This window comes from Kitasatospora sp. RG8 (assembly GCF_017813315.1).
Lineage (GTDB): Bacteria > Actinomycetota > Actinomycetes > Streptomycetales > Streptomycetaceae > Kitasatospora.
The window spans coordinates 1-57,181 of record NZ_JAGIYX010000017.1 but is presented as its reverse complement, the minus strand read 5'-3'; the positions used below and the strand labels follow the sequence as shown (position 1 = coordinate 57,181).

General features: G+C 75.2%; 46 protein-coding genes and 2 pseudogenes (1 of these 48 cut by a window edge). 17 read left to right on the top strand and 31 right to left on the bottom strand.

Translation table 11 applies throughout. The annotated features are described in order from the left end of the window. From J5Y04_RS24055 to J5Y04_RS24030, 6 genes are all read left to right on the top strand, one after another. Positions 1 to 476: the 3' portion of a dienelactone hydrolase family protein gene (locus J5Y04_RS24055; protein ID WP_209414172.1), read on the top strand. The gene continues 313 nt to the left of window position 1, outside the view; the window shows 476 of its 789 coding nt (coding positions 314-789); its start codon lies off the left edge, out of view; its stop codon occupies positions 474 to 476. A gap of 134 nt (positions 477 to 610) precedes the next feature. Then, on the top strand, positions 611 to 1,354 hold the full coding sequence (locus tag J5Y04_RS24050; protein ID WP_209414171.1) for a TVP38/TMEM64 family protein: 744 nt from the start codon (positions 611 to 613) through the stop codon (positions 1,352 to 1,354). A 72-nt stretch (positions 1,355 to 1,426) separates the two neighbouring features. Further along, a complete protein-coding gene (locus J5Y04_RS24045; RefSeq protein ID WP_209414170.1) occupies positions 1,427 to 1,966 on the top strand; it encodes a DinB family protein in 540 nt (179 codons plus the stop codon). Positions 1,967 to 2,234: 268 nt separating this feature from the next. Continuing rightward, on the top strand, positions 2,235 to 2,627 hold the full coding sequence (locus J5Y04_RS24040) for a cell division protein SepF (protein ID WP_209414169.1): 393 nt from the start codon (positions 2,235 to 2,237) through the stop codon (positions 2,625 to 2,627). Positions 2,628 to 2,880: 253 nt separating this feature from the next. Then, positions 2,881 to 3,426, top strand: a complete 546-nt coding sequence (locus tag J5Y04_RS24035; protein WP_245205308.1) for a TetR/AcrR family transcriptional regulator — start codon at positions 2,881 to 2,883, stop codon at positions 3,424 to 3,426. Positions 3,427 to 3,528: 102 nt separating this feature from the next. After that, on the top strand, positions 3,529 to 5,109 hold the full coding sequence (locus J5Y04_RS24030; RefSeq protein WP_209414167.1) for an MFS transporter: 1,581 nt from the start codon (positions 3,529 to 3,531) through the stop codon (positions 5,107 to 5,109). Between the two features lie 79 nt (positions 5,110 to 5,188). Here J5Y04_RS24030 and J5Y04_RS24025 read toward each other — a convergent pair whose 3' ends face one another. From J5Y04_RS24025 to J5Y04_RS24015, 3 genes are all read right to left on the bottom strand, one after another. Then, a complete protein-coding gene (locus tag J5Y04_RS24025; RefSeq protein ID WP_209414166.1) occupies positions 5,189 to 7,654 on the bottom strand; it encodes a SpoIIE family protein phosphatase in 2,466 nt (821 codons plus the stop codon). A gap of 147 nt (positions 7,655 to 7,801) precedes the next feature. Next, positions 7,802 to 8,422 (bottom strand): TetR/AcrR family transcriptional regulator, encoded by a 621-nt coding sequence (locus J5Y04_RS24020; protein ID WP_209414165.1) that lies wholly within the window; start codon positions 8,420 to 8,422, stop codon positions 7,802 to 7,804. Positions 8,423 to 8,669: 247 nt separating this feature from the next. Next, complete coding sequence (locus J5Y04_RS24015; protein WP_209414164.1) at positions 8,670 to 10,268, bottom strand: 4-coumarate--CoA ligase family protein; 1,599 nt, start codon at positions 10,266 to 10,268, stop codon at positions 8,670 to 8,672. Positions 10,269 to 10,505: 237 nt separating this feature from the next. Here J5Y04_RS24015 and J5Y04_RS24010 point away from each other — a divergent pair, with 237 nt between their 5' ends. Together J5Y04_RS24010 and J5Y04_RS24005 are read left to right on the top strand one after the other, a co-directional pair. Next, on the top strand, positions 10,506 to 11,273 hold the full coding sequence (locus J5Y04_RS24010) for a hypothetical protein (protein WP_209414163.1): 768 nt from the start codon (positions 10,506 to 10,508) through the stop codon (positions 11,271 to 11,273). After that, entirely contained in the window at positions 11,260 to 11,991 is a 732-nt protein-coding gene (locus J5Y04_RS24005) for a class F sortase (protein WP_209414162.1), read from the top strand. Before J5Y04_RS24010 ends, J5Y04_RS24005 begins: the two co-directional genes overlap by 14 nt. A gap of 138 nt (positions 11,992 to 12,129) precedes the next feature. Here J5Y04_RS24005 and J5Y04_RS24000 read toward each other — a convergent pair whose 3' ends face one another. The 4 genes from J5Y04_RS24000 to J5Y04_RS23985 form a co-directional block, all read right to left on the bottom strand. Further along, a complete protein-coding gene (locus J5Y04_RS24000) occupies positions 12,130 to 13,314 on the bottom strand; it encodes an acyl-CoA dehydrogenase family protein (protein ID WP_209414161.1) in 1,185 nt (394 codons plus the stop codon). 233 nt (positions 13,315 to 13,547) lie between these two features. Further along, entirely contained in the window at positions 13,548 to 15,491 is a 1,944-nt protein-coding gene (locus tag J5Y04_RS23995) for a biotin carboxylase N-terminal domain-containing protein (RefSeq protein WP_209414160.1), read from the bottom strand. Between the two features lie 11 nt (positions 15,492 to 15,502). Next, positions 15,503 to 17,101, bottom strand: coding sequence for an acyl-CoA carboxylase subunit beta (locus J5Y04_RS23990; protein WP_209414159.1), 1,599 nt, complete (start codon positions 17,099 to 17,101; stop codon positions 15,503 to 15,505). Further along, positions 17,098 to 18,786 (bottom strand): acyclic terpene utilization AtuA family protein, encoded by a 1,689-nt coding sequence (locus J5Y04_RS23985; RefSeq protein ID WP_245205306.1) that lies wholly within the window; start codon positions 18,784 to 18,786, stop codon positions 17,098 to 17,100. Before J5Y04_RS23985 ends, J5Y04_RS23990 begins: the two co-directional genes overlap by 4 nt. 331 nt (positions 18,787 to 19,117) lie before the next feature. Between J5Y04_RS23985 and J5Y04_RS23980 the strand changes: the two genes are divergently transcribed. Both J5Y04_RS23980 and J5Y04_RS43605 read left to right on the top strand, forming a co-directional pair. Next, positions 19,118 to 19,333 carry a hypothetical protein gene (locus J5Y04_RS23980; RefSeq protein ID WP_245205304.1) on the top strand — a complete coding sequence of 72 codons (216 nt, stop codon included), beginning with the start codon at positions 19,118 to 19,120 and terminating at the stop codon, positions 19,331 to 19,333. Positions 19,334 to 19,410: 77 nt separating this feature from the next. Next, positions 19,411 to 19,528, top strand: a pseudogene (locus J5Y04_RS43605) (VOC family protein); the annotation flags it as partial. Here the strand turns inward: J5Y04_RS43605 and J5Y04_RS23975 are convergent. Continuing rightward, positions 19,491 to 20,009, bottom strand: coding sequence for a hypothetical protein (locus tag J5Y04_RS23975; protein ID WP_209414293.1), 519 nt, complete (start codon positions 20,007 to 20,009; stop codon positions 19,491 to 19,493). The pseudogene J5Y04_RS43605 and the gene J5Y04_RS23975 overlap by 38 nt on opposite strands. Positions 20,010 to 20,263: 254 nt before the next feature. Here J5Y04_RS23975 and J5Y04_RS23970 point away from each other — a divergent pair, with 254 nt between their 5' ends. Next, entirely contained in the window at positions 20,264 to 20,680 is a 417-nt protein-coding gene (locus J5Y04_RS23970; protein ID WP_209414158.1) for a nuclear transport factor 2 family protein, read from the top strand. A 13-nt stretch (positions 20,681 to 20,693) separates the two neighbouring features. Here the strand turns inward: J5Y04_RS23970 and J5Y04_RS23965 are convergent, their stop codons facing one another. Both J5Y04_RS23965 and J5Y04_RS23960 read right to left on the bottom strand, forming a co-directional pair. After that, the gene (locus tag J5Y04_RS23965) at positions 20,694 to 21,200 is read right to left on the bottom strand and encodes an N-acetyltransferase (protein ID WP_209414157.1); all 507 of its coding nucleotides are present in this window, start codon (positions 21,198 to 21,200) and stop codon (positions 20,694 to 20,696) included. A 272-nt stretch (positions 21,201 to 21,472) separates the two neighbouring features. Continuing rightward, positions 21,473 to 22,090, bottom strand: coding sequence for a TetR/AcrR family transcriptional regulator C-terminal domain-containing protein (locus J5Y04_RS23960; protein ID WP_209414156.1), 618 nt, complete (start codon positions 22,088 to 22,090; stop codon positions 21,473 to 21,475). A 129-nt stretch (positions 22,091 to 22,219) separates the two neighbouring features. Between J5Y04_RS23960 and J5Y04_RS23955 the strand changes: the two genes are divergently transcribed. The 6 genes from J5Y04_RS23955 to J5Y04_RS23930 all read left to right on the top strand — a co-directional run bounded on the left by J5Y04_RS23955 (position 22,220) and on the right by J5Y04_RS23930 (position 30,381). Further along, positions 22,220 to 23,812: a DHA2 family efflux MFS transporter permease subunit gene (locus J5Y04_RS23955; protein ID WP_209414155.1), complete on the top strand. Its 1,593-nt coding sequence runs from the start codon at positions 22,220 to 22,222 to the stop codon at positions 23,810 to 23,812. 31 nt (positions 23,813 to 23,843) lie between these two features. Further along, a complete protein-coding gene (locus J5Y04_RS23950; protein WP_209414154.1) occupies positions 23,844 to 24,971 on the top strand; it encodes an FAD-dependent monooxygenase in 1,128 nt (375 codons plus the stop codon). Next, on the top strand, positions 24,968 to 25,501 hold the full coding sequence (locus J5Y04_RS23945; RefSeq protein WP_209414153.1) for a hypothetical protein: 534 nt from the start codon (positions 24,968 to 24,970) through the stop codon (positions 25,499 to 25,501). Before J5Y04_RS23950 ends, J5Y04_RS23945 begins: the two co-directional genes overlap by 4 nt. A gap of 483 nt (positions 25,502 to 25,984) precedes the next feature. Next, the gene (locus J5Y04_RS23940; RefSeq protein WP_209414152.1) at positions 25,985 to 27,490 is read left to right on the top strand and encodes a hypothetical protein; all 1,506 of its coding nucleotides are present in this window, start codon (positions 25,985 to 25,987) and stop codon (positions 27,488 to 27,490) included. Positions 27,491 to 27,853: 363 nt separating this feature from the next. Beyond that, complete coding sequence (locus J5Y04_RS23935; RefSeq protein ID WP_209414273.1) at positions 27,854 to 29,062, top strand: MoxR family ATPase; 1,209 nt, start codon at positions 27,854 to 27,856, stop codon at positions 29,060 to 29,062. 101 nt (positions 29,063 to 29,163) lie between these two features. Next, on the top strand, positions 29,164 to 30,381 hold the full coding sequence (locus tag J5Y04_RS23930; protein WP_245205327.1) for a VWA-like domain-containing protein: 1,218 nt from the start codon (positions 29,164 to 29,166) through the stop codon (positions 30,379 to 30,381). A 34-nt stretch (positions 30,382 to 30,415) separates the two neighbouring features. On the opposite strand, the gene J5Y04_RS23925 is transcribed toward J5Y04_RS23930, so the two are convergent. From J5Y04_RS23925 to J5Y04_RS23825, 21 genes and pseudogenes are all read right to left on the bottom strand, one after another. Beyond that, complete coding sequence (locus J5Y04_RS23925; RefSeq protein WP_209414151.1) at positions 30,416 to 30,919, bottom strand: hypothetical protein; 504 nt, start codon at positions 30,917 to 30,919, stop codon at positions 30,416 to 30,418. A gap of 1 nt (position 30,920) precedes the next feature. Beyond that, positions 30,921 to 32,588 (bottom strand): DUF4157 domain-containing protein, encoded by a 1,668-nt coding sequence (locus J5Y04_RS42080; RefSeq protein WP_307853265.1) that lies wholly within the window; start codon positions 32,586 to 32,588, stop codon positions 30,921 to 30,923. Positions 32,589 to 32,714: 126 nt separating this feature from the next. Continuing rightward, positions 32,715 to 34,364, bottom strand: coding sequence for a DUF4157 domain-containing protein (locus J5Y04_RS23915; protein ID WP_209414150.1), 1,650 nt, complete (start codon positions 34,362 to 34,364; stop codon positions 32,715 to 32,717). A 170-nt stretch (positions 34,365 to 34,534) separates the two neighbouring features. Continuing rightward, positions 34,535 to 35,899, bottom strand: coding sequence for a DUF6519 domain-containing protein (locus tag J5Y04_RS23910; protein WP_209414149.1), 1,365 nt, complete (start codon positions 35,897 to 35,899; stop codon positions 34,535 to 34,537). 55 nt (positions 35,900 to 35,954) lie between these two features. Beyond that, on the bottom strand, positions 35,955 to 38,690 hold the full coding sequence (locus J5Y04_RS23905) for a hypothetical protein (protein ID WP_209414148.1): 2,736 nt from the start codon (positions 38,688 to 38,690) through the stop codon (positions 35,955 to 35,957). Further along, positions 38,687 to 41,596, bottom strand: coding sequence for a putative baseplate assembly protein (locus J5Y04_RS23900; RefSeq protein WP_209414147.1), 2,910 nt, complete (start codon positions 41,594 to 41,596; stop codon positions 38,687 to 38,689). Before J5Y04_RS23900 ends, J5Y04_RS23905 begins: the two co-directional genes overlap by 4 nt. A 52-nt stretch (positions 41,597 to 41,648) precedes the next feature. Beyond that, complete coding sequence (locus tag J5Y04_RS23895; RefSeq protein WP_209414146.1) at positions 41,649 to 44,198, bottom strand: putative baseplate assembly protein; 2,550 nt, start codon at positions 44,196 to 44,198, stop codon at positions 41,649 to 41,651. Between the two features lie 254 nt (positions 44,199 to 44,452). Beyond that, positions 44,453 to 44,842 carry a GPW/gp25 family protein gene (locus J5Y04_RS23890; protein ID WP_209414145.1) on the bottom strand — a complete coding sequence of 130 codons (390 nt, stop codon included), beginning with the start codon at positions 44,840 to 44,842 and terminating at the stop codon, positions 44,453 to 44,455. Then, positions 44,839 to 45,162: a hypothetical protein gene (locus J5Y04_RS23885; protein ID WP_209414144.1), complete on the bottom strand. Its 324-nt coding sequence runs from the start codon at positions 45,160 to 45,162 to the stop codon at positions 44,839 to 44,841. The genes J5Y04_RS23890 and J5Y04_RS23885 overlap by 4 nt, the downstream gene beginning before the upstream one ends. 24 nt (positions 45,163 to 45,186) lie before the next feature. After that, positions 45,187 to 45,759 (bottom strand): phage baseplate assembly protein V, encoded by a 573-nt coding sequence (locus J5Y04_RS23880; RefSeq protein WP_245205297.1) that lies wholly within the window; start codon positions 45,757 to 45,759, stop codon positions 45,187 to 45,189. Beyond that, the gene (locus tag J5Y04_RS23875; protein WP_209414143.1) at positions 45,756 to 46,892 is read right to left on the bottom strand and encodes a hypothetical protein; all 1,137 of its coding nucleotides are present in this window, start codon (positions 46,890 to 46,892) and stop codon (positions 45,756 to 45,758) included. Before J5Y04_RS23875 ends, J5Y04_RS23880 begins: the two co-directional genes overlap by 4 nt. Beyond that, on the bottom strand, positions 46,885 to 47,355 hold the full coding sequence (locus J5Y04_RS42075; RefSeq protein WP_245205295.1) for a hypothetical protein: 471 nt from the start codon (positions 47,353 to 47,355) through the stop codon (positions 46,885 to 46,887). The genes J5Y04_RS23875 and J5Y04_RS42075 overlap by 8 nt, the downstream gene beginning before the upstream one ends. Beyond that, a complete protein-coding gene (locus J5Y04_RS23865; RefSeq protein WP_148646758.1) occupies positions 47,352 to 48,011 on the bottom strand; it encodes a hypothetical protein in 660 nt (219 codons plus the stop codon). The genes J5Y04_RS42075 and J5Y04_RS23865 overlap by 4 nt, the downstream gene beginning before the upstream one ends. Next, complete coding sequence (locus J5Y04_RS23860) at positions 48,008 to 48,316, bottom strand: hypothetical protein (protein ID WP_209414142.1); 309 nt, start codon at positions 48,314 to 48,316, stop codon at positions 48,008 to 48,010. Before J5Y04_RS23860 ends, J5Y04_RS23865 begins: the two co-directional genes overlap by 4 nt. Further along, positions 48,307 to 51,069 carry an ATP-binding protein gene (locus J5Y04_RS43600; RefSeq protein ID WP_307853264.1) on the bottom strand — a complete coding sequence of 921 codons (2,763 nt, stop codon included), beginning with the start codon at positions 51,067 to 51,069 and terminating at the stop codon, positions 48,307 to 48,309. The genes J5Y04_RS23860 and J5Y04_RS43600 overlap by 10 nt, the downstream gene beginning before the upstream one ends. Further along, positions 51,066 to 52,295: a DUF4255 domain-containing protein gene (locus tag J5Y04_RS23850; protein WP_209414141.1), complete on the bottom strand. Its 1,230-nt coding sequence runs from the start codon at positions 52,293 to 52,295 to the stop codon at positions 51,066 to 51,068. The genes J5Y04_RS43600 and J5Y04_RS23850 overlap by 4 nt, the downstream gene beginning before the upstream one ends. Positions 52,296 to 52,551: 256 nt before the next feature. Further along, positions 52,552 to 52,839 (bottom strand): hypothetical protein, encoded by a 288-nt coding sequence (locus J5Y04_RS23845; RefSeq protein WP_209414140.1) that lies wholly within the window; start codon positions 52,837 to 52,839, stop codon positions 52,552 to 52,554. Positions 52,840 to 53,534: 695 nt separating this feature from the next. Then, positions 53,535 to 54,248 carry a hypothetical protein gene (locus J5Y04_RS23840; RefSeq protein ID WP_209414139.1) on the bottom strand — a complete coding sequence of 238 codons (714 nt, stop codon included), beginning with the start codon at positions 54,246 to 54,248 and terminating at the stop codon, positions 53,535 to 53,537. A 73-nt stretch (positions 54,249 to 54,321) separates the two neighbouring features. Then, positions 54,322 to 54,828 (bottom strand): phage tail protein, encoded by a 507-nt coding sequence (locus J5Y04_RS23835; protein ID WP_148646752.1) that lies wholly within the window; start codon positions 54,826 to 54,828, stop codon positions 54,322 to 54,324. Positions 54,829 to 54,861: 33 nt separating this feature from the next. Beyond that, the gene (locus J5Y04_RS42065) at positions 54,862 to 56,943 is read right to left on the bottom strand and encodes a phage tail sheath C-terminal domain-containing protein (RefSeq protein WP_307853263.1); all 2,082 of its coding nucleotides are present in this window, start codon (positions 56,941 to 56,943) and stop codon (positions 54,862 to 54,864) included. Between the two features lie 33 nt (positions 56,944 to 56,976). Further along, positions 56,977 to 57,181 (bottom strand): annotated as a pseudogene (locus J5Y04_RS23825) (phage tail protein); the annotation flags it as partial.

Below are 57,181 nucleotides of genomic sequence, written 5' to 3'. Positions count from 1 at the left end.
TGCCCCATCTGCTGGCCCTCACCCCGGACGGCCTCGACGCGGACATCCGCGCCGGGATCGACCGGCTGCGCGAGGACGGCGCCGGCGAGGTGGTCGCGCTCGGCTTCTGCTTCGGCGGCCGCCAGGCGTTCCGGACGGCGGCGCCCCGCTTCGGCCTGGCCGGCGCGGTCGGCTTCTACGGCTACCCCGACACCCTCAACGGAGCCCCCGGCCCGACCCAGCTCGCCCCCGGGCTGACCGCGCCGGTCCTCGCACTCTGGGGCGGTGCCGACGAGTCGATCGCCCCCGCGACGGTCCGCGCCTTCGAGGAGGCCCTCGGTGCGGCCGGCTGCCCGCACCGGTTCGTGGTCTATCCCCACGCCCCGCACAACTTCTTCGAGCTGGGCGCCGCCGGGCACGCCGACGCGGCCGCGGACTCCTGGCACCGTCTGCTCGCCTTCCTGGCCGGCCCCGGCCGGCCGTCCCTGTCGAGCTGAGCCGCGCCCCGCCCGGGGCCGGACCCGGCCACCCCCGTAGCCACCCCCGTAGCCACCCGCGGCCCCGCGGAGGTGCCCGGGAGCCGGCCTCCACGCCGGCCCGGGCCCACCCGGGCAGCGGTTAGGCTCGGGCGATGCCCGACTCCACGCCACCCGCCCGGCCCGCGCCGCCCGCCCCGTCGGCCGTGCCGTCGCCGTCGCCGGTTCCGTCACCCGGCCCGCGCTCGCGCTCGACGTGGCTGCGGTTCGCCCTGCTGATCGTGATCCTCGCGGCGGCCGCCGGTTCACTGCTGCTGTGGAGCCCGACGGCGCTGCTCTCCGGCGGACTGCCCGCCGGGGTGCCGACGTACTGGCTGGCCCCCGCGTTCACCGCGGTCTACGCCGTGGGGACGCTCGCCTTCGTCCCGCGGCCGGCCCTCAACGCGGCGGCGGGGTTGCTGCTCGGCATCCAGCAGGGCGTGCTGCTGGCCGTGCTCGGGACGACGCTCGGTGCCGCGATGGCCTTCGCGCTCGGGCGGCTGCTCGGGCGCGAGGCGCTCCGCCCGTACCTGCGCGGGCGGATGCTGACCGCGCTCGACCGGCGGTTCACCGAGCAGGGGTTCCGCAGCGTGCTGCTGCTGCGCCTGCTGCCCGGGCTGCCGTTCCAGGCCGGCAACTACGGCGCGGCCTTCTCCGGCGTGCGGTTCCTGCCGTTCCTGCTGGCCACCGCGCTCGGCGTGGTCCCGACCACGGCGGTCTACGTGACGGCGGCGGCCAGCGCGGGCGAGCCGGGGTCCGCGGCGTTCCTGGTGTCGGCCGGGGCGATCGGCGTCCTCGTCGTGGGGAGCCTGGTCTCGCTCTGGCGGGCCGCGGCCCGGCGGCGCTCGGCCGCCGCCTGAGCGCCGCCGGCGCCCGCCGCACCCCAACGCACGCCGGCTATTCGGTGGCGTCCGCGGCACCCCTGCGCCAGGATGACCGCCATGACAAGCCCTGTGACGACCGCCACCACCCGGTCCGAGCCCCCGTTCGCCGCGGACGAGACCGCCATGCTGACCGCCTGGCTGGACTTCCACCGCGCGACCCTCGCCGTCAAGTGCGAGGGCCTGACCGCCGACCAGCTGCGGCTGCGCTCCGTCCCGCCGTCCTCGCTCTCCCTGCTCGGCCTCGTCCGGCACATGGCCGAGGTGGAGCGCTTCTGGTTCCGCGCCATCCTGCTCGGCGAGGAGACCGGCCCCGGCGGCCTCTACTGGAGCGAGCAGCATCCGGACGGCGACTTCGACCTGGTCGACGCCGCGGACGCCGAGGCGGACTTCGCCGCCTGGCAGGACCAGATCACGGCCGCCCGCGCCGCCTGCGAGGGCCTGCCGCTGGAGACCGTGGGCAAGCGCGACCGCCGGGGCGAGCAGGTGACGCTCCGCTGGATCCTGGTGCACATGATCGAGGAGTACGCCCGGCACAACGGCCACGCCGATCTGCTGCGGGAGCTGGTGGACGGCGCAACCGGCGAGTGAAATCGTTTCCGCATTGTTGACAGAAGGTCAATTAAGGGGTGACCGCGACCGATATGGTCTACGCGCGCAACCGTCCGCCGTTCCGCTGCGTCGCAACAGTTGCCCGGGTTCGCCCGGGTTTCCGGCGCGGCACGACTCGTACGGGGGTCGCGAGCGGGCACGGGACCGGTGATCAGTGCGATACTCGGACAGTTCCGACGAGTGGATGACGTGTCAAAAGGACACGCGCACCGGGGGACCTGAACGGAACGAGGCAGGGAGGCGCGGCATGGGAGCACTTCGCGACGAGCACCACAACGGGTGGCTGATGCCCTCCGGGAACTACCCGGCCGCGGTGTACGACGACGAGTGGATCGAGCAGGAGACGGTGTCGTCCTCCCCCGCTCCCACGAAGATCGTCTCCCTGCGGCCGACGGGCTTCGAGGCCGCCCGGACGGTCGGCGAGCACATCCGGGCCAGCACGCCCGTGGTCATGGACCTCACCGAGATGGAGGAGGCCGAGGCCAAGCGCATGGTCGACTTCGCCTCCGGCCTGATCTTCGGCACCCGCGGGGGCATCGAGCGGATCGCCCGCCGGGTCTTCCTGCTCACCCCGGCGGACGTCGAGGTGATGGTGATCGACCGCCCGCTGGACGACACCGGCTTCTACAACCAGAGCTGAGCACCACCGGGACGGGGCGCCGCAGCGCGCACGACCGGGGACGGCCCACCGCCGTCCCCGGTTTTTTGCTGCCTTCACGCCGGACCTGCTCACCACCTTCGCACCGGACCCACCGGACCCACCGGGCTCACCGGGCTCACCGGGCTCACCGGGCTCACCGAACCCATAGGGGCCCACCGGACCCACCTGCCTCAGGTGAGCCATCCGCGAAGTGATTGAGACATTCATGTCTCAATTGATGTACAGTCGTTCTATGGCCACCGACCGCGACTCCGTCCTCGAAGCCGCCGTGGGCGTGCTCTCCCGCCGCCCCACCGCCCACCTCGACGAGATCGCCCGCGCCGCGGGCATCAGCCGCGCCACCCTGCACCGGCTCTTCCCCGGCCGGGAGGCGCTGATCCGCGAGGTCGGCCTGCTCGGGCTGCAGCGGTTCGGGGCCGCGCTGGACGCCGCCGCGGTCGAGGACGGCGACGCGCACACCGCGCTGCGCCGTCTGGTCGACGTCACCGTCCCGGACGCCGCGCTCTGCGCCTTCCTGGCCGGCGAGAACCAGCTCTACGATGACGACGAGATCAACGAGCTCTGGGAGTCGCAGATCTCCCGGCTGCACGCGCTCTTCCTGCGCGGCCAGCAGCAGGGCGTCTTCCGCGTCGAGCTCTCCGCCGGCTGGCTCAGCGAGGCCTTCTTCGACCTTGTCGCCGGCATCGGCTGGGCCATCCAGGACGGCCGGCTCGCCCCGCGCGACGCCGCGTTCTCGCTCGCCGAGCTCTTCCTCGGCGGCGCACTGCGCCGCCCGTAGCCGCGCCGGCCCCGTACTCCACCGCTCCCACCCACCGCTCCCACCCACCCTCACAGCACCTCGGATCACAGGCCTCGGAACCGCGGCCGGAAACCGATACCCATGAGCAGTACCGTCCTCGCCAGCCCCCGCCAGCGCTGGACCGGCCTCGCCGTCCTCGTCCTGGCCGTCACCCTGGTCGCCGTCGACGCGACCGTCCTCTCCCTCGCCATACCCTCGATCAGCGAGACGCTGCGCCCCAGCGGCACCCAGCTGCTCTGGATCGGCGACGCCTACTCGTTCGTGCTGGCCGGCCTGCTGGTCAGCATGGGTTCGCTGAGCGACCGGATCGGCCGCAAGAAGCTGCTGCTGGCCGGGTCCACCGCGTTCGGCGCCGCCTCGCTGCTGGCCGCCTACTCGCCCAGCGCCGGCTGGCTGATCCTGGCCCGGGCGCTGCTCGGCGTGGCCGGGGCGACCATCATGCCGTCCACCCTGTCGCTGATTCGCAGCCTCTTCCCGGACGACCGCGAGCGGGCCACCGCGATCGGCATCTGGGGCGCGGCCGCCACCGCCGGCGCCGCACTCGGCCCGGTGGTCGGCGGGGTGCTGCTGGAGCACTTCTGGTGGGGCTCGGTGTTCCTTCTGAACATCCCGGTGCTGGTGCTGCTGCTGGTCCTCGGCGCCTGGCTGCTGCCCGAGTCCAGGGACCCTAAGCCGGGCCGCTGGGACGTGCTGAGCGTGCTGCTGTCGCTGGCCGGCGTGATCGGCGTGGTCTACGCGATCAAGGAGGCCGCCGCGCACGGCGTGGCCCGCTGGGACGTGCCGGTCGCGGCCGTGCTCGGCGCCACCGCGCTGACCGTCTTCGTCCGCCGCCAGCTGCGGCTGCCCACCCCGCTGCTCGACGTCCGGCTCTTCGCCGACCGCCGGTTCACCGCGGCCGTGCTCGCCTCGCTCACCGCGCTGATCGGGCTCTCGGGCGTGGTCTTCGTGACCTCCCAGTACCTGCAGCTGGTCCGTGGGTACGACCCGCTCCGGGCGGGCCTGGCGGAGCTGCCGGCCTTCGCCGGCGCCGTGGTCGGCGGGCTGCTCACCGCCCGGCTGGCGCGTCGCACCGGCGCCCGGGCCGCCCTGACCGTCAGCCTGCTGGCCATGGGCTCCGGCATCGGTCTGATCGGCTGGGTGCACCAGGACACCACGTACCTGCTGCTGGCCGCCGCCTTCCTGATCGTCGGCACCGCCGAGGGCGTGGTCTACACGCTCGGCGCCGACCTCGTGCTGAGCGCATCGCCCGCCGACAAGGCCGGCGCCGCCTCCGCGGTCTCCGAGACCGCGTACGAGCTGGGCACCGCACTCGGCATCGCGCTGGTCGGCTCGGTGGTCGGCTCACTGTACGCGGGCGGGCTGGCCGTGCCGGCCGGCACCGACCCCGAGGCGGCCGTCCGGGCGGGCGAGTCGCTGGGCGGGGCGGTCGAGGCGGCGCACGGCCTGCCGGAGACGCTGGCCGGCCCGCTGCTGGCGAGCGCCCGCGACGCCTTCGTGCACGGCATGAACGTGGCGGCGGTCCTGGCCGGTGCGCTGCTGCTGGCCGCGTCGGCCCTGGCCTGGCGCCTGCTGCGCGGCCTGGCGCGCGCCACCACGGACACCGCGGACACCGCGGACACCGCGCCGCAGGAGACCCCCGTCCCGGAGAAGGCCGGGGTGTGACGGCCGGGGTGTGACGCGGCCGGGGGCGTCGGCTCCGGTCGGCTCGGGTGGGGCCGAGCCGGGCCGACCCGGACTACCCTCAGACCGTTCCGAAGGGCAGTTCGAGCTCTGCCCAGACCACCTTGCCGTCCCGGGTGAGCCGGCTGCCCCAGCGCTGCGCGAGCTCGCTGACCAGGAACATCCCACGGCCGCCCTCGTCCTGCTCGGCGAACGGCCGAAGCTGGGGCGTCTGCCCGCCGGCGTCGGCGACCTCGACGGTGAGCACCCGGTCACGGAAGAGGCGGAGCCGGCGCGGGGCGTCGGCGTGCAGCAGGGCGTTGGTGACCAGCTCGCTGACCAGCAGCTCCGCGTAGTCGGAGAGCGCCGACAGGCCCCAGCCGTCGAGCGTGGCACGGGTGAAGCGGCGGGCCTTTCCGGGGAGCCGGCCACCGCCGGTGAGCGGGAGGGTGGCGATCCGGTCGGCGGGCAGCGGCAGCACCCGCGCCATGATCATCGCGATGTCGTCCTCGGTGCCGTCGGTGACCAGCGCCCCGAGGACGGCGTCGCAGCTCTCCTCCAGGGTGCGGCCGGGGCCGGAGAGGGTGCGGGCCAGCAGGTCGATGCCGTCGTCGAGGTCCTGGCCGCGCCGCTCGACCAGGCCGTCGGTGTAGAGGGTGACCATGCCGCCCTCGGGGAGGGCGAACTCGATCGACTCGAAGGCGACGCCGCCGACGCCGAGCGGCACGCCCGGCGGGACCTCCACCCTCCGGGCGGTGCCGTCGGGGCCGACCCAGACGGGCGGAAGGTGGCCGGCCGAGGCGACCTGCACGGTGCGCTCCAGCGGGTCGTAGACGGCGCAGATACAGGTGGCGAACTGGCCCTCGCCGATGCCGGAGGCGGTCTCGTCCAGCCGGGTGAGCACCTGTTCGGGCGGCATGTCCAGGGTGGCGAGCGTACGGGCGACGGTGCGCAGCTGGCCCATCGTGGCGGCCGCCCGGATGCCGTGGCCCATCACGTCGCCGACCACCAGCGCCACCCGGCCGCAGGAGAGCGGGACGACGTCGAACCAGTCGCCGCCGACCTCGCTGACCACGCTGCTCGGCAGGTAGCGGTAGGCGATCTCCAGGCCGAGCGTGCGGTGGATCTCCTGCGGCAGCAGGCTGCGCTGCAGGGTGAGCGCGGTCTCGCGCTCGCGCCGGTAGAGCCGGGCGTTGTCGATGGCGAGCGCGGTGCGGGCGACCAGCTCCTCGGCGAGGGCGACGTCGGCGGCGGTGAACGGCTCGGGGTTGCGCATGCGGATGAACTCGGCGCCGCCCAGCACCATGCCGCGCGCGGCCATCGGCACCATCAGGTACGAGTGGATGCCGGCCTCGATGCCCGGCCCGACCCGCTCGGGGGTGGCGACCAGGCCGCGCAGCACCTCCTCGTCCACGTGGGCGCGCACCAGGGGGCGGCCGCTGCGCAGGCACTGGGTGTAGCTGCGCTGGGGCGCGTACTCGGTCACCTCGCCGACCGTGTCGACGGCGTGCACGAGGCCGGACTCGTAGGACTCGCCGACGGCGACGGCCCGCAGCTGGACGGAGCGGTCGTCCGGGATGGGCGTCGGCTCGGCGCCGCGCAGGACGGGTTCGAGCAGGTCGACGGTGGCGAAGTCGGCGAATCGCGGGACGACGGCCTCGATCAGCTCCTCCGCGGTGCGCTGGAGGTCGAGGGTGGTGCCGATCCGGGCGGTGGCCTCGGCGATGGTGGCGAGGCGTTCCTGTGCCCGGGAGGCGCGGGCCTCGGCCCGGAAGCGTTCGGTGACGTCGATGATCGAGGAGCAGACGCCGAAGACCCGGCCGGTGGAGTCCTCCAGGCGGAAGTAGGAGGCGGACCAGGCGCGGTCGCGGCGCGGGTCGCCGGGGACGCGGCCGTGCGAACGGGCGTCGACCACGGGCCGGCCCGTGATGAGCACCTGTCTCATGGTCTGCTCGATCTCGGCGCTGTTGATGCCGGGCAGGACGGCGCTGATCCGGCGGCCGAGGTGATCCTCGACGGGGACGCCGTTCATCCGGGCGAGCGCCTCGTTGAGCCGCACGTAGCGCAGGTCGGTGTCGTAGACGGCCATGCCTATCGGGGACTGGCCGAAGATGCCGTCGAGGACGGCGAGGTCGGCCTCGACGCGGTGCAGCGCCTCGGTGTCGGAGGCGGTGGCGAGCAGCAGCAGGGTGCCGCCGGGGCCGGCGATCGGGTAGGTGCGCAGCTCCAGCTCGACCAGGTGGCCGTCGCGGTGGCGGACCTGGAAGACCCCCGACCAGCCCTTGCCGCTCAGGATGCGCTCGAACAGGGCGAGCACCTCGGGGCGGTCGGTCCGGTCGGTGAAGAGCCGGGCCGCGTAGCTGCCGACGGCCTCGTCGGCGGGGTAGCCGAGCAGCGCCTCCGCGTCCTCGCTCCAGTGCAGGATCAGGCCGTCGTCCTGGAGCAGGGCGGTGGCGAGCGGGACGAGTCGATGGCCGTCCAGGCGTGCGGGGGCTCCACCCGGTGCGGGGCCGGCGGCGTCGGTCGCATCCCACTCGTGTCCGTGCATGATCAGGCAGCACCCCGGTTCGGCTCGTGCCCGGCCGGGCGGGCATCGCGGTCCGTGCCGGCCGGGTTCTTCTCCAGACTGCACGGACATCGGCCGCCCGGCGACCCCTTGGTCAGGGGAGGTTCCGGTCGTCCAGGTGTACGGGCGTCATGGGCGTACCGGCCGCAGCGTACCCTCAAGAACGCTTGCCCACTGCCTGATCACTCCGGATCGTCTGGCACTGTCGTCGGTCAGCAGGTTGGCCAGTCCGAGGCCGCGCGCCATGTCGAGGGTGGCCTGGACCGTTTCGCGCACTCCGGGCACGGTTTCGTCGGCTCCGAGGAACTCGACGGCGGCCCGGTGGGCCTCCCGGCCGACGTGGCCCTCCAGCGCGATGATCCGCTCGCGCAACGGCTCCTCGGTGGCGGCCGCGACCCACAGGTGCAGGGCGGCGCGGAACTGAGGACCGGTGTAGAGGCGCACGATCATGTCGACGACGGCCTCGGTACGGGCGGGCCCCGGGGCGGGCAGCTCGTCCGCGTGGGCGCGGACGGCCGCCAGCCGCTCAACGGTGACGTGCTCGACGGCCGCGGTGAACAGGTCCTCGCGGGTCGGGAAGTGGTGCTGGGCCGCGCCGCGGGAGACGCCGGCGCGCTCGGCGACGACGCCGACGGTGGAGCCGTTCCAGCCGACCTCGGCGAGGCAGTCGACGGCCGCCGCGAGCAGCCGCTGCCGGGTGGCGCGGCTGCGGTCCTGCTGCGGGGTCCGGGCGGCGGGGTGGGTGGTCATCGGCGGCGGCTGGTCCTGTTCGTGCGGCGGCTCGGCGGGGTCGATCCTCGCAGATCTTCGGGTGCCTCCCCACGGCCGGGCCCGGCACGGCGGGCGGGGCCCGGCGGGGGCCGGCGGGGCATTGCGGCGTGGGCGGTGGCGGGCGGCGTCAGCGGTGGCGGGCGGCGTCACCGGTGGCGGGCGTCAGCGGTGGCGGGCGGCGTCAGCGGTGGCGGGCGGCGTCAGCGGGCTGGGTCAGCGTGCGGGGTCAGCGGGCCGCCTCGTCGGCCGCCTCGCGGGCGCGCAGCTCGCGGCGGAGGATCTTGCCGGCGGGTGACTTCGGCACGGCGTCCACGAACTCCACGGCGCGCACCTTCTTGTACGGGGCGACCCGACCGGCCACGAAGTCGGTGACCTCCTCCTCGGTCAGCGTGCTGCCCGGGGCGCGGACCACGAAGGCCTTCGGGCTCTCGGCGCCCTCCGCGTCGGTGACGCCGATCACCGCGGCGTCGGCGATCCCGGGGTGGCCGAGCAGCAGGGCCTCCAGCTCGGCGGGTGCGACCTGGTACCCCTTGTACTTGATCAGTTCCTTGACCCGGTCGACGATGTACAGGTAGCCGCGCTCGTCCACGTACCCGACGTCGCCGGTGTGCAGCCAGCCGTCGGCGTCGACGGTGGCGGCGGTGTCGGAGGGCCTGCCGAAGTAGCCCTTCATCACCTGCGGGCCGCGGATCAGCAGCTCGCCCCGCTCGCCGGGGCCCAGGTCCCCGTCGGTGCCGTCGAGGGCGGCGACCCGCAGCTCGGTGGAGGGGACCATCCGGCCGACCGAGCCGGGCGAGGGGTCGGTCTCCGCCGGCGAGACGAGGTGGGAGACGGGCGACAGCTCCGTCATGCCGTAGCCCTGGAGGACGTGCGGAAGCCCGAGCCGGCGGGCGCAGGCGGCGGCCAGCTCGTTGTCCAGCGGGGCGGCCGCGCAGAGCAGGTACTCGACCGAGGAGAGGTCGAAGCGGTCGACGACCGGGTGCTTGGCGAGGGCGAGGGCGATCGGCGGGGCCACGATGAGGGCCTGCACGCGCTGCTCCTCGATGGTGCGGCAGAACTGCTCCAGGTCGAAGCGGGGCAGCACCACGACGGTGGCGCCGCACCGCAGCGGCTGGTTCAGCAGGGCGGCCAGGCCGTAGATGTGGAAGAAGGGCAGGACGGCGAGGATCCGTTCGCCCTCCCCCGGGTGGAACAGCGCGTCGGTCTGGGCCAGGTTGGTGGCGATCGAGCGGTGGGTGAGCATCACACCCTTGGGCAGGCCGGTGGTGCCGCTGGAGTAGGGCAGCACGGCGATGTCGTTGCCGGGGTCGATGGCGGGCTCGGGGTCGGGGCCGGTGGAGGCGAGCAGGTCGGCCAGCGAACGGTGGCCCTCGGCGCCGTCCAGCACCATCAGCTCGGCCAGCGGGCGGCCCTCGGCGGCGAGCTTCTCCGCGGCCTGCCGGGCGGTGGACAGGAACGGCGAGACGGTGATCAGCCAGCGCGCGCCGCTGTCGGCGAGCTGGCCGGCCAGCTCGCCCGGGGTCGCGAGGGAGGAGACGGTGGTGACGGTGGCGCCCGCCCGGGTGGCGCCGTAGAAGGCCATCGGGTAGCCGATCGTGTTGGGGCTGAACAGGGCCACCACGTCGCCGCGGCGCACCCCCGCCTCGACCAGTCCGGCGGCCACCCGGCGCACGGCCGTGGCGAGCCGGGCATGGCTGACCGTCTCCCCCGTGACGCCGTCGACCAGGGCCGGGCGGTCACCGTACCGGTCGGCGTCGCCGAGCACCGCGTCGTGGATCGGCAGGTCCACGACGCCGACGTCCGGGAACTCGCTGTGGAACACCAAGGCGTGCCTCCTCATGGGTAGTTGACGCACGGTCCGACCTCGCACGGGTGGTCCCGGAGGGCCGGCGGGCCGCATGCGCGGACAGGAGCATACGGACAGTGGCGGCGTGATGCGCCATTGTGACGAAGGGCGGGGGAAGCGCGCGTGGCTGGCTTGCCGCCCCCAGCGGCCCGGACCACCCTCGGCCCATGGCCCGCCCGCCCCCGAGGGCGGTCCCCGACCACGGAGCACCCCACCGTGAGAACCACTGCCCCTCTGCCGTCCCCTCGTCCGCTCCTCGCCGCCACCGCGGCGGCGGCCGCACTGATGTTCGGCGCCGCCCCGCTCGCGGTGGCCGCACCGGGCGACAACGGCGACGTCAAGGTCCACGACAGCGCCACCGCGCCGGACAGCCGGAGCGAGGACCCGAAGGTCTGCCAGTTCTACCTGGACGCCTTCGACTTCGACACCGTCACGCTCGTCAACTGGACCATCGAGCAGCAGCCGCCCACCGGCAACGCGCTGGTCCTGGCCGGGTCGGTGGTGCTGACCAACGGCAGCGGGACGACGTCCACCTACAGCCTCCCGAAGGGGCACTACCGGCTCAACTGGACCTTCGTCGGCGAGAACGGCAGCGCCAAGCACAAGGTGTTCGACGTTCAGTGCGCCACCTCCTCGCCGTCGCCGTCCGGGTCGCCCCCGCCCTCGGGATCACCGTCCGGATCGCCGTCCGGGTCGCCCAGGCCGTCCGGATCGCCCCGGCCGTCGGCGAGCCCCTCGCCGTCCCCGTCGGTGGGCGGCCACGGCGGCCCCTCCTCCAGCTCCTCCCCCTCGCACAGCCCCTCCCCCTCCTCCGGCCCCTCCCCGTCGCACGGCGGACCGCACGGCGGGGTCGGCACCGGTGGTGGCGGCACCTCCGGGCCGAACACCGCCGAGATGCTCGGCGGCTCGGCGCTGATCGCCACGGCGGCGTGGTTCGGCGTCCGCTCGCTGCGCCGGCGCGCCGGACGCAATGCCGAGTCCTGACGCCCGGCACCGCCGCGCCGTGCCGCTGGGCCCCGGCCGTCTGACGGCCGGGGCCGTCGCCGTCACGGTGGCCGCCGGGGCGTGGCTGGTGCAGGACGGGAGCGCGGGCAGCGGAGGCCCGCCGCTGCCTCCCTCTCCGGCCGCCGCCCCGGCACGCTCCCCCGGTTCGCTCCCGGGCACGGCCCCGGCGTCGGCGGGCGGGCCGTCGTCACCGGGGCCCGCCAAGCCCGCGCCGGCGCCGCTGCCCGCGCCGGCGCCGCTGCCCGCGTCGACGCCCACCCGGATCAGGATCCCGGCCATCAAGGTGGACGCCCCGCTGGTGGGCCTCGGCCTGGACTCCGCCCAACACCTGGCCACCCCGCCGATGGAGCAGCGCAACCTGGCCGGCTGGTACCGCGACCGCGTCACCCCCGGGGCGGCCGGCAACGCGCTCACCATCGGGCACGCCGACAACCGCACCGGGCCGGCCGTCTTCTACCGGCTGGGCCTGCCGCGCCCGGGCGACACCGTCGAGGTGCTCCGCCAGGACCGGCGGACGGCGGTGTTCACCATCGACGACGTGCGGGTGTTCGCCAAGAAGGACTTCCCGGACGCCCTGGTCTACGGCGCGACCGACCGTCCCGAACTGCGGGTGATCACCTGCGGCGGCAAGTTCGACCGCAAGACCGGTTACGAGTCCAACACCGTGGTCTTCGCCCATCTCTCCTCCGTCCGCTGAGGGAGTCCCGGTGGCCGGCGGTGGCGGCCGACGTGACGGTCGACCTGACAGCCGCGTGACGGCCGGCGTGGCGGCCGACCTGACAGCCGGCGTGACGGCCTGCCCGAGGGGTCGGGTGGAGGTCCGCCCGACGGCTCGTCAGTAGGACTTGGGCAGGCCGAGGGTGTGCTGGGCCACGTAGTTGAGGACCATCTCCCGGCTGACCGGCGCCACCCGGCCGACCCGGGTGGCGGCCAGCAGGGTGGCCAGCCCGTACTCCTGGGTGAGGCCGTTGCCCCCGAGGGTCTGCACGGCCTGGTCGACGGTCCGGGCGGCGGCCTCGCCGGCCGCGTACTTGGCCATGTTGGCCGCCTCGCCGGCCGCGTGGTCGTCGCCCGCGTCGTAGAGCAGCCCGGCCTTCTGGGTCATCAGCCGGGCCAGTTCGATCTCCACCGCGCACTGGGCCAACGGGTGGGCGAGGCCCTGGTGGGCGCCGATCGGGGTCGACCAGACGGTGCGCTCCTTGGCGTACCCGACGGCCTTGCCCAGGGCCTGGCGGGCGAGGCCGAGCGAGAAGGCGGCCGTCATGATCCGCTCGGGGTTGAGGCCCGCGAAGAGCTGGAGCAGCCCGGCGTTCTCGTCACCGACCAGCGCCTCGGCGGGCAGCCGGACGTCGTCCAGGAAGACCTGGAACTGCTTCTCCGGCGCGACGAGTTCCATCGGTATGGGCCGGTACTCGAAGCCGGCGGTCTCGCGCGGGACGACGAAGAGGGCCGGCTTGAGCTTGCCGGTGCGGGCGTCCTCGGTACGGGCGACGAACAGCACGGCGTCGCAGTGGTCGATGCCGGAGACGAACACCTTGCGCCCGGTGAGCAGCCAGTCGTCGCCGTCGCGGCGGGCGATGGTGGTGATGCGGTGGGAGTTCGAGCCGGCGTCGGGCTCGGTGATGCCGAAGGCCATCTTCCGGGTGCCGTCGGCGAGCCCGGGCAGCCACTGCCGCTTCTGCTCCTCGGTGCCGTAGCGGGCGATGACCGTGCCGCAGATCGCCGGCGAGACGATCAGCAGCAGCAACGGGCAGCCCGCGGTGCCGAGTTCCTCCAGGACGATGGCGAGGTCGGTGATGCCGCCGCCCCCGCCGCCGTACTCGACGGGCAGGTTGACGCCGAGGTAGCCGGCCTTGCCGGCCTCGGCCCAGAGCTCCTCGGCGGCCTCGCCGGCGCGGGCCTTTCCGAGGTAGTACGCGGAGCCGTAGCGGTTGCCGAGGCCGGCCACGGCGCGGCGCAGGTCCTGGCGTTCGGGGCTCTCGATCAACGGGCTTCCGGGGGTGGTGCGCGGTGCGGACATGTTCCGGTCCTTCCGGGCGGGGTCGGCTGACGGGGCGGGTGACTGCGGCTCCCGGCCGCAGGTGCGGGCTCGGGCGGCCGGCGTGGGTCTGGCGGCCGGCGTGGGTCTGGCGGCCGGTGCGGATTCGGGCGTGTGCTCACGGGTGCGGCCGTGCTGGCGGCTTCGGCGGTGCGTCCGGGTGCGGCGGTGCGCCTGGGTTCTGCCGCACGCACGGGCTCCCCCCCGGCGCGTGCCTACGACTTCGGCTGCACGACGGCGAGCAGGGTGCCGAGTTCGACCTGCTGGCCGGGGACGGCGCGCAGTTCGGCGAGGACGCCGTCGGTGGGGGCGGTGACGCGGTGCTCCATCTTCATCGCCTCCAACCAGAGCAGTGGCTGGCCGGCGGTGACGGTGTCGCCGACGGCGGCGGCCGTCCGGACGACGGTGCCGGGCATCGGGGCGAGCAGCGCACCCGGCTCGGTGTCGGCGGCGGGGTCGGGGAAGCGGTCCAGGACGGTGAGCACGGTGGAGCCGCCGGGGCTGTCGACGAACACCCGGTCGCCGTGGCGGGCCAGGTCGAAGGTGCGGCGGAGCAGGCCGGTCCGCAGTGTGACCTGCTCCGCGGAGGACGCGAGCAGGGCCGTGTCCGGGTGGCCCTCGGCCGCCAGTCCGTCGCGGGTGATCCGGTAGCGGACCTCGAACTCGGTTCCGTCGTCGGCGCGGTAGCGCTTGACCTGCGGCTGGGAGGGGAGGTTGCGCCACCCCGACGGCAACGGGGTGCGGTGGGCCGCCGCATCGCCGAGGGCGGCGGCCAGGGCGGCGAGCGCGGTGTGCGCGCCGTCCCGGGCGGTGAGTTCGGCCGCGTGCTCGGCCAGGAATCCGGTGTGCAGCCGCTCGGCCAGGAACGCCGGGTGCCGCAGCGTCCGCACCAGCAACTCCCGGTTGGTGGCGGGTCCGTGGATGCGGGCCCGGTCGAGCGCGTCGGCCAGCCGCCGGGCGGCGGCCGACCGGGTCGGCGCCCAGGCGATCACCTTCGCCAGCATCGCGTCGTAGTGCACGGTGACCTCGTCGCCGTTCCCGACACCGGAGTCCAGCCGCAGGCCGGTCGGCCCGTCACCGCCGAACTCTGTGTGCGGCAGCGGGAGTTCGAGGCGGTGGACGGTGCCCGTCGCAGGCCGCCAGTCGCTGCCCGGATCCTCCGCGTAGAGCCGGGCCTCGATCGCGCAGCCGACCGGCTCGGGCGCCGGCCCGGCGAGCTTCCCGCCCTCGGCGACGGCGAGTTGGAGCGCGACCAGGTCAATGCCGGTGACGGCCTCGGTCACCGGGTGCTCGACCTGGAGGCGGGTGTTCATCTCCAGGAAGTAGAACCGGCCGTCCTCGGCCAGCAGGAACTCCGCCGTCCCCGCGCCGACGTACCCGATCGCTTGCGCGGCCTTGACCGCGGCGGCGTGCAGCTCCTCCCGCACCCGCTCCGGGAGCCCCGGCGCGGGCGCCTCCTCGACCACCTTCTGGTGCCGCCGTTGCAGGGAGCAGTCACGGTCGCCGACCGCCCAGACGGTGCCGTGCGCGTCGGCGAGCAGCTGGACCTCGACGTGCCGGCCGGTGGGCAGGTAGCGCTCGCAGAAGACCTCGTCGGAGCCGAAGCTCCTGGCCGCCTCCGCGCGGGCGGCGGCGAGCTGCCCGGCCACTTCGTCCAGCCGTCGGACCACCCGCATGCCGCGCCCGCCGCCGCCCGCGGCCGCCTTGACCAGCAGCGGCAGGTCGGCCTCGACGGGGTCGGTGACGGCGTCCAGCACGGGCACTCCGGCGGCGGCCATCAGCCGCTTGGCCTCGGTCTTGGAGCCCATCGCGGCGATCGCCGCCGGTGGCGGGCCGATCCAGGTGAGGCCGGCGTCCAGAACGGCCTGCGCGAACTCGGCGTTCTCGGACAGGAAGCCGTAGCCGGGGTGGACGGCGTCGGCGCCGGCGGCGAGCGCCGCCTGGACGACCAGGTCGGCGCGCAGGTAGGTGTCGGCGGGCGCCGCGCCGGGCAGGCGCACGGCGGTGTCCGCCTCACGGACGTGCGGGGCGTCCGCGTCCGGGTCGGAGTGGACGGCGGTGGTCGCGATGCCCAGGCTCCGGCAGGTGCGGAAGACCCGGCGGGCGATCTCGCCCCGGTTGGCGACCAGCAGGTGGGAGATCGGTCGTTCTGTGGCCATGTCTGGGTTCCTCACATCCGGAAGACGCCGTAGCCGCGCGCGCCTTCGACGGGCGCGTTGTGGATCGCGGAGAGGCAGAGTCCGAGCACCGTCCGGGTGTCGCGCGGATCGATCACCCCGTCGTCGTAGAGGCGGCCGGAGAGGAAGACCGGCAGCGACTCCGCCTCGATCTGCTGCTCGACCATCGCCCGGATCGCGGCGTCCGCGTCCTCGTCGTAGGGCTGCCCCTTCGCGGCGGCGGACTGCCGGGCCACGATGGACAGCACGCCCGCCAGTTGCTGCGGGCCCATCACCGCCGACTTGGCGCTCGGCCAGGCGAACAGGAACCGCGGCTCGTACGCCCGCCCGCACATGCCGTAGTGGCCGGCGCCGTAGGAGGCGCCCATGAGGACGGAGATGTGCGGCACGCGGGAGTTGGCGACGGCGTTGATCATCATCGCGCCGTGCTTGATGATGCCGCCCTGCTCGTAGTCCTTGCCGACCATGTAGCCGGTGGTGTTGTGCAGGAACAGCAGCGGGATGTCGCGCTGGTTGGCCAACTGGATGAACTGGGCGGCCTTCTGGGACTCCTGGCTGAACAGCACGCCCTGCGCGTTGGCGAGGACGCCGACCGGGTAGCCGTGCAGCCGGGCCCAGCCGGTGGCGAGGCTGGTGCCGTAGAGCGGCTTGAACTCGTCGAAGTCCGAGCCGTCGACGATCCGGGCGATCACCTCGCGCGGGTCGAACGGCACCTTGAGGTCGCCGGGGACGATGCCGAGGAGCTCCTCCTCGTCGTACTTCGGCGGTGCGGCGGCCGCGTCCGGGCCGGGTCCGGGCTTGCGGTGGTCGAGCCGGGCGACGATCCGGCGGGCCAGGCGCAGCGCGTCCGGCTCGTCCACGGCGAAGTGGTCGGCCAGGCCGGAGGTGCGGGCGTGCATGCCGGCGCCGCCCAGCGACTCGTCGTCGGACTCCTCGCCGGTGGCCATCTTCACCAGCGGAGGCCCGCCGAGGAAGACCTTGGCCCGCTCCTTCACCATCACGGTGTGGTCGGACATCCCCGGCACGTACGCGCCACCGGCGGTGGAGTTGCCGAACACGACCGCCACGGTGGGGATTCCGGCCGCGGAGAGGCGAGTGAGGTCGCGGAAGAGGGCGCCGCCGGGGATGAAGATCTCCTTCTGGCTGGGCAGGTCGGCGCCGCCCGACTCGACCAGGTTGACCAGCGGGAGGCGGTTGGTGAGGGCGATCTCGTTGGCGCGCAGGGCCTTGCGCAGCGTCCAGGGGTTGCTGGCGCCGCCGCGGACGGTGGGGTCGTTGGCGGTGATCACGCACTCCACGCCCTCGACCACGCCGATGCCGGTGACCAGGGCCGCGCCCACCGGGTAGTCGCTGCCCCAGGCGGCGAGCGGGGAGAGTTCGAGGAACGGCGAGTCCTGGTCGATCAGCAGCTCGATCCGCTCGCGCGGCAGCAACTTGCCGCGGCTCCGGTGCCGTTCGACGTACTTCGGGCCGCCGCCGGCCAGCGCCTTGGCGTGCTCCCCGGCCAGCGCGCCGAGCTTGTCGAGCATCGCGGCGCGGTGCTCGGCGTGGTCGGCGCCGGCCGGGTCGAGGCGGGTGGGCAGGACGGTCACAGCAGCGCCTCCGGGATGTCGAGGTGGCGGGAGCGCAGCCACTCGCCCAGCGCCTTGGCCTGCGGGTCGAACCGGTGCTGGGCGGCGACGCCCTCACCGAGCAGGCCTTCGAGGGTGAAGTTGACCGCGCGGAGGTTGGGCAGCAGGTGCCGGGTGATGGTCAAGTCTGCGGTCTCGGGGAGGAGGTGGCGAAGCCGCTCGGTGGTGAGGGTGTGCGCGAGCCAGCGCCAGCCGGCCTCGTCGCGGGCCCAGACGCCGAGGTTGGCGTCACCGCCCTTGTCGCCGCTGCGGGCACCGGCCACCAGGCCGAGCGGGGCGCGGCGGGTCGGGCCCTGGTCGGCCAGGGGGGCGGGGGCCGTGGGGTCGGCCACCGGCCGCCGGGCGACGGGTTGTTCGGCGTCCAGTTGTTCGGCGTCCAGTTGTCCAGCCGCCAGTTGCTCGGCGGCCGGCGCAGGAGGGACGGCGATCCGGCGGCCGTCCGGCAGTACCGCCGTCTGCTCGACCTTCCCGGCATCGACGTGGGCGGCCGTGAACACCCCGTACGGGGCGCCCGGTCCTGGCGGGGCGGTGAGGTGAAATCCGGGGTATCCGGCCAGGCCCAATTCGACGGCGGCCTTGCCGAGTTCGCGTCCCACCTTGGCCGGGTCACGGTCCCGCGCGGTGAGCCGGAGCAGTGCCGAGGCGGTCTCCTCGGTGGCGGCGTCGTGCTGGTCGGTCCGGGCCAGCGTCCAGCGCAGCTCGGCCGGGCGCGCGTCCGGCGGCAGGGCCTCCTCCAACTGCCGTTGCACCAGGGCGGCCTTGGCCTCGATGTCGAGCCCAGTGAGGACGAAGACCACCTCGTTGCGGTGTCCGCCGAGCCGGTTCAGGCCGACCTTGAGGGTCGGCGGCGGCGCCTCCCCGCGCACCCCGTCGATCCTGACCCGGTCCGGCCCCTCCTGCGTGAGCCGGACGGTGTCCAGCCGGGCCGTCACGTCCGGTCCCAGGTAGCGCGCCCCGCCGGTCTCGTACAGGAGTTGGGCGGTGACGGTGCCCGTGGTGACCGCCCCGCCGGTGCCCGGGTGCTTGGTGATCACGCTGGAGCCGTCGGCGTGCAGTTCGGCGATCGGGAAGCCCGGCCGGACGACGTCGTGCTCGCGGAAGAACGCGTAGTTGCCACCGGTCGCCTGCGCGCCGCACTCCAGCACGTGCCCGGCCACGACGGCCCCGGCGAGAGCGTCCAACTCGCTCGCATCCCAGCCGAAGTGGGCGATGGCGGGCCCGGCGACCAGCGCCGCGTCGGTCACCCGCCCGGTGACGACCACGTCCGCCCCGCCCTTGAGGCACTCGGCGATCCCGAAGGCGCCGAGATAGGCGTTGGCGGCCAGCAGGCCCTCGGGCAGGCCGAGTTCGGCCCGGCGCGGCAGCAGGTCGTCGCCCTTGACGTGCGCGACGGCGGCCTGTAGCCCCTGTCGCTTGGCCAACTCCCGGATGGCCTCCGCGAGTCGGGCCGGGTTCAGCCCTCCCGCGTTGACCACGATCCGCACCCCGCGTTCCAGCGCCAGGCCGAGGCACTCCTCCATCTGGCGCAGGAACGTCTTCGCATACCCGAGGGACGGGTCCCTGAGCCTGTCCCTGGCCAGGATCAGCATGGTGAGCTCCGCCAGGTAGTCCCCGGTCAGCACATCCAGCGGCCCGTCCGTCAGCATCTCCCGGACCGCCGAGAAGCGGTCCCCGTAGAACCCCGACGCATTTCCGACCCGCAACACAGCACGCGACCCCACAGGCACGCCTCCCCTACCGGTGGCCACAATCCTTGCCGTCGCGCAGCAGCGTGGCACCGGCAAGAAGAAAAAGCAATCATGCCTGCTTGTTTTCTTCGCACCCCTGCGCCGCACCACCCGCATGCGTGGCCGGAAGTCGTAGTCGTCGGCTGGAAGCGGCAGTTGGCGGGAGTACCGCCTGACCGTCACCGGCTCCGGCCAGTGGTTGACGCGCGGCCTGTCCAAGCGGCAGTCCTGGCCGGCAGGCTCCGCGGGCGTGGCGAACGGCGGACTGTGGGTCGGTGTCCTCACGGCGCTCACCGCGCTCGTAACCGGCCACATCACCGCGCGGGCGACCTCACGCGCGGCGCTGGTCCAGACCCGGACAACCGCGACGACGGAGGCCCTCCGCGAGCAGCCCAACCGACGTCGGTCCACCTACGGCTACCGGGAGATGACGAGCTGCGCGCACGCCTGCCCGGAGGTCACGTGACAGATCGACGGCGTCGATGCGACACGTGACCGCGAGGGCGAGGACCGGCTCCCGACGCAGGTGACGCGCATAGGATCGCCGGCAGGGCAGCGCGCCTGCGGGATCTCGGTGCGACGCCCGCCGGCGTTGGGCCAGGGCGACGTCCCGTGGACGGTCCTCACCGACCCGGAGGGCCACGAGTTCTGCGTCCTCGCCCGCCCTGACACCGTCCTGGCGCGGGGCCTTGACGACGCCCCGGCACGGGAGCGCAGCAGCGGCTCTGCGGGGAGGCCGCGCCGGCCTGCCGGTCCGTGAACGCCTCCGCCGGGTCATCCACGGCCGAGAACCGGCCCTCGCTCCAGTTCGGGGGCGGCACCGGCCCGGTGCACGTGATCTCCTCGACCAACTCGCCCTGGGAGACCCGGAACGAGGCCTTCTGGAGCCCGTCGTGGAGGGACACCAGGAAGGAGCCGTCCGCCAGCCGGTAGATGCTGCGCCGGGGCTGCTCGCTCCAGCGGGCGAAGCCCCACGAACGCCCGGGCCGGTACGTGCGAGCCAGGTGTTCGGCAGTCTCCCGGGCCTCCTCCAGCGAGCGCGCCTCCTGCTCGACGTCCAGCCGCCAGTGCGCCCCGCCCTCCTCCGGGTGGTTCTCGTAGTCCTCCTGGACCAGCACGAACCACGTGCCGTCGGCCGCCATCGCCCGCCCCTTCCCGTCGGCGTCGTCCCCGGGAGTCCGAGAGTCCGAGAGTCCGAGCAGCAACCTACGCTCGCCCCTTGCGCGGACGGGCGGGTTCCGCACGCCCGCCGACGGCGTGCGGCCGGCGGGCCGTGCGCCGCGCACGGCGGTGGCCGAGGGTGTGGCGGGCCGTGTGTCCGTTCCCGGAAAGCGTGGTCCCCGGGAGCGCCGCCGTGATTGTGTGGCCTTCCGTGCCCGGACCCAGGGAGGCCGCCGTGTCCCGAACCCCGCAGGAGATCTTCGAGCGTTACGTCCATGCCGGCCCGATGACCCGCGATGCCGACGCCCTTGCCGAGAGCTTCACCGAGGACGGAGTGTTCGAGGCGCCGCTCGTCCCCGCCGGCGCCGAATTCCCCAGGAGGCTGGTGGGCCGCGAGGAGATCCGTCGTGCGATGGCGGCGCACTACGAGCGGCCGACGACGGACGCCCGCGTGCCGAACTTCGAGAAGTCCGCGTACGTGCTGCACACCACCTCCGATCCCGACGTGTTCATTGCCGAGATCGACACGGTCTTCGACGGAGACGACGGGGACGGCGGGGACGTGGCCGTCTCGCTGGTCCAGATCTTCCGCGTCCGCGACGGGAGGATCGCCCATCTGCGCGACTACTTCGCGCCCGGGCTGGTGAGCTGAGGCCCGGGCGGCATCAGCTCAGCGGCAGGGCCATCTCCAGCAGCCGGCTCGCCGGGTCCAGCTCGTAGGGCTCGTCGAGACCGGTCAGGTCGAAGCCGCGGCGGCGGTAGAAGGCCGTCGCCCTCGGGTTGTCCTCGTGCACCCTCAGCAGGAGGCGCTCCGCCCCGGCCTCGGTGCGGGCCCAGTCGAGGATCGCGTCCAACATGGCGTCCGTCACGCCGAGTTGCCTGCCCCGGTAGGCCGGATCGGTCCAGACGCCGACCAGCACCGCCGCCTTCGGCTCGGGCGTGAAGGAGATCATCGTGCCGACCCACCGGCCGTCCGGGGCCACCGCCGCGAACCCCGCGCTCCCCTCCGCGCTGACCCGGGCCACCCGCGAGCGCCACTCGTCCTCGCCGTGGCCGAGCGCCGTCTCGTACGTCTCCATGAAGGCCATCGGCGTGTCCAGCAACTGCGCGAGCCGCACCTCGCGCATCCGCTCCCAGTCCCCGGGGCCGATGCGCTCCACTCGGTAGTCCATTGCGTCCTCCGTCTGTCCCGCCTGCTCACGCGATCATGAGACTCGAAGCAGCATAGGCACAGGCCGGCCGCCTCGGGCACGTGGCCGTCCACGGCCACGACCCGCCCCCACCACTGCTGATCCGCGGGCCGGCCGCCCCGCCCCGGGCCCGGCCGGGGCGAGCCCAGGCGGGACGGCTCCCAGGCGGGTGACCGGCGGTCAGGAGCGCGCGACAGACAGGAGCCGGTGCGACGGCCAGGAGCCGGTGCGGCGATCAGGAGCCGGTGCGGTGATCAGGAGCCGGTACGGCGGTCCAGGCCGTCGAGGAGGAGTCGCAGGCCGTATTCGAAGCGGTCGTCCGGGGTGCGGGCGGCCCAGTGGCGGATGGCTGTGCCGATGGCCGGGTAGTCGCTGGTGTCGGCGGCGTCCGGCGTCGGGGTGCGGTCGGTGGTGGCGAGTTGGTGTTCCCGGCTCTGTTCCTCGATGACGTGGCCGAGGACGTAGTCCTGGATGGTGAAGAAGGCCAGTGCGGTCTCCGTCTCCGGCACTCCCGCGGCGGCGAGGGCCTGGACCGCGGCCTCGCCGAAGCCGAGGGTGTTGGGCCGGCGGACGTACGTGCCGGACAGGACCCGGGCGCCGTCCCGGCGGGTGAGCAGGGCGCGCCGCAGCCGTCGGGCGAGTTCGGCGGCCCGCTCGCGCGGCGGGAGTGCGACGTCGACGTCGGCGACGCCGCTCATGATCTCCTCGGCAATGGCCTCCAGCAGGGCCTGCTTGTCGCGGTAGTGCCAGTACAGGGCACTGGGGCCGACGCCCAGGGACGTGGCGAGGCGGCGCATGGTGAGCCCGTCCAGGCCGTCCTGGTCCAGCAGGCCGAGCGCTCCGGCGAGCACGTCCTCGCGGTGCAGGCGCACGCGGATCTCCTTGCTTGGCGGGCGGGTTGGGCCGCCTTCATGGCCCTGGGCACCCGCGTTGACACACCGTTGAGCCTACCCTAACTTGAACACCGTTCTACTAGAACACCGTTCAGGTTTGGAGCAGACATGTCCACGCCCTCCTCCGCGCGCAACCCCGCCGCGCCCCCTCCGGCCACCACGCCACCGCCCGCCGCGCCCGCCACCACCGCCACGCCCGCCACGCCACCGCTCACCGACCCACCGTCCACCGACCCGCCGCCGCCCGGACCGCCGCGCCTGCTGCGGCCCGGCCTGCCCGTCGCGGCAGCAGTGGCGATCGCCTGCACCGCGTCGTTCATGGTCGTCACGGACGGCGCCATCGTGAACGTGGCCCTGCCCGCGATGAGCGCCGACCTCGGACTCGGATCCGCCGCCGCCCGCTGGGTGGTGGACGCCTACCTGCTGGTACTGGGCGGCTTCACGCTCCTCGCGGCCCGCGCCGGCGACCTCTTCGGCCGCCGGGCCACCCTCCGGGCAGGTCTGGTGCTGTTCACCGCCGCCAGTGCCGTCGGCGGCCTGGCCGGCAGCGGCCCGGCCCTGATCGCCGCCCGCGCCGCCCAGGGACTGGGGGCTTCGGCGCTCGCGACCTCGACCCTCGGCATCGTCCTCGCCGTCACCGCCGACCGGCCCGAGCTGCGTCGGCGCGCCATGTCCGCCTGGGCCGCTTCGAGTTCGTCGGCCGCGGCACTCGGCGTGCTGCTCGGCGGCATCCTCACCGAACACGCCGGCTGGCGCTGGGTGATGTACGTCAACGTGCCCGTCGGCCTCGCCCTGCTGGTCGCCGTCCGCCTCTGCCTGGAGCCCGCCGACGTCCGCGGCTCCCTCCGCCGCCTCGACCTGCCCGGGGCCTTCGTCTCGACCACCGGCGTCGGCCTGCTCCTGTTCGGTGTCACCCACGGCGGCGAGAACGGCTGGACGTCCCCCACCACGCTCGTCACCCTCGCCGCGGCGGCCCTGCTGCTCACCGCCTTCGTACGCGCCGAGGCACGCAGCGCGAACCCGCTGGTCCGCCTGCCGGTGTTCCGGCTGCCCGGCGTACCGGCCGGGAACCTCGTCGTGCTGTTGCTCGGTTCGAGCCTGACGGCGTCGTTGTTCCTCGTCTCCCAGCTGATGCAGCAGGTCCTCGGCTACTCCGCCGAGCAGGCAGGCCTGGCGATGCTGCCGATGGGCGTGTGCCTGGCCGTGGCCGCACTGGTCTCCCGGCGGCTGCTGGATGCCGGGGCGCGCCGGCTGCCGCTGTACGGGGGCACCGTGGCGGCGGCCGGGCTGCTCTGGCTCGCCGCCCTGCCGACCGACGCCCGCTACGCGGCCGACCTGCTCGGCCCGCTGCTGCTGATCGGGTCCGGCCTCGGCCTGATGCTGATGTCCGCCACCACGGCGGCCACCGCCGCCGTCCCGCCCGCCGAGGCCGGCCTCGCCTCGGGCCTGCTCAACACCTCCCGCCAACTGGGCGGCGCCCTCGGCCTCGCCCTGCTCGGCGCCATCGCCCAGTCCGCCACCGGCCCGGCCGCGGACACCGCCACCGGTGCCGCCGCCGCCCTCCTGCACGGCTCCCGAGCGGCGCTGCTCGCCGCCGCGGCGCTCAGCCTGCTGGGCGCGCTCACCTCCCTGCTCCTGCCCGGAACCCGGAAAGCCGCCGGGGACGACGGGACCAACACCCCTACCAGTAACCGATCCTGACCCATCATCAACACCATCCGGAGAACATCCCTTGCACACCGGCAAGCACTATCCCGTCCTCGTCGTCGGCGGCGGCATCGTCGGCCTGACCGCCTCCCTCGCCCTCTCCCACCACGGGGTTCCCTCGCTCCTGGTCGAGGCCCACCCCGGTACCCACGACCACCCGCGCGCCCGCAGCCTCAACGCCCGCGCCATGGAGATCTACCGCGAACTCGGCGTGGCGGACGCCGTCCGCGAGGCCGGTGCCCCACTGGCCCGGGCCGAGGGACTGCACCGCGGCTCCGACCTCGCCACCGCCCTCGCCGACGTCCCGCGACGGCCGGAGCCCGGCGACCGGCCCGAGAGCATCTTCGCCCCCGCCGCGATGGCCCGCTGGAGCCCGACCACCGGCCGCCGCGCGACCCTCGACGCCGTCGAACCCGTCCTGCTGGCAGCGGCCCGCCGCCAACCCGCCGAGATCCGCTTCGGCACCCTGCGCACCGGCCTCCGGCACGGCGACGACCACCTCGCCGTCGACCTGACGGACGTGGCCACCGGCGTCACCGAGACCGTCACCGCCGACTACCTGATCGCCGCCGACGGCGCGGGCGGCGCGCTGCGCCACGAACTGGGCGTCTCCTCGACGTACGGCACCAGCCACGGGCACCAGCTCAACATCCTGTTCCGCGCCGACCTCGAACAGTTCGTCCGGGGAAGGGAGTTCAGCGTCGTCCTGATCGCGCGCGCAGGTGTGCGCGGCATGCTCACCGCCATCGACGCCCGCACCCGCTGGGCCTTCCACCTGCGCTACGACCCGGCCGTCGAGAGCCCCGCCGACTACCCGCCCGAGCGGTGCGAACAGATCCTGCGGGACGTCCTCGGGGTCCCCGGCGCCGAGCCCGAGGTGGTCAGCGTGCTGCCCTGGGAGGCCCGCGAGCGCACGCTCGACCGCCTGCGCGCGGGCCGGGTGTTCTTCGCCGGCGACGCGGCCCACCAGATGCCCCCGGCCGGCGCCCGCGGCGCCAGTACCGGCATCGCCGACGTCCACAACCTCGTCTGGAAGCTCGGCGCCGTCCTCGGCGGGCGGGCGGACGAGACCCTGCTGGACACCTACCAGGACGAACGCCACCCGCCGCCGTCCACGCCGTCGCCGCCTCCGGCGCCAACGCCCGGGCCATGACCCCCGGCAGCTCCTCCCCCGATCCCGACTGGACCACCCCCGCCGCCCACGGCCTCGGCGACCGCTACCGCTCCGCCGCCGTCCTCTCCGACACGGGGGACCCGACGGACCCCGTCGCCAACGACCTCGACGGCGGCCCCGGCACCCGCCTCCCACACGCCTGGACCGACCCCGCCCGGTCGCGCTCCACCCTCGACCTCCCCGCCGGGGACTGGATCCTCCTCGGCCCGCCCGCCTGGCGTCTGCCCGCCGACACCGCCGGCCTGCGCCACGCCGACCCCGGGCCCGAGTTCGCCGCCCTCGCCGGTACCGCCACGGGCGGTGCCGTCCTCGTCCGCCCCGACGGCCACATCGCCTGGCGCTCCACCGATCCGACCACCACCGGCCCGACCCCCACCGGCCGGACGACCACCGGGCCCGAGGATCCGGCCGCGGCCCTCGACGCCGCCCTGCGCCGGCTGCCGTTCCGGGCGCGCCACAGCACGCACTGCCGGACGCCCGGGCCGACGGACCCCGCGATCCACCCCTAGACCGCTCAACCCCGCGGACACGTCGGTCGGTTGGCACGTCGGTCGGCGGACACGTCGGTCGGTTCCACGGACCCACTGCACCGGCCCGGCCGGACGAACCGGCCCGGTGCAGGACCGCCCGGCGACCGGCGACCGCCCCGCGGCGCCGCATCCGGAGCGGCGTGAGCCCTGCCCAGGGGCTCGCCCACTTCCGGGAGCACCTCCTCCGACGGGATCGTGTCGTCTGCGCCGACACGGTTTCAGGAGCAGCAAAGGACCGGCCGACGATCCCTCCAGCTCCCGGCAGCCCCAGGGGAGGAGCGGCCGGCCACGACGGGGACCGCCGTGGCCGGCCGCGGGTCGCGCCCCTGGCGGTCCCCGGCGGTGCCCCCACGAACCCGACGAAAAGGCCTGGCCGATCATCCCGACGGACGCTACGCTCACCCCGATGATGAACAACTCCCGCCACAGATTGGGGGACTCGTCCGCGCAAGGTGAGTGCTGATGCTCACTGGAACCGCGAACGAGGACCCGCGCCTGATCTCCCGGCGCCTTTCCCTCTGGCTGCGCGTGCGCGAGTACGCCGTGCCGCCCTCCATGATCGAGACCGCGACCAGCCGCCGGTGCGCCGGGGACTGGGCAGGGGCGTGTGCCGCCGCAGGTGTCGACGTCGATGTCGACCTGCGGTCCCTGGCACACAGTCACGGGCACGACCTCGTGGCCCGCGTCCGCGACGATCTGCGCCATCTGGCACCCGACCTGCTGCGCTGGCACCTGCCCCGGATCGCCCCCGACGGCCTGCTGCGCCCCGGGCTGACCGTCACCCTGACCCGGGACGACACGGCCGGGCGGGGCGGCACAGGACCCGACGACACGGCACCCGACGGCACGGCACCCGACAACACGGGGCCCAACGGCTCAGGACCCGACGGCACCGGGCGCAACGGGACCGGGCGCGATCGCGCGGGCCTGCTGCACCTGGTGGTGCGCACCCCGCCGGCCTGGGCGGATGCCGGCCAGCGGATCAGCCTCGCGCTGTGGGACGGTTCCCGCAGCGCGGACGGCGACCGCCGTCACCCGCACCCCCACCCCAGCAGACGCTTCCGGCTCGACCTGCACCGGCACCTGTGGGACGCCCGCCGGACGGACGAGCTGCGCATCCGATCCGGGGCCTACCGGCCGACCGCCGAAGGCCCGCCGCCGGGGACCGACCCCGGGACGGTGCCACGGTGGGACCTCCTCCTGGGACAAGGCTGCGCCGTCGACCGGTGGGCGGCCGAGGCGGGGTTGCTGATCCGCGCCGAGGGCCGGGCCGCCAGTGCCGTCACGGTGCGGCTCGGTGGCCGCCAACGGCTCCTCCTGCGCCTGGACGCGGACGGGAACGGACTCGGCATCTCGGGGGCACCCACCGGCGGGGCCCCCGGACTGCCGGTCCTGCCCGACGCGGCGGTCTGGGTGCCACCCGACCTGGAACTGCTGCGCGCCGGGCTGATCGGGCCCGACGGGCTGCACCCGCTGGTGGCCAGGGCGCTGGTTCCGGGCCACCGGCCGGCCGGCCCGCTCCGGAGTCCGGACCGGCCGGGAGAGCCGCGCATCGTGGAGTGCCGGGGCGCCCGGCACCGGATCGGCCTGGTCGACGGGGTACTCGCCCCGCTGGACCACGACCCGGCCGAGATCCGCCGCGAGGAGCTACTGGTCGCCCTGACCGGCACCCCGCTCCCCTGCCTCCGGGCGATCGACGAGGCGCACCGCCGTCCGGACTGCCTCACCGGCGTCCGGGAACGCCTCGACCACGGCGACACCGCCGGAGCACTGGCCGTCGTCGAGGGCCTGCTCGGCCCCGAGGCACTGCTGCGCACCGGCCCGCTGCGGGACGAACTGGAGGCGGCCGCCCTGCGCCGGATCGCCTACGGGATGTTCCGGGCCGGCCTGGCCGACGGCCGACCGCATCCGCAGCGCAGCCCTCGCCGCGACCGCCGCTCGCGACCGCGCCTCGCCGCCTCCTGCTGACCCGGCCTCCGACCCGGTCCCGAACCGGCCCCGAACCGTCACACCCGCCGTCCCTTACGCGCACCACCGCCTCACGCGCGCCATCCCGGCACGCGAACCGCCACCCACCCGAACCGCCGTCCACACGGGCCGCCCCGTACGCGAACCGCCCCGTACACGAGCTGTCCCGTACGCGAACCGTCCCGGCGCACGAACCACAGGTGATCGAACATGCCATCAGACACGCCCACGCACGCCCTGCCGAACCCGGCCACCCTCACCTCCCACCTCGACCTCCTCCACCTCGACACCCCCCTGCACGACGGTCCCCGGCACGACGTCCGCCGGCACGACGCCGCCCGGCACGACGTCCGCCGGCTCGACGTGGCCGGCGAGTTGCTGACCCTGCTGCGGACCACCACGACCGAACCCCGCCCCGACATCCAGCTGGAGGCGCTGACCCTGGCCGTCGCCGCCGACCTGCCCGTACTCCTCTGGGGCGAGCCCGGGATCGGCAAGACCGCGGCCCTGACGCAGCTCGCCGAGGCGCTGGACCTCCCGCTGACCACGGTGATCGCCAGCGTGCACGAACCCTCCGACTTCTCGGGCCTGCCCATCCTCGGGGACGATCCCGCCCAGCAGGGCGTCCCGATGGCCCCGCCGGACTGGGCGGTCCGGCTGGTTCGGGCCGGCCGGGGGCTGCTCTTCCTCGACGAGCTGTCCACCGCACCGCCGGCCGTGCAGGCCGCCCTGCTCCGCCTGGTGCTGGAGCGGCGCATCGGCACCCTCCAACTACCCCCCGGGGTCAGGATCGTGGCCGCGGCCAACCCCCGCTCCTCGGCGGCCGACGGCTGGGAGCTGAGCCCGCCGCTGGCCAACCGGTTCGTCCACCTCCAGTGGACCCACGACACCGAGGTCGTGGTCCGCGGCCTCGGCGGGACGTGGCCCCGCGCCACCCTGCCGCGGCTCGCCCCCGAGGGGCTGCCGGAGGCCGTCGCCTTCGCCCGCCGTGCGGTGTGCGGGCTCCTGGCCGCCCGCCCCGGACTCGTGCACCGGCTGCCCGGCAGCGAGACCCGCCGGGGAGGCGCCTGGCCCTCGCCGCGGAGCTGGGAGATGACGCTGCACCTGATCGCCTTCGCGACCGCGGCCGGCTCCTCCCGGGAGGTGCTCTCCCTCCTGGTGCGGGGCACCGTGGGGGACGGTCCCGGGCTTGAGCTGCTGGCGAGCCTGGACCGGATGGACCTCCCCGACCCCGAACTGCTCCTCGCCGACCCGGCGGGTGCCGCGCTGCCCGAACGGGGGGACCTGCGCCAGGCCGTGCTCGACGGTGTGGTGGCGGCGGTCCGTGCGCGCCCGGACCGGGCCCGCTGGGACGCCGCCTGGGCGCTGCTGGTCCGGGCGCTGGAGACCGGGGCCCCGGACCTGGTGGTCGTCCCGGCGACCACGCTCGCCTCGCTGCGCCAGGAGGACTGGGACGTCCCCGCGGCCATCGAGCGGCTCGCCGGCGCGGTGTCGCTCTCCCGGCGCGCGGACCGGGCCGCCGACCGGGCGGCGGCCCGGGTCGCCACGGTCGCCACGAAGGCCGGCCGGTGACCGCCGACGCCCCGCGGGCTCCGGGCATCCCGAGGGTGACGGGCGCGCCGAGGGTCACGGGCACACCCGGGGCCACGGACGCCGGTCGACCGGAGCCGGAACTGGACTTCGACAAGCTGTTCGCCGCCCGGCTGCAGGCCGCCCGGGCGCGGCCCTACCTGGCGACGGCGCTGTTCGCCCTCCACCCCGTGGAGTCACGGCTGGTGCCCACGATGGCCGTCGACCGGCACTGGCGGTGCTACGCCTCACCGGCGTTCGTCGCCCGGACGCCGGTGGAGGAACTGGCCGGTGTCTGGGTGCACGAGGTGTCGCACCTGCTGCGCGACCATCACGGGCGCAGCGACCGGGTCGCTCGGGAGCGTGGCCTGACCGGCCCGGGGGAACGGCTGCGGATGAACATCGCGGCGGACTGCGAGATCAACGACGACGTGTTCGGTGACGGGCTGGTCCGGCCCGAAGGCGCTGTCGGCCCAGGCACCCTGGGGCTTCCCGAGGGCGAGCTCATGGAGGACTACCTGCGGCAGTTCAGGCTCGGACCGTTCACCGAGGCCCTGGCGTGGCTGGACTGCGGCAGTGGCGCCGACGGGCTGGACCGGGCGTGGGACGAAGGGCCGGACGGCGCGCACGGCCTCAGTGCCCAGGAGCGGGACGCCGTCCGGTTCCGGGTGGCGCAGGGCATCACCGGCCGCCCCGGGAACGCCCCGAAGGGGTGGCAGCGGTGGGCGGAGGAGGCGTTCCACCCACCGCAGCCCTGGCGGGACCTGCTGGGGGCGGCGGTCCGCTCGGCGGCCTCCGCCCCCGGTGCGGGCGAGGACTACAGCTACGGGCGGCCGTCGCGGCGCTCGTCCGGGGTGCCCGGTGCCGTGTTGCCGAGCCTGCGGCGCAGGCCGCCCCGGGTCTCCGTGGTCATCGACACCTCCGGGTCGGTCAGTGACACCGAGCTGGGCAGTGCGCTCCTGGAGGTCGCCGCGATCACCCGTGCGGTGGGCGGCCGCCGCGACCTGGTCACCGTGCTGTGCTGCGACGCGGCGGCCCGGATCGTGCACCCGCTCTGCCAGGCCGGGGGAATCCCGCTGGTGGGCGGAGGGGGCACGGATCTGCGCACGGGCTTCGCGAGGGCGCTCCGGGCCCGGCCCCGGCCGGACGTCGTCGTGGTCCTGACCGACGGCCAGACTCCGTGGCCGAGCAGCCGGCCACCGTGCCGGACGGTGGTCGGCCTGTTCCCGCGGAGGCGGCCGGCACGGTCGTGGAACGAGGACGATCCCGACCACGTGCCAGACTCGCCGCCCGCGTGGGCGCGGGTCGTCGAGATCGGGTAGCCCCCGACGCCCGGCGGGCGCCGGACCGGGCCCGCTATGCCGGGTGGCCCTCCCCCGGGTAGGGCAGCCAGCGGTAGCCCGGGGAGAAGGTGGTGAACCCCGGCGGGCGGCCGGCCAGTTCCCAGACGCCGTCGGCGAGGACCAGGCCCGGGAACGCGCCGAGGTCCTCGTCCGCCGTCAACTCGTCGAAGAAGCGGAACATGTCGGCCTCGACCCCGGCCAGGGCGTACCGGTACCGGGCGGGCGCCGAGCGCAGGCACGCGTAGAGGTGGTGGCCGGCCTCGGTCATCGCACGGGCGTCCGCGTCGGAGCCGATCCCCGTCCGGCTCAGCCCTCCGGGGACGGCCCACGCCCACCAGTTGCCCCGGTCGTCGCGGACCACGTCGGCAACCCACCCCGCGGCCCACCCGGTGCCCTGCCCAGCCCCCTGCCCGACGTCCTGCCCGGTGCCCTGCCGGGCGGCGAAGTGGCCGGCCACCGCCAGCGCGTCCGCCTGCGACGGCCCGCACTCGGCGCTCAGGCTGAAGATCCAGGCCATGTCACGGGCCTTCCTTCCCTCCCGGCGGCGTGGCCTTCACCCAGAGCGGCCTGGTCCGGGCGAGCGCCGCCTGGAGCTCGTCCACCGGAACGGGGGCCCGGGGGCCGACGTAGCCGTGCGTCCTCTTGTCCCTGACGTAGTGCAGCACCCCGGCGAAGACCGTGGGGCTGATGGCCCAGACCGGGTCCTTTCCCGTGCCGTCCTTACCCGTGCCGTCCTTGCCCCACTCCGGCGGCCGGCGGTGCGGCAGGAGGTTCAGCGGCGTGTCCGGGGCCACCGACATGCCGCCGCCGGGCTGGGCGAGCCCGCCGACGACCTCCACGTCGGGGTTCGCGCCCCCTACCCGGACCCCGAGTCCGCGGGCGGTGGGCTCGGGCTTCGGGGACCCGCCCTGCTCGATCATGCTGCGGTAGAGGAGCGACGGGTCCTTCTTCTCGCCGCCGTCCCGCTTCGGGCTCGCGGCGAGTGCCCCGGCCCTGGCGGCCTCCGTGGCGGGCGACGTGCCCGTACCGGGAGAGGCGGCCTGGCCGGCGGCCGGCCGTGGGGCGGGCACGGGCGCCGGGGCGGGGGCGGGCGGTTCCGGCACCGGCAGCGGCTCCGCCGGGGCGAGGTCGACCGCCGCGTTGCCGTCGAAGCCCGAGGCCACCGTGCCTCCGGAGCCACCGCCCGACGACGGCTGCACCTTGGGCCGGAATCCCGGGTGCGAGGCGATGTCGACGACCTCGCCGCCACCCGCGGCCGCCCCGGCACCGGCGCCCGCACCAGCCCCGGCCCCGGCACCCGCCGCGGCTCCGCGACCGGCGGCCCCGAGCCCGCGAAGCCTCGCCCGGGCACCGGCGACCGCGAGGACCGCCATGACGAGGTGCCAGATCACCCGGACGAAGGACCGGGACGCCTCCGTGATCCGCGCCTTGTCCCCGTGCGCGGCGCGGCACAGCGACCACCAGCGCAGGGCCTCCGCCACCGCGTCCTTCGTCTCGACGGCCGCGAAGTAGCCCAGCACGGCGAGCGTGATCACCTGGAGGATCGCCCCGACGACCTGGGTGATCCCGGTCGGCGCCGCCTCCGCCGCCCCGATCACGGCCTCGGCCGCGAGGAACGCACCCGTGATCAGCGTGATCCGGACCCAGTGCGCCTTGATGGCCTCCCAAACCTCGTCCTCGAAGAACTCCATGACGTGCTGCGGGGACTCCTCGATCGACGCGTACGCATCCCGGAGGAACGGACGCGGGTCGTGGCTGCGCAGCCAGTCCCCGACGCTGCGCCGGATCACCCTGCTGCTGTCCTGCCCCGCGCGGGGACGTCCGGCGCCGGCCGTGCGGGCCAGCTCGTGCGGCGCCCGGGAGCACTGGTCGGCCTCGGCCTCGCGGGCGTCGCCGACGCCCCCGAGCGAGAGTTCGCCGGTCCGCGGCGGCGACCCCGACTGCTGGAGCGAGTGCGCCAACTCGTGGGCGATCAGCCCGAGTCCCCGCGGGCTGTGCGGCACGTACGCGCCCTCGCCGAAGACCAGGTCCGGCCCGCTGGTGTAGGCCTGGGCGCCCACCGCCGCCGCCGACCTGGCGGCCCGGCCGTCGGCGTGCACGCGGACACCGCTGAAGTCGGCCCCGAACCTGCTCTCCATCGTCCTCCGGGCGCCGGCGTCGAGCAGCTGCCCAGGTGAGCGGAGCACCTCGTGGACGATCGGGGGGACCGCGGACGGCGCACGCGACGGCTGCCGGGCGGGCGCCGCGGCCCTCGGAACCGGTCCCGGGCTTCTCCTCGGACCTGCTGCGCCCGCCTCGAACCCGCCCACGTGCTACCTCGTTCCCGTCTTCTTGGCCAGTCCGGAGGAGACCAGCTGCTTGACGAGCGCGGCGACGGCCGCATCCTTCCGGCGAGGCCAGTAGGTCGTCAGCCAGTAGTCGTGGACCAGGCGGCCCACCTCGACCGGGTGCACCGGCGCAACCTCCGCCAATTTGCCACCGCCGAGGTTCAGTTCGCGGTTGGCCTCCGCGTAGCAGGCGTACATCTCGTGTTCCACGGCCTGGTCGGCGCGGGCCGCCCCCTTCGGGCCGACCTCGTACCCCTCGGCCACCGCGCCGTCGAGCAGTTGGCCTGCGCCGGTGAGCTTGTCCGCGGGCGAGAAGACGTACCGGGTGACGAACGAGGCGCCCTCGCTGCCCTTGCCGGACTCCGTGTCGAACTCGCGGAGGGCGAAGTTCTCCGAGACGTGGCCCGTCGTCGTGTGGCCCCAGACGGAGCCCCCCTTGCCCTCCGCGATGAGCGAGTCGCGGACGACGGCCGCCAGCGAATGCCTTCCGCCCGGCTCCATCGTGCCCTTCACCCAGTCCTCGCTCGCGTCCGGTTCGCGCCCCCCGTTGCAGGAGTACAGGACGACGGTCACGTTCGGTGCCAGCGCGGGGGCGATCTGCTTGATGACCGACGCCGCCGTGGAACTGCTGATCGAGCCGAGGCCGCACCAGTTGCTGGACCCGTGGGCGAACACGGCGAGGGTCCGCACGGTGTTCGGGCCGGTCCCCGGGGGCACCGGTCCCTCGGGGGTCGGCGCCTTGGCCACGGCTGCGGGGAGCAGGGCGCCGAGCGCCCGGACGGTGGCGGTCAGCGGGTGGTCCGCATCCGACATCGCCTCGCCGAACACGACGTTCGAGGCGGTGGCCTTCTTGCCGGTGAGAGCCAGAGCCTTCTCCCGCCTGGCCCACTTCCGGGCGGCGTTCCGCGCCTCCTCACGGTCCTTGGGGGACGGCATCGGGGCGTAGAAGGCGAGTGCCACGCCCGCCGGGAAGTCCTTGGCCAGCCGCTGTCCGAGCACCGCCTCGGGATCGGCGGGCGCAGCGGGCCCGGTCCTGTCCGGGTTGTCCAGGTCGTCGCACTGGACGGCGAGCTCGCCGGCCGCCGCCTGCTGCACCACGTGGCCGAGCTCGTGGGCGAGCAGGCCCTGCCCGGCCTCGCTCTGCGGGGTGTAACGGCCGGCGCCGAAGACGATGTCGTTCCCGACCGTGTAGGCCTTGGCGTGCTGCCCCGCGGCCAGGTCGGCCGCCTGCGCATCGGTGTGCACCCGCACCCCGCTGAAGTCGTGCCCGAAGCGCGCGCTCATCTCCTCCCCGGTCCCGGCGTCGAGCGGCGCTCCGGGGGAACGCGGCACCAGGTGCTGGACGTGCGACGCCTCGCCCGGCTCCACCGGTGCCGGCGTGCTGAGGGCCGCGCCGCCGGCCGTGGCGGACGCTCGACCGGATCCCCTGTCGGCCGCTTCACCGGTCGTCTCCCCCTCTCCCTCTGCGTGCCCCCGGAGCGGGACGTGGCTCAGGTCCGGCTGCCCGGCCGACGGGGTGGCGGGCTGCTGGAGGTCGGCGGTGTCGGGACGGTCGTGGCCGGCCCGGGCACCGCCGGGCACCGGGGGCGAGGGCGTGGGCGCGGGCTTCGAGTGGCTGCGGGACCGGTCGTGCATCCCACTCTCCTTTCCGGTCGGAACGGCGGGCTCCTCGGATCCGGTTTCCGGTTTCCGGTTGGAACGGCGGGCTCCTCGGGTCGCGGCGGCGGACCGGTCGCGGCGGCGGACCGGTCGCGGCGACGGACCAGTCGCGATGACGGGACCGTCCTGCAGGGGCCGCCGACAGCTCACTGCACCCGGACGGGATGGAAGCCGGTACGCAGGTCGGCGGTGACGGCCACGGGCTGGCCGGGGACGAGGGAGAGCAGGGCCAGCGGGGCGTAGAAGTGCTCGACGCCCTGCGGGGGGAGGTCGGCGGGACCGCCGGACGGGTCTGCGGGCCAGGTGATGTCCCCGGTGGCGGTACGGGCGGGGAAGGTCCAGTAGTCGCCGGTGCGGTAGTGGACGTCGGCGGTGTCCGGCGGCTGGAAGCGAATCTGGATGCCGTCTTCCAGGGTGAACCAGCCGGCCGGGTCCTGCGCGGTCAGGAGCAACGCGCCGTCGGCGGCGCGGCGGGGCAGGTCTCCCCCGCCGTCGACGTCGGGGTGGTCCCAGCGGCGGAGCAGGGGGTGGCGGTCGGCCTGGATGGTCCCGGCGTCGGTGTCGAGGACGACGGTGTAGTCGTCGCCCTCGTCGTCGACGTCCTTGACCCGGGCGAGGGTGCCGGGCCGGCCGAGCAGGGTGCTCCGGTCGTCGACCACCTCGACCAGGGTGCCGACGGGCAGCGCGGTGCGCCGGTCCCGGGGCGGGTCGCGCAGGACGGCCGCCGCCCCGTTGAGCCGCAGCAGCGGGTGGACGACCGAACCGTTGTCCCTGGACCAGGTGAAGGTGGGGCCGCCCTCCTCACCGGAACCGCGGTGGATCTGGACGCGGTAGAGCTGGTTCTCGGGGCCGAGGTAGCCGGCCGCCGGATCGGCGACACAGGGCTCCAGCGGACCCTTGCCCCGCCGCGCCCGGGCGGCGAGCAGCCCGCGCCCGGCGGGCTGGAGGAAGGCCTCCCAGGCGTCCCAGTGGGTGCGGATGTCGTCCTTGTCGAACTGGCGGCCGGGTGGGGCGGTGTCCGTCAGCCGGACCTGCCAGACCAGGCGGGTGCGGGTGCAGGTGTCGGGGCCGCCGAGCGCGACCTCGCGGATGGAGTCGTCCTCGGCGGCGGAGAGGTGGCGCTCCCAGACGTCGAGGTAGGCGAGCCAGGTGCCGGTCGCCGGGGTGGCCGGACCGGGGAGGTCGGGCTGAGCGGTGTAGAGCAGGCCGTCGGTGTCGTTCTCGCAGGCCCGGCCGCGCACCCAGTAGCGGCCCTGGCCGATCCTGAAGACCCCTGCCTCCTGCCCGGCCGGGGGCGCCTCGATCCGGAAGCCGGGCCCGATCCCGCCCGGGCGGGGGGACGGCGTGCCGTACGGGCCGATGACGTCCTCGGCGAGGGCCTGGAGGTGGTGCAACAGGATGGCGACCTGCTCGTTGCCGTCGGCCGGCAGGGTCACCCGGCCCTGCTGCTGGATCACCCGCAGGAAGTGCTTGCCCTGATCGAAGCTGAACCGCTCGACGTCGGCGTGCATGCTGGTCCTCACCTGTTCTCGTGCTGGTCGCGGTGGTCGGTCGTCGGGCGGGGTGTCAGTTGACGGGGACGACTCCGGTGTCCATGCCCGCCGGGGTGTACTCGGCCGCCCGGGCGCGCAGGGCGGCCAGCCGCTGGGGCAGGAAGAGGTCGTGGAAGGCGCCGAGTTCGGAGCCGTCGTCCGCTCCCGTGCGGATCTCGTCCGGGCAGTCGGGGGCGAGCTGGGCGTACCCCGCGTCGGGGTGGCGGACGGAGGTGAACCGGGGGCGGAGCCTGCGTTCGACGGCGGCGGCCAGGTCGGGTGACGGCACGTCGCCGAGGGCCGCCAGGGCGGTGTCCGGCTGGCAGTGGAAGCGGCGCGGCGTGCGGGAGCCGGTGGGCACCCAGCAGAACCGCAGACAACCGGTCGAGCGCCGGGCGGCCAGGACCTCACCGAGGAAGACCGTGTTCTCGCCGTGCTCGATCGCGTGCACCTGGAGGCTGCCCAGGACGGTCGTCCGGGCGACCTCCAGGACCGCCGGGGCGACGCCGGGGCCTCCCCCGCCGACGGCTTCGAGATCCGGGTGGGTGGCGTCGACGATGCTGTCGTTCACGGCCAGCCGCAGCGGTACGCCGCCCCGCGCGGCGGCCTCGATCCGGACCGGCCCCACGATCGAGTGGCTGATCTCCACCTCGGCGCCGGGCAGGGCGGCCAGTTCCAGTGAGGGCGGCGCCGGCCGCTCGGGGCCACAGACGTGGTGGGGTCCCCAGCCGGGCACCAGGGTGCAGTGCCGGATGACGACGCGGGCGGGTGGGCGGCAACCGTGGGCGGTGTGGCGGGCGGCCCCGGGGGCCGGGGCGCGGTCGTCCCCGTTTTGGCTCTCGTCGCCGTTCGGGGCCCCGCCCGGCGAGTCGTCTCCGTCGGGGACCCCACCCTGCGGGTCGTCACCGTCGGGGACCCCACCCTGCGGGTCGTCACCGTCGGGGACCCCACCCTGCGGGTCATCGTCGTCGCAGGCCTCATCACCCGGCTCCGGGGCGGCGTCCACGGGTGCGCCGGAGAGGTGAACGCCCCGGCCGCCGATCACCAGGCCGTCCAGGATGAGCCGGCTGCCGCCGGAGAGGGCGACGGCGAACGCGTCGGGGCCGTCCGCCCGGCGGTCGGCGAGCCAGAGCACCGGGCGGGTGCGCTCGGCGGCCCGGACGAGCAGGGTCTGCCAGGGCTCCAGCGTGAGGTCGGCGGTGACGCCGAGCACCTCGCTGCCGGTGATCTCGATGACGGCGTAGCGGGGCCGGTCGTGCTCCCAGGCGTGCAGTGCCTGCCGGAACTCGGCGGCGGAGCGCACCGCCCGGTACCAACGGGCGGGCCTGATCCAGTCCGGCCAGAGCGTCTCCAGGTACTGCCGGTTCGCGACCAGCAGCGGAACCCCCGCCGGGACCGGTCGGCCGGGCCGGGCGAGCGCGTAGAGGTCCTCGTCCGGGAGCGCCCCGTCGAGCGCCTCGACCAGTTCGTCGTCGGTGCCGCCGCCGGGGCCGGGTGCGCCGCCCGGCCAGTGCCGCAGGACCAGCGACGCGGCCGGCCCCTGCCCGGTCAGGACGGCGTGACGCAAGGCGTCGGGGTCGGTCAGGTCCTGCGCCCGGCAGCGGTGGGTGTCGGCCTCCGGCGGCTCGGGCATCGGGCGCCGGTACTCTCCGCCGCCCAGGTCGGCGCCGAAGCCGTAGTGGTAGCTCACCCGGACCCGCTGCGGCGGGTTGCGGCGCGGGAACAGCATCCGGCCGAGCACCGGGTCCACCGCGACGGTGCCGGGCAGCGGACGGTAGGACTCCCAGTCGCTCAGGTCGGCCGGGACCACCCGCTCGGCGGGGACGGGGGTGCCCTGCCCGCGGGCGGGCCAACCGGGCGCGTGGATCACCATCGAGCGCCCCTCCCCGTAGTACAGCGGCGAGGCATGGGACGGCGAGGAGGCGTGGGCCGGCGGGGACGACAGGGGCGCGTGCTGCGGCGGGGATGCGGTCCGGGGCGCGGCGAACGCACGGCGGCCGATCGGCGCGGGCACGTCGGCGGGTCCCTGCGGGTGGAGCCCGCGGTCGCCGTCCGCGCCCCGGCCGAACAGCTGGACGTCGAAGCCCATCGGGTCGAAGGTGAACGCCCACCGCCCGACCCGTTCGACCTGCCCGGCCCGGGTGCCGGTCACCGGGTAGGCGTGCAGCCGCCAGACGAAGAGACCGACGTCCGGGATGTTGTGCCGGCCGCTCGTGCGGTGCGAGCCGGGCCGGCGGACGTCGACGGTGTGCGCCTCCTCGTCGAACGGCCCCCCGAGCCGACCGAGCAGTTCGCCGTCACGCAGGTCGGCGGTGCCGGAGCGGCCCGGACGGAGGTGGTTCAGCTGCTGGTGCCGGGCGAGCAGCCGGAATCCCTCGACGGCGTGCCCGGGGAGTCCGGCGACGTCCCGGGCGAGGTCTTCGAGCAGTGCCCTGGTGCCCTTGCGGCGCCGGTGGCGCAGGGTGTTGGCGACGTCCTGGCGGGGCGCGAGCGCCGAGCGGCGGGCCAGGTCGCGGCCGGCCGTCCCGGCGGCCGTCCAGCCGGCGTCGGGTACGGGCGACCAGCCCACCAGGTCGGCGAGGTAGGGCACCACCCAGTCCTCGGCGGTCTCCACGAACCAGTTGTCGTAGCCGCGCGTGATGTCGTCCTCGACCACCTGGAGCTGCTCGGTGATGACCCGCAGCAGGTCGCGCAGGGGGTTCCCGGCCTCCGCGTCGCGCATCCGGTGGACCAGCGGGAGCAGGTCGAAGAGCCGGTCGGGCTGCGTCATGCGACGCCCTCCCTGAGTTTGATGAGTTCGGGCAACTCGGCCGCTGTGCAGAGGTGTTGGGCCCCGACGATGTCGTTCCCGACACGGCGGGCACCGAGGGCGGGCAGCCACGGGCCCGGGTGCTGCCCCGGCGGTGGCTCCGCTCCCTCCGGTACCGACGTCAGCGCGAGGCCGTGCACCGAGTGCACGCCCGGCACGGACTGCAGGAGCGCCACCACCTCGGAGCCCGGCACGCCCTGGGCCAGGTCGCGGCGGACCGGCCCGAAGGCGTCCAGCAGGGCCGCCCTGAGCACGGGCTCCACCGCCGCCCACTGCCGGTCGGGGAGCAGGCGGACCTCCGCGTCCACGGTGACCACCAGCCGCACGGCCGGCAGCACCCGGATCCGGACGGCCGGGTCGCCGAAGCGGCGCAGCGCGGTGCGCAGGTTCCGGACGACGTCGGACTCGCGGGACAGCAGGGCGCCGTCCGCGCCCGCGACGGTGACCACGACGACGACGCCGCGGCCGTCCGAGAGCCGGTCCGCGGTGGCCTTGCCGACTCCGGCGAAGGCCCGGGCGAAGTCGGCGTAGTCCGGCAGGGAGACCAGTCGGTCCAGGGTCTTCAGCGGCAGCGGCGCGCCGGTCCGGGCCTGGTCGGGGCGTTCGGGGTCGGCGCCGCCGGTGGCGGGCAGCGGGTTGACGACCTCGCGCACGGACAGCGGCTTGGCGGCGAGCAGGGTGATCCGGCCGGCGTCGGTGTTGCCGGCCGTGCCGGTCCCGGTCCGGTAGCGGGCCCTGATGTTCTCGCTGCCGGTGGCCGGCCGGTGCCCCGAGGTGCCGTCGGGGAACGTGACGGAGGTGGTTCCGGTCTCGTCGGTGCTGGTGACGTAGCCGCGGTCGTCCGGTCCGAGGCCGGCGAACCACGGGCGTTCGGGCCAGCGGACGGCGTCGACGGTGACGTCGAGGGTGCTCTCGACGCCGGTGGGGGTGGGCGCGGAGACGTAGGTCAGCGGGGCGCCGCGCAGGGGGAAGGTCTGGTGCGCGGCGGAGGCGTCGCCGCTGCCCAGGACATCGACGCGGGTCTCGCCGTGGGTGGCGTGGACGACGTTGCCGTACACCGTGACGGTGTCGCGCTTGTAGCTGTGCAGCAGCGGGGCTTCGAGGATCAGGAAGCTGTGGTTGTGCTCGCCCGGCACCACGGTGGCGGTGCCGGCGGTGGCGGTGGCGGCAGTGGCGGTGGCGGCAGTGGAGGGGGTGGCGGAGACGGCTGGGGCGGAGACGGCTGGGGCGGCGGGCCCGGCCGTCGCCGGCCTGGCCGTCGCGGGCTTCCGGGCGGGGGCGGGCCGGGTGACCGTGCCCTGGCGGACCTCGGCGACCTTGACGAGTTCGGCGGCGGTGACACCCGCGACGCCGGGGAGGTCGGCGCGCTCCCCGGAGACCACCAGCAGCCGCCCGGACTCCAGCCCGTCGAGTACGCCGTCGAGTTCGAGCACCGCGCCCTGCACCGGATCGGCGATGGGGAGTTCGGCGAGGGGCAGCGGTTCGGGGGCTGCGTGGACGGTGATCCGGCGCAGTTCGTCCATGCTCCCCGGCACCTCCCAGACCGGCTTCCCGCCGAGGTCGATCCTGGTGGTCCGGGTCGAGAGGCCGTACTCCGCCCGGGAGACCGGCGACACGGCGAGGGGGAGCCCGCGGCGGTCCCCGATGATGCGGAAACGCTCGGACGATGCCCGCGCCTGCCCGCGCCCGCCCGTCGGCGCATCGTCGGCGGCGAGGTCGGCCGCCAGGGCGATCACCGCGACGGTGCCGCTGCGGATGGACGGGTACGGGTTGTCGAGGTAGACGGCCGCCTCGTCCTCCGCCACCCTCCAGTCGGACCACTGCTCCATCGGCAGCGGCCTTCCGTCCTCGCCGAACGCGGGCTTGCGGCCGGCGTTGTGGCCGAACAGCGGCGCGGCCACCCGCAGGGCGTAGACCTGCACGGTCGGCCGCCCGCTGACGGTGGCACCCGCCCATGCGCCGTGGAGCAGCCCGGACAGCCCGGGGTGGAGCAGTTCCTCGCGCCTGAGCCGGACGTCGGCCGCCGAGGCGTCGGGGACGGGGACGGGGACGTCGGGCGCCGGCTTCGACGGCGGGGCGGTCAGCAGGTCGATCAACCCGCCCAGGCCGCCGACCTGCTCCCACTCCGGGGGTTTCGTCGGCCGGCCCCCGGCGAGCAGGACCCTGGTCCGCCGGTGTTCGAGGTCCTCCTCGACCCCGTCGACCGACCGCACGAAGTGCTCGACCCGGCCGGGAGGTCCGATCCCGATGAGCAGCAGGTCGTTCGGCCGCAGCCGGGTGGCGGTGCCGGCGAGCCAGAGTTCCGGCAGCCGGTGGACGTCGGCGGCGGTGACCGGCTGCGGCCGGGTCGTCCGGACCGGCAGCCGGTTGGCGTCCGCCAGGGCGGGCAGTGGTGCGCCGGTCTCGTAGGCCTGGGGCAGCTCACCCGGGCCGGGCAGGCTCTGCGCCCTGGTCCCGGCCGGGATCACCTCGCGGTGGCCGGCCTCCAGGGTGAAGGCGAGGTGGGTGCCGGCGGCGACGCCGGGGCGGGCGCAGTAGCCGACGAGTGCGGTCAGCTCGTGCACCGAGCGGGCCTCGGTCGCGGTCCGCAGGTAGCCCTCGTTGCCGATGCGCTCCTGGTAGAAGGTCAGCACGTCGCAGACGGCCGCGCCGGCGTCGCAGAGCGCGATCGCCGGGTCGCCCGGGTCGCGGGTGGTGAGCCCGGCGAGCCCGGGCAGGTCGGCGGCCGAGAGCCGGCCGAGCATGGCGGCCAGGAAGGTGGCGTGGGTGCCCGTGCGCAGCCGCAGCGCGGCCTGCCCGGGCGGGTTGGCCACGGACGGGGGCGCTGCCGCGCCGCCGGTGCAGCAGCCACAGGTACAGGTACTCATGCGCACCCCTCTCCGGGCTCGGCCTCGGCGCACCACGTGGTGGTCCGCCCGTTCACCGGCCGCCTCCCGCGACGACGGTGAACCGGCCGCTGCGCGGCCGGGTGTTGTCCACGACGACGACCTCGTGCGGGCCGACCGCAAGGACGCCCCTGGCGAGGGCGCCCTGGTCCGGCTCGCCCTGCCGGAGCAGCCGGGTGACCTCGGCGGAGGCGACCCCGGGCACCGCCTGGGCGGCGGCGAGGACCCGGCTGACGTGGACGCCGTCGCCGAAGCCCCACCGGTCCGGGTGGAAGAAGGCGGGCCGGCCGTCCGGCAGGACGTCGGCCGAGAACTCCTCACGCAAGGCCTGCGCGACCTGTGCCCGGACGTGGAAGGGCTGGACGCAGACGGTGAGTTCGATCTCGACGGGCACCTCGGTGGCCAAGGCGACCCGCAGCTCGTGGCCGAGCCGGCGGGCCCGTTCCAGGGCCTCGGTGACCTCGTGCACGGTGCAGGCCACGTCGTCGCAGCCCGGCGGCGCTCCGCACCCGCAGTCCGCGGGGCCGCCGACGGCGCGCGGGTCGAGCGCGACGTCGGCCTCGTACCAGCTGCCCGTCCAGACCAGCTCGGCGGCCGCGCCCTGGAGCCGGTCGCCGCCCGCCCGCCGGGCCAGCTCGGCGTAGTCGTCGGCGATGACGGCTCGTTCGCGGATGGCACGGAAGGCGACCGGGATGGCCGCCCGGGCCTCGGCCGGCGTTTCGGGAGCGGCGCCGCCGACCGCGGGCAGCGGGTTCCGCGGCCGGGTGACGATGTCCTGCCCGCCCACGCCGGGGCGCAGCGCCAGGTGCACGATCGTCTCCGCCCCGACGTTGCCCTCCGGCCCGCCGCCCACCCGGTAGCGGGCTGTGAAGGAGCTGCCGGGCCCGGGCCGGCGGCCGGTGCGGTCGTCGCCGAAGCGCAGCCAGGAGACCCGCTCGTCGTCCGTCTCGACGGAGAACACCCGGTCGTCCGGCCCGGCCGCGAGGAGGTCGGGCACCGGCTGCCAGCCGGCCTGCCCGACGGTCTCGGTGAGCGCGACCGCGGGCGCCGCGCGGCGCGGGTCGCGGCGCAGCAGCTCGGCGGCGGGGGCCGGGCAGCCGCAGCCGGACGGGCCGGGCAGCGGTTCGGCGTGGGTGACGCCCGGCCGACCGAGCCGGGGGCGGAAGCGGGCCGGGGCCGGCGGCTCCTCGGCCGGGCGGCACTCCCCCGCGCAGCGCGGGGGTTCGGTCGTGCCCGGCACCGGGCCGAGCGGCTCCTCCGTCCGGGTCCCGTGGTCGACCAGGAGGACGTTGCCGCGGGCGACGCTGACGTCGCCCAGCGGCCGGCAGTCCGGGGCGGGCCCGAGGGCGGAGACGCAGAGCGGGAACGGCAGGGCGTCCGCCGTGGCCCAGCCCGCCTCCAGGAGCGGGGTGTCGAGCACCTCGTCGTGCGCGCGCCGCACCCAGGCGAGCCGGACGACGTGCCGGTGGGCCGGGTCGGCATCACCCGGGCGGCCGGTGCGGGGACCGAGGACCTCCTCCAGCACCAGGAAGTCCCCGGCGGCCAGGCGCAGCGGGCCGACCGGGGTCCGGTCGACCAGGGTCACGGAGGTGGCGCCGGCCGGCAGGCAGCACTGGCCGTCGCCCCAGTCGTGGATGCGGATCCGGCCGTGCCCGGGGAAGAGCCGCAGCGGGGCGGCGGGGTCGGCGGCCAGCGGTTCGAAGACGTGGCCGCCGTCGAGGGCCTGCGGGGGCAGGTCCTCCCAGCGCAGCGGGAGGCCGGTGGGCGGGGCCCCCGGGTAGCCGGTGAGCAGGGCGACCTGGTCGGCACGCCAGGGCGGGGAGGGCTCGCGTCCGACCTCGACGGTGACGAAGGCCCGTGCGTTGCAGCCCTCGTGCAGCCGGTAGTCGACCAGCCGGGCGTGGCGGCGCACCGAGATGCGGCGCCGGGCGGTGCCCAGGTAGGCCTCGGTGGCGACGGCGTCCTGGTAGTAGCTGAGCCGGTCGGCGGCGTAGGCGATCAGCTCGGCCAGGGTGACGCCGAGGTCGGGGACGTGGCGCTCCCGCCAACCCGGGACGAGCAGCCCGAGCCGGTCGAGGACGAGACGGCGGAAGGAGGCGTAGTCCTTGGCGAGGTAGTCGAGCGCGGCAGGGGTCACCGGGACGGGCGGGCAGGCGGGCCCGGTGGGGCAGTCGGCCTCGGCGGCGCGGCCCGCGCAGAAGCCGAACGGCGCGCGGTGGTGGCGGAGGTCGAAGCCGTGCCGGGGCTGCCGGCCGGGGTGGCCGTGCGGCCCCGGTTCGACGACGGCGAGGTGGTAGGTGCTGGTGTCGCCCGGCCGGTCGAGGGCGACCTCCAGGCAGCCGTCCTCGTCCTCCGCGTGCGGTGGCCGGGCGCGGACGCCGAGCACCCGCACCCGGCGGGCGCCCGGCTCGGCGTCGATCCGCAGGTTGGCCACCGTCAGGTCGTCCGGGACCGGGCCGAGCAGACCGACGCAGAGCGCCACCGTGCCGTCGACGGGGTTGGGGTCGGCGACCTCGATCCCGTCGATCCCGTTGAGGCCGTGGGCGATCACCAGCTCGCGGCGGTGGTCGACGGTGCACTCCACGGCGCAGTCCGTCCCGGGCACGGTGGCGGGGCCGTTCGCGGCGGGCGGACCGGTGGTCCCGGCCGGGCGGTTCGTTGCCGTGGCGTTCGTTGCCGTGGCGTTCGTTGCCGGGCGGTTGCTTGCCGTGCGGTTCGACGCCGGGCTGTTCAACGTCGGGTGGTTCGACGCCGGGTGGTTCGCTGCGGGACCGGTCGCTGCCGGACCGGTCGCTTCCGGACCGGTCGCTTCCGGGCGGTTCGTTCCCGGGTGGCCGGTCATCGCGGGACCTCCCGGGCGAAGCGGGCCTCGGCCGCCTGCCGGGTGCGGCGCACCACGTAGCGGACCTCGACGGTGAGCACCGACTCGACGGCGGTGGCGCGCAGTTCGACCAGGTCGAGTACGTCGCCGAGCCAGCGCTGGACCGCCGCCCGGGCGGTGTACTCGACGGTGGCGGCCAGTTCGGGGCTGTTGGGGCCGAAGAGGAGCTGGTTCAGCCCACAGCCGAAGTCCGGCCGGTTGACCCGTTCGCCGGGGGCGGTGAAGAGGAGCTGTTCGAGAAGGTCGCGGACGTGGCGGTCGTAGTCGGCGGGCGCGGCGGTGCGGCCGCGCTCGTCGAAGCGGAACGGGAACGCCACGTCGACCCGGCCGGGCGTGGGAGAGCTCATACGGCGATCACCCGCTGCTGCGCCGAGACCGGGATCAGCGGTGTGCCGCTCGGCACGGTGGTGGCCTGGCTGTCGAGGAGCAGCAGGGGCACCCCGTCGGCCTGGACCCGCAGCGATCCCGTCGCCCAGGGGGCGGTCAGGCAGGGGCCGTTGGCGGCGGGCGGCGGTGGCAGGGTGCAGCCGACGACGAGGGCCGGTACCGGTTGCAGCCAGACCGGCAGGCCGCCGACGCACACCCGCGGGTCGGCGCTCGGCGGGTTCGCGCGTCCGCCGTGCGGGCACTGGACGACCGCGCCCTGGTGCAGGATCGCTCCTGGCATGGGTGTCTCCCCTCCGGACCCGGGTCACTGCACGGTGAGTGCGCCGAGGTTGACGTTGACCTGCGGGCCGGTGAGCACGAGGCTGGCCCCCTGGCCGTTCTGGATGGTGATGCCCTGCTGGTTGACCATGATCGAGGCGAGCCCGGACTTGAGGAGGATCCCGCCGGCCGCGCCGGGCGCGTCGGAGACGGAGATCGTGTTCTGGCCGACGGTCTGCAGGACGATGCTCGGGCTCGCCGGATTGCCGGCCCGGGCGAGCGCGGGCGTCTCGGCGGGGCTGCCCCAGAACCCGCCCGTCCAGACCGGGTAGTCCGGGTCGCCCTGCTCGAACTCCACCCAGACCCCGGCGCCGATCGGCGGCAGCACGAAGACGCCGCTCTGCGGGCCGGCGACGGGGACGCAGGGCATCGCCCAGGAGGACGGGAGGACGGCGGAGACGTCCGGTACCAGGGCCTGGATCCGGCCGATCCCGAGCGGGTCGACGTTGCCGACGACGGTCCCGCGGTACTTGCCGTAGAACCGGGCGCCCCCGCTCCCCCCGGAGTCGTCGGCGCCGCCGGCCGGGACGACGAGGTCGCTGTCGTCGGACATGGTCATACCGGCACCACCGGAAGGGTCGAAACGAGTCCGTTGCGCACGAGGCTGAACTGCTGGGTGAAGGACCCGCGTCGGAGCCGGTGGTCCACCGACTGGACGAAGTAGAGCCCGTCGAACGCCGTCCCGGCACCCCGGACGCCGACCAGCGACCGGGGCTTGAGGACCTGCCCGTACCGCTGGACGTCCAGGCTGCCCTCGGCCTTGACCGCGTCCGCCGAGGTGGCGGCCTTCGCCATGCCGAGCAGCACGGCCTCGGCGACGCCGAGCTTGGCGGTCTCCCGGATGTAGCGGAGCCTGGTGGGCGGGGGCGGAACCAGCCCCAGCGGCGGGTTGAGCGGCGAGACGTCCGGGATCGGGACCGGGACGACCGCCTTGGTCTGCTGGTTCTGGATGAAGATCACCGGAAGCGTGGCACTCTCCGCGTCGTAACTGAAGCTGAGCGACTCGACGTTGGTCTGCACGTCCGAGTCGACGGTGAGCGCGGGCTGCGGCAGGCCGATCTTGGCCTGCGGGCCCCAATAGGCGATGCTGGCGCCCGGGACGGGCCCGGGGATGTGGGTGAAGACGTAGCCGGAGCGGGCGGCCATCCTCCGCAGGTAGGCGAGGTCCGTGCCGTGCTGGACGGGAATCCGCTCCAGCGGGTTGGGCACGTCGGCGACCAGGCTCGGGACGACCGCCGGGACGACGCCGAGCGCGGCGTACTTGGCCAGCACCGTGAGCACCCGGGCGGCCACCGGCAACGCCGGGAAGGGCGTCCCGGTGCCGTCGATCCGTTCCATCAGCGCGGTCAGGTCCATACCGTGGACGGTGAGCACGGACGGGCCGCCGTCCGCTCCCGGTACCAGGCCGGTGGAGGTGACGACCCCGTCGATCAGCACGTCGGGCGCGCCGCCCACGGTCACCGCGACCACGACCCGGAGCACCGGCGGCAGGCTCCCGCCCACCAGCAGGAAGACCGTGGGCACCGGCGAGTTCTTCTCCAGCTCGAAGGTGAGCTCGAAGGCGCTCTGCCGGCCCGGCTCGGCCGTGCTGCGGACCGTCACCCCGGTGAGCGAGTCCAGGACGAAGCGGGGCACCGGCACCGGCACCGCGGGACCGGCCAGCAGGGTGAGGTGGACCGGTCCGCTAAGCATCGGCCACCCCCGGCACGCCCTCGGGCAGCGTGATGCGCAGCCGGCGGCCGACGGCGGCCGTCAGCTCCGCCGGGTCGAGGACCCCGTTGGCGTCGCAGAGCAGCCAGGACCGCTCCGGATCGCCGAGCTCGGCCGCCGCCACGGTGTCGGGGCGCTCCCCCTCGGCGACGGCGTGCTCGCGCAGCAGCGCGAAGCGGTCCGGCTGCGGCACGAACCGGCGGGTGACGTAGCGCACCTGACGCCCGTCCAGCTCGGCGACGGCCAGTGGCAGCCCGGCGTAGCGGCTGCCCGCCGGGAAGGCGGGCGCCTCGGGCGGCTGCGGCGGGCCGGCCGGTGCGCCCGGCGGCGGGAGGCCGGGCACACCGGGCAGTTGGAAGCCGGGGACGCCCGGCGGTTGGAGGCCGGGCCCGCCCGGCGGTTGCAGGCCGGGTGTGCCGGTCAGCGGGAAGGGGGGTGTCGTCATGTCAGCCCTCCGATGCCGAGTGCCGCGAAGCTGCCGCCGCCGGCCCGGGCGGCCAGGGCCTCCAGCCGGCGCTGGTGGGCCAGGTACAGCCCGCCGGCCCGGTGGTCGAAGCCGACGTCGTTCACCGAGAGCACCCGCATGCCCAGCTGCACCTTGGCCCGGAGCGGGTTGAGGGCCGGGTCGAAGGCCTCCTCGGTCACGGACAGCTCGGTGATCCGGACCGGCATGATCCGGCTCGGGCTCCAGACGAAGACGGTCACCGGCGCCTCCATCGGCAGGATCTCCAGCGAGCCGGCCGCGGCCGACTGGTCCGCCGCAACGAGCTGCCCCACCGTCGGGTAGACCAGTAGCTCCAGGGCGGCGAGTTGGGGGTGCACCCCGACCTGACCCGCGTCCGGGAACCGGTCCGGGAACTCCAGCTGGTCGGCCGCGTCCAGCTCCGCCTCCACCTTGACGGTCTCCACGGGCGGGGCCTTGAAGCGGAGCGGCTGGGACCGCTGGTGCTTCTCCTCGCCGGTGTCCTGCACCTGGAAGCTGCGGGTCAGGCTGTCGGGGTTGTACTGCAGCGCGATGATCCGCAGCACCGAGCCGGACCCCGGGTCGAGTTCGACGATGCCACCGCGCATCAGCCGCGGCGAGCGCGGGAATCCGGTCATGGCGCCCCTCCTGTTCCGATGAGCCCGGCCGCCAGCGCGCGGCCGGTGTGCCCGCCCAGGGCGGCGGCCGCCCCGGGGCTCAGCGCCCCGCCCGGCGGCCCCGGCACGGTCACCGTCACCGCCACCGGCCCGGTCGTCAGGGCCGCGTCGACCTCGGGCCGGCCGACGCGCCCGCCCGCCGCCAGCGCCTCGGTGAGCCGCTCGGCCAGTGCCTGCTCCAGGGCGGCCCGCAGCCGGTCGGCCGCTCCCGGCGCCGGCTCCAGGCCCTCCAGAACCAGCCGCTCGATCCGCACGGTCACGTCCACGGTCCGCTCCCCTCGTCCGCCGTCTCCTCCGTCGCCGTCCCCGGGAGCGCCGTCCCCGGGAGCGCCGTCCCCGGTGCCGCCGCCTCCCACGTCGCTGTGCCCCACGTCGCCGCGACCACCGCCGTACCGTCCGGCGACCCGTCCGCTGTGCCGTCCGGCGACCCGCCCATCCCGTTCAGGGACGATGCCGCGGCGACGGGCGCGGGCCCGTCCCACGCGAACTCGCGCTCGTCCACGACGAAGCCGAGCTTCCGGCACTCCATCCGGACCGCGGCCAGCACCAGCGGCATGGTGGCCACCTGTTCGGACGTGGCCGCGGCCGCGAAGGTGGCGTTGAGCGCGATGTTGTGGATGCTGCCGCCGGTCAGCCCGAACCGGGCCAGCCGGGCGTGGTCGAGCTCGCAGCGCACCCCCGGGGCGAAGGCCCGCTGCCAGATCGCCTCGCGCTCCACCGGCCCGGGGAACGGGAAGTCCAGTACGAACCGGAGCCGGCGGCTGAAGGCATGGTCCAGTGCGCCCTTCATGTTGGTCGCCAGAACCGCCAGGCCCCGGTACGACTCCATGCGCTGGAGCAGGTAGTTGACCTCGATGTTGGCGTACCGGTCATGGCTGTCCCGCACCTCGCTGCGGCGGCCGAACAGCGCATCGGCCTCGTCGAACAGGAGGATCGCGCCACCGTGCTCGGCCGCGTCGAAGAGCCGGCGCAGGTTCTTCTCGGTCTCGCCGATGTACTTGCTCACCACCGCGGAGAGATCGATCCGGTAGAGGTCGAGGGCGAGCTCGCGGGCCAGCACCTCGGCGGTCATGGTCTTGCCGGTGCCGCTCTCGCCCGCGAACAGCGCGGTGATTCCGAGGCCGCGGCTGGTCCGGCCCGCCACCCCCCAGTCCTCGTGGACCAGCGTGCGCCGGCGGACCTGGTCGCGGATCCGGTCCAGCTGCTCCGTCACGTCCTCGGGGAGGACCAGGTCCTCGCGCCGCGCCCGCAGCTCCAGCCGCTGCGCCAGCAGGTCCAGGCGCGGCCGGGACACCGCGAGGCAGGCGCCCCACACCCGGTGCCCGCGCTGCTGCACGGACTCGCCCGGCGGTCCGCCCGCGACGGACCCCGCAACCCGGGCCAGGGCGACCGGGTCGAGGTCGAACTGGGCGGCGAGCTCGCCCGCGAGCTGCGCCCCGCCCGGCCCGAGGGCCTCCGTCCAGACCGCGCGCTGCTCGGCCGTGGTGGGCCCGGCGACGTCCACCGCCAGGGCACCGGGGCCCAGGTGCGGCCAGACCTCGCGGCTGTCCAGGAACACCGGCCCCGGCAGTCGCGCCATCAGCCGGCCCGCCTCCGCGACGGCCTCGGGACCGTGGTCGCCGGCCTCGTCCCCCGCGTCCAGGTAGAGGGCCACCGGGGAGAGCAGGACCTCCCGCTCCCAGAGCCTCGCGGTCGTGCCGGCCGCCCCGGCTGCCGTGGCCGCCGAAGCCGCGAGGGCCGGCAGCGGCACCCTGAGCAGCCTCCGGCCGAGCGCCGCCGCGACCTCGCGCGCCACCAGCTGCTTGCTCGGCCCGTCGGGGCCCACCAGGTTCACCACCGGCGGGCGGCCGTCAGCGGCCATCGCACGCATTCCGGCGCGCAGCGCCCGCGCCGTCTCCCGCTGGGACGGCGACGGCTCGACGGACCCGCCGCCGTCCTCCAGCGGGACGACCGTGTCCGCGAGCCGCTCGTCGAGGTGGTCCAGCCCCTTCAGGTAGTTGACCACGCGTTCGTCCGCCCGGAGCGAGCAGGCGGTCAGCCCTCCGGAGCCCTCCAGCCGGACGAGCCGCAGGCGGCGCAGCGGCCGCTCGGGCGAGAGCGCGTCCCAGGCCGGGTGGTCGAACAGACGCAGGGCCAGGCCGAAGGTCGGGCCGGGCAGTTGGCCACCGGCTCCGGCCACGGCGCTCAACCAGTCCACCGCCGGGTCGAGTTCACGGGCGGCCGCGAGCAGGACGACATCCCGCTCGAACGGCGTCAGGCCGAGCAGTTCGGCGAGCTGGTCGTGGGCCGAGACCACGGCGGCGGCCGCCTCGTCACGGGCCAGCGCCGCCCGCGCGAGCGCGCTCGCCAGGTCATCCCGGCCGGGCGAGCCGGACGGGTCGGACGGGTCGGATGGATCGGGCGAACCGGGTGAGCCGGGTGAACCGTCGCCGACTGCGGCCGGTGGGCCAGGAACGGCCGGGGCCTGAGGGGTGTCGGCCGCCGGGTGGGCGGTCCCGGAGCGGGCTGCCGTCCGACGGGTGGCCTTCGGGTGGGGTGCCGCCGGGCGGGCTCTCTTCGAGCGGCGGTGGAACAGCCCCCGGATGCGGCCTTCCGAGCCCCCCGCAGGTGCGGCAGCACCCCCGGCGGCGATTCCCGCCGCTGCCGTTTCCTCGGCCACCCCTGCCTCGGCCCTACTTACCTCGGTCGCTCGAATCTCGGCCCTACCTGCCTCGACCGCCCCTGCCTCGGCCGCCGTTCCCACGCCGGTCGGGGCCGGGGCCGCCTCCGGAATCCCGCCCGGGCCGTGCACCTCCTCGGCCAGAGCCCGGAGGCGCTCGCGAAGCCAGTGCAGGGCCGCACCGAGGTACGCGTTGTTCCGCTCCTCCCAGGTCGCCGTGGTGGCACCGACCGCCACGGCGGCACCGGGCTGTGTCGTGGCACCGGTCGGTGCCGTCGAGCCCGACGGCGTGGTGGGGCCCGTCGGCATGGTGGAACCCCACGGCGTGGTGGAACCGCTCGTTTCGGTGGTACCGGTCACGGCAGCACCACCTGTTGGACGGGGTCGAACCGGGTCGGCAGAGGCTTCGCCGGGTCCGGCTCGGGCAGCGGCACGGAGTCGACCCCGTCGACCCTGAGCCGCAGCGTGACGACCGCTCCGGCCGCCCCTGGGTGCGGGAGGTCGAACGAGAGGACGGCGCCCGCCCGGACCCGCGTGTTCGGTGCGGTCTGCCCGCCACCGGCCAACAGCAGCACCGCCTGGTCGTCGACGAGCAGACGGTCGGACGGCACGGTGACCCGGACCGTCCCCGGCCGACCGGGGACCGGCAGCACGGACGGACGGCCGAGCCGGACCGCGACCGGCAACGGCAGGGCGTTGCTGGTGATCCGCGGCCCCTCCGGCGGGCCGACCGCCAGCACGAGGGTGGCGAAGCCGGCCGGGAGCGCGGCCGGGACCGACAGCAGTACGCGCGCGGCGGTGGAGCCGGGTGCCGCGTCCGCCCAGATCGGCTGCGCCAGCCGGGGGTGGTCGAACCGCGCGCGCACCGGACCGCCCGTCAGCCCCGCGCCCTCGACCACGAGCCGGTCGCCGGTCCGGGCCGGGACGGAGTCGTTCCCGCGCCAGGCCTCCACCGTGACCCGGTCCAGCCGGGGGCCCGCCGACGCGCCGGCCGGCACGCCCTCGTCCCGCCCCTGCTCGTCGACCGGCGCGCGCCCGCGCTTGAGGACCGGCAGCGGGGCGGCCGGCGGGTCGAGGGTGTCGATCAGGACCACGGACACCTGATAGGCCACCGAGATCCGGTAGTTGGTCTGGAAGGCCGTCCAGAGCCGGGACTGCTCGTCGGTGCCCAGGTGGACGGGCGTCAGCCGGACCCGGTCCGGCTGGAGGTGGACCCCCGCCTCGGCCAGCACGCCCTTGAGGCCGGCCCGCGCGAGGACGGCCCCGTCGTGCAGCACCTGCATGGCCTCGCCGAGCAGCCTGTGGGCGGCGATCTCGTCGTCGCCGTCGCCGTAGGCCGTCAGCAGGTACCGCAGGTCGAGGGCGAGCGGCGGGTGCAGGCCGGCGCCACCGCCGGCCTGGGTCGGGGGTTCGAGGTTGCGCCAGGCGGCGTTCGGCGCGACGTCGTAGAGGTAGAGGTTGAGCTGAGGGCCGTTGGCGGCGCCGGTCCTGGCCCGGTCGAGCGGGCGCGCCGTGACCGGCGCGAGCGACGCGAGCCCGGCGCGCAGCGCCTGGGTGACGGCTTCGATCGCGCGTCCTGTGCTCACCGGCCCCACCTCCTCCCCGAACAGGAGCCGCGCCGACGCGCCCCACACCGGAGCGGCACGGACCAGGGCAGCGTGGGCCAGGGCAGCGCGGGCCGGGGCAGCGCGGGCCTCGCCGCCGCGGGCCGCAGCGACGCGGACCAGAGCAGCGGGCACTGGATCGCCCCGTGCCCGGTGTGGCCTCGCCGGGCCGGCCCGCGGACGGCCTTCCCGCCCCGGACGGGTTCGCGTGCGGCCTGCCGGCGGCAGGCGGGCCCGTTCATGTCCGGCCCCCGGAGCGGCGGCGCAGGTACTGGTCCAGCGTGGTGACGGCGGGCTCCTCGGAGCGGTCCCGCCGGTCGGCCGCGGACGTGCTCGGAACGGCACGCACCTCGATCCGGCCGATGGAGACGTTGACCACCGGGGTCGGCGCGGGCGCGGGTGCGGGGTGGCGGCCCGCCGCCGCCCGCGCCCGGTCGGCCCAGGCACGGTCCGGTGCCCGGCTATCGACCTCGGCCCGGGAGCAGTCATCGGCCGGCAGGCCCCCGCCGGCCTCCGGCAGCCTCACCGGCTCCGCAGGCCCGGCCTCGCCCTCGCCCGGGCGGGTGGCTCCAGGCCCGGGCCGCCGGGCGGAAGGGCTGTGGTCCGCGGGCAGACGGGGCTCACCGTGCGACCGGTGCGTTCCGCTTGCCACGCCGACCGCCTCGCCCGCCACAGACGCCACCGGAGCTGCTGCCACCAGAGCTGCAGACACCTGAGCTGCTGACCCCGGACCGGCTTCGGGTCCGTCAGCCGGTGCCCACTCACCGGCCCAACTCCCGTCCGCCGTCTCGGCGGCCTGTCCCGGCGGGGAACCGGCCGATCCCTCCCCCGGCCCCGGACCCGCACCGGCTGCCAGGACCCGCGCGGACGACGCACCGCGTACCCCGCCCGGAACGGCCCCTGGGCGGACGGACCGCGCCCACTCCGCCGCGGGCCACCCACGGCCGACACCGGACGCCTCGACCACCGCTGTCGGCGCCGACGCCGGACCTGTCCTCGGGCTGCCCCCACTTCCGCCCACCGACCCGGTCCGGGACGGGGAATCCCCGTCCTCGCCGGGCGTGCGGTCGTTCCGCACCGGCTCGAACCGCGAGAGCGGCCTCGGCCGTAGCCGGCCCGGCTCGCCACCACCGCCGGCCCGCACGGCGAGCCGGCCCAGGAAACCGCCGGCGGCGGGCGGAGACGGCTGGAGGGGCCCGGCCGGACCGCCCGTCGGCGCGTTCACGACGTCACCAGGTCCAGGTAGCGGCGGCGCCGGAGCGCCCCGAGGGCCAGGATGTCCGACTCCCGCCAGCCGTACGCCCGTGCCAGTGTGTCCACCTCGACGAGCAGGCACTGGGCCAGCCGCTCGACCTCCGTCCAGAGGAACGCCGCGAGGTCGAAAGCGGCCCACCACTGCGTGTCGCAGGCCGGGCAGCTCAGGCCGAGCAGGGTCTCGGCGCGCGGGTCGACCGCCGCCATGGCCTCCTCCGCCGCCGCCCGGACCTCCTGCGGAAGGTGCTCCGGTGGTACCGCCGCCCCGGCCCGGCGGATCTCGGCGCAACGGGCGATCAGGGCCGACTCGGCATCGGCCAGCCCGCACACCGCGATCAGGTCGCCCAGCGTCACCGGCCGGCAGCGCACTTCATGCCCCGCCACGGTCGTGGTCAGCACCGCCTCGGTGTCCGGCCCGCCCTCGCCGCCCAGGGCGTCCAGCGAGAAGGCGGTTTCCACCAGGCCGCCGCAGGACGGGCAGCCCGCGACCGCCTCGACACCGTCCCCGACCAGCGAGGCGCGCAGCTCGGCGAGCAGCGCGTCGCAGCGCCCGAGCGGCTCGGCGGCCAGGTCCTCGATCCGGCAGTGCGGGAAGGCCGCGGTGAGGAGCGCGAGCGGGCGGCCGACCGGGGCCACCTCACTCGCCGACTCCCAGAGGTCGAGCAGTGCTCCGTCCGTCATGGGGCGCAGTTCGGGAACCTCCCCCCGTCGTGCGGGAACGGCCCGACGCGCGGTACCCGGCGTGATCACGGCATCACCCCAGCTCGGTGGGTTCGGTGACCTCGGCGTCACGTTCCCAGCCCTCGTTCTCCAGCTTGAGGTGCTGGATGGCGACGGCGTTGGCGTTGGCGTCGAGGTCCGGGAGCGCCTGGTACTCGGAGACCCAGCAGCGGTAGACCTTGTAGGCGATGACGAGCTGCCCGGACTCGTTGTAGAGCTCGATGATGATGTCCTTGCGGAAGCTCTTCAGCGCGGACTCGGCTCCCACCGTTCCGTAGTTCCAGACCTTGTTGGCCCACTGCTCGAACTCCGGGTCGTGGGTGACGCCGCGTTCGAGCGTGATCGCCTCGAACTCCGTCCGGCCGGGCGACTTGCGGCTGCTGGACGGGTCACCTCCCTCCCGGTGCCTGACCACCTCGGTGGTGCGCTTCAGGGAGCTCACCTTGCTGACCCCGAGGACGTACCGGCCGTCCCAGCGCACACGGAACTTGAAGTTCTTGTAGGGGTCGAACCGCTGGGTGTTGACAGTGAACTGGGCCATGTGTCCTGCGCCTCCTGATCGTCCCCGGCCCGGTCAGGACGGGAGTTGCTCCGACAACTGCTGCACCTGCACCACCACGAACTCCGCCGGCTTCAACGGCGCGAAACCCACCCGAATGTTCACCACCCCCAGATCCCGGTCCGCCTGCGTCGTCGTCTCCGCATCACACTTCACGAAATACGCCTCCCGCGGCGAACTCCCCTGCAACGCCCCCTGCCGGAACAACTCCTGCATGAACGACCCCACGTTCAACCGAACCTGCGCCCACAACGCCTCACCATTCGGCTCGAACACCACCCACTGAGTCCCCCGGAACAAACTCTCCTCAATGAACAACGCCAACCGCCGAACCGGCAGATACTTCCACTCCGACGCCAACACATCCGCCCCCGTCAACGTCCGCGCCCCCCACACCACCCGACCCACCACCGGAAACGACCGCAGACAATTCACCCCCAACGGATTCAGCAACCCGTTCTCCCCGTCCGACAACCGCACCGCCAAATCCGGCACCCCCACCAAACCCGCCTCCAGCCCCGCCCCCGCCTTCCACACCCCACGCACCGCATCCGTCCGCGCCAACACCCCCGCCACCGCACCACACGGGACGAACGGCTCGGTCGCGCCGCCGCGGAACGGGTTCGGCCGGCTGAGTCTCGGGAAGTAGACGGCGGCGTTCGGCCCCCGGCCGCCGAGTTGGTCGGCGGGCGCGCGGAAGCCGGCCACGGCGGCGTCGGCCGTCGTCCAGGCGGACGGCGGGTCGACCAGCAGGACCGCCCGGCGCTTGCGGCAGTAGGCGGCGGCGAGGTCGAACAGGACCGGCTCGACGTCGGAGCCGTCGGGGCGGTAGGGCGGAATGCAGAGCAGGTTGAAGAGGTCCGCCTGGTCGAGGAGGCGCTCGTACTGTCCGCGCACCGCGTCGGTGCCGGGCACGACGCCGTCGTCCCCGCCCAGCTGGCCGGCGGCCGCGGTGGCCTGGTCCCGTGCGGTCCGGAGGTCGGTCTGCCTGTCCTCGGCCGTCTTCTCCGCCTCGGCCGCCCTGCCGTCCGCCGTGGTCGCTGCGGCCGTGGCCTCCGTCACCCGGGCCGCCGCGTCGCCGACCCGGGTGACGGCCCTGGCCTGGTCGTCCGTCGCCCCGGTCACGGCGGCCGCCGCCGCGTCATCGGCGGCCTTGGCCTCGGCCCGGGCCTTCTCGGCCTCCTTGACCTTCTGCACGTCGACGGGGCTGGCCTGCTGCGCGGCGGTCAGGGCGTCGGCGGCCGCGCTGAGCCCGGCCTCGGTGCGCTGCTTCTCCTGCTTGGCGGCGGCCAGGGCGGTGTCCGCGTCCTGCCTGGCCCGGTCGGCCTCCTCCTTGGCCTGCCCGGCGGCGGCGACGGCCGAGCGCGCCGTCTGCGCCGCGGTGGCGTCCACGGCGCTGCCGTTGACGGCCTCCTTCAGCGCGCCGGCGGCTGCCGTGGCCGCGGCGTCGGCCACGCCCGCGGGGTCCTGCCAGTCGGGCGTGGCGCCGGCCTCGGCCGGGGCGGCCGCCGGGACCGGGCGGACCCGGGGTGTGCCCGGTACCGCGGTGAGGGGCTCGGCACCCCAGCGCACCAGCGCGGAGTCGCGTTCGAGGACGTTCCGCACGCACCGGGGGTGGTCGGCGTAGAGCGAGACGCCGGCGTGGCGCTCGGTGGCGCCCGTGCCCGTGTCCGCGACCACCAGGTTGAAGAGCTCGCCGGCCGGGGCGCCGGTCAGGTCCACCCTGGCACGCAGGGCGTTGCCCCAGGCCCCGGGCGAGACCGCGACCAGTTTCACGGCCCGGTCGCCCTGACCGAAGGCCAGCCCGGCCGTTCCGGTCCCGCCCGCCGGAGGCTGGTAGATCCGGCAGATCACGGCCTGGCCGCCGCCGTTGAGGAAGAAGTCGCGCACCGCGAAGCCCAGCCGGCTGCCCTCCCACAGCCCGCCGAACTCCCTCTCGAACCCGTCGAAACCGAGGACGGTCACCGGCGCGTCGGTGCGGCCGCGGGCGGCGCGGCCGACGAAGGCGGTGACGGACGTCGCGACCCCGGTGATGGTGTGGACGCCGCTCGGGATCTCCTCGACGTAGACGCCCGGCTGGGCGAGCTTCTCAGGCACGGCCCCTCCTGTTCCTCTGGTCGCCCGGCCCGGTCAGGACGGGAGTTGCTCCGACAACTGCTGCACCTGCACCACCACGAACTCCGCCGGCTTCAACGGCGCGAAACCCACCCGGATGTTCACCACCCCCAGATCCCGGTCCGCCTGCGTCGTCGTCTCCGCATCACACTTCACGAAATACGCCTCCCGCGGCGAACTCCCCTGCAACGCCCCCTGCCGGAACAACTCCTGCATGAAC

What these genes read in the sequence shown, in the direction of transcription:
- J5Y04_RS24035 (WP_245205308.1), top strand. Translation starts at nt 2,881, where the DNA reads ATGGCCACCGACCGCGACTCCGTCCTCGAAGCCGCCGTGGGCGTGCTC.
- J5Y04_RS23885 (WP_209414144.1), bottom strand. Translation starts at nt 45,162, where the DNA reads ATGCCAGGAGCGATCCTGCACCAGGGCGCGGTCGTCCAGTGCCCGCAC.
- J5Y04_RS23890 (WP_209414145.1), bottom strand. Translation starts at nt 44,842, where the DNA reads ATGAGCTCTCCCACGCCCGGCCGGGTCGACGTGGCGTTCCCGTTCCGC.
- J5Y04_RS24045 (WP_209414170.1), top strand. Translation starts at nt 1,427, where the DNA reads ATGACCGCCATGACAAGCCCTGTGACGACCGCCACCACCCGGTCCGAG.
- J5Y04_RS23940 (WP_209414152.1), top strand. Translation starts at nt 25,985, where the DNA reads ATGCTCACTGGAACCGCGAACGAGGACCCGCGCCTGATCTCCCGGCGC.
- J5Y04_RS24040 (WP_209414169.1), top strand. Translation starts at nt 2,235, where the DNA reads ATGGGAGCACTTCGCGACGAGCACCACAACGGGTGGCTGATGCCCTCC.
- J5Y04_RS23910 (WP_209414149.1), bottom strand. Translation starts at nt 35,899, where the DNA reads ATGCACGCCGACGTCGAGCGGTTCAGCTTCGATCAGGGCAAGCACTTC.
- J5Y04_RS23995 (WP_209414160.1), bottom strand. Translation starts at nt 15,491, where the DNA reads ATGGCCACAGAACGACCGATCTCCCACCTGCTGGTCGCCAACCGGGGC.
- J5Y04_RS23835 (WP_148646752.1), bottom strand. Translation starts at nt 54,828, where the DNA reads ATGGCCCAGTTCACTGTCAACACCCAGCGGTTCGACCCCTACAAGAAC.
- J5Y04_RS23925 (WP_209414151.1), bottom strand. Translation starts at nt 30,919, where the DNA reads ATGGCCTGGATCTTCAGCCTGAGCGCCGAGTGCGGGCCGTCGCAGGCG.
- J5Y04_RS23945 (WP_209414153.1), top strand. Translation starts at nt 24,968, where the DNA reads ATGACCCCCGGCAGCTCCTCCCCCGATCCCGACTGGACCACCCCCGCC.
- J5Y04_RS23965 (WP_209414157.1), bottom strand. Translation starts at nt 21,200, where the DNA reads ATGGACTACCGAGTGGAGCGCATCGGCCCCGGGGACTGGGAGCGGATG.
- J5Y04_RS23900 (WP_209414147.1), bottom strand. Translation starts at nt 41,596, where the DNA reads ATGAGTACCTGTACCTGTGGCTGCTGCACCGGCGGCGCGGCAGCGCCC.
- J5Y04_RS23875 (WP_209414143.1), bottom strand. Translation starts at nt 46,892, where the DNA reads ATGCTTAGCGGACCGGTCCACCTCACCCTGCTGGCCGGTCCCGCGGTG.
- J5Y04_RS24025 (WP_209414166.1), bottom strand. Translation starts at nt 7,654, where the DNA reads ATGCACGGACACGAGTGGGATGCGACCGACGCCGCCGGCCCCGCACCG.
- J5Y04_RS23840 (WP_209414139.1), bottom strand. Translation starts at nt 54,248, where the DNA reads ATGACGGACGGAGCACTGCTCGACCTCTGGGAGTCGGCGAGTGAGGTG.
- J5Y04_RS23915 (WP_209414150.1), bottom strand. Translation starts at nt 34,364, where the DNA reads ATGCACGACCGGTCCCGCAGCCACTCGAAGCCCGCGCCCACGCCCTCG.
- J5Y04_RS23955 (WP_209414155.1), top strand. Translation starts at nt 22,220, where the DNA reads ATGTCCACGCCCTCCTCCGCGCGCAACCCCGCCGCGCCCCCTCCGGCC.
- J5Y04_RS24000 (WP_209414161.1), bottom strand. Translation starts at nt 13,314, where the DNA reads ATGTCCGCACCGCGCACCACCCCCGGAAGCCCGTTGATCGAGAGCCCC.
- J5Y04_RS23985 (WP_245205306.1), bottom strand. Translation starts at nt 18,786, where the DNA reads ATGCTGACGGACGGGCCGCTGGATGTGCTGACCGGGGACTACCTGGCG.
- J5Y04_RS42075 (WP_245205295.1), bottom strand. Translation starts at nt 47,355, where the DNA reads ATGACGACACCCCCCTTCCCGCTGACCGGCACACCCGGCCTGCAACCG.
- J5Y04_RS24020 (WP_209414165.1), bottom strand. Translation starts at nt 8,422, where the DNA reads ATGACCACCCACCCCGCCGCCCGGACCCCGCAGCAGGACCGCAGCCGC.
- J5Y04_RS24005 (WP_209414162.1), top strand. Translation starts at nt 11,260, where the DNA reads ATGCCGAGTCCTGACGCCCGGCACCGCCGCGCCGTGCCGCTGGGCCCC.
- J5Y04_RS23905 (WP_209414148.1), bottom strand. Translation starts at nt 38,690, where the DNA reads ATGACGCAGCCCGACCGGCTCTTCGACCTGCTCCCGCTGGTCCACCGG.
- J5Y04_RS23865 (WP_148646758.1), bottom strand. Translation starts at nt 48,011, where the DNA reads ATGACCGGATTCCCGCGCTCGCCGCGGCTGATGCGCGGTGGCATCGTC.
- J5Y04_RS23880 (WP_245205297.1), bottom strand. Translation starts at nt 45,759, where the DNA reads ATGACCATGTCCGACGACAGCGACCTCGTCGTCCCGGCCGGCGGCGCC.
- J5Y04_RS24050 (WP_209414171.1), top strand. Translation starts at nt 611, where the DNA reads ATGCCCGACTCCACGCCACCCGCCCGGCCCGCGCCGCCCGCCCCGTCG.
- J5Y04_RS23975 (WP_209414293.1), bottom strand. Translation starts at nt 20,009, where the DNA reads ATGGCGGCCGACGGCACGTGGTTCGTGCTGGTCCAGGAGGACTACGAG.
- J5Y04_RS24030 (WP_209414167.1), top strand. Translation starts at nt 3,529, where the DNA reads ATGAGCAGTACCGTCCTCGCCAGCCCCCGCCAGCGCTGGACCGGCCTC.